The sequence below is a fragment of the Sedimenticola thiotaurini genome (assembly GCF_001007875.1).
Taxonomy (GTDB): domain Bacteria; phylum Pseudomonadota; class Gammaproteobacteria; order Chromatiales; family Chromatiaceae; genus Sedimenticola; species Sedimenticola thiotaurini.
In genome coordinates this window covers 3392786-3450456 of record NZ_CP011412.1, presented here as the reverse complement: position 1 = coordinate 3450456, position 57671 = coordinate 3392786, and the positions used below count along the sequence as shown (strand labels likewise).

Annotated in this window: 49 protein-coding genes (1 of these 49 cut by a window edge); 26 read left to right on the top strand and 23 right to left on the bottom strand. The window is 59.1% G+C overall.

From position 1 onward, the window contains the following. Positions 1 to 28 precede the first annotated feature (28 nt). A complete protein-coding gene (locus AAY24_RS15890) occupies positions 29 to 529 on the top strand; it encodes a hypothetical protein (RefSeq protein WP_046860517.1) in 501 nt (166 codons plus the stop codon). 96 nt (positions 530 to 625) lie between these two features. After that, complete coding sequence (locus AAY24_RS15885; protein ID WP_046860516.1) at positions 626 to 1228, top strand: class I SAM-dependent methyltransferase; 603 nt, start codon at positions 626 to 628, stop codon at positions 1226 to 1228. Positions 1229 to 1475: 247 nt separating this feature from the next. On the opposite strand, the gene dbpA is transcribed toward AAY24_RS15885, so the two are convergent. Further along, entirely contained in the window at positions 1476 to 2864 is a 1389-nt protein-coding gene (gene dbpA / locus AAY24_RS15880; protein ID WP_046860515.1) for an ATP-dependent RNA helicase DbpA, read from the bottom strand. A gap of 184 nt (positions 2865 to 3048) precedes the next feature. Then, positions 3049 to 4944 carry an ATP-binding cassette ATPase Uup gene (gene uup, locus AAY24_RS15875; RefSeq protein WP_046860514.1) on the bottom strand — a complete coding sequence of 632 codons (1896 nt, stop codon included), beginning with the start codon at positions 4942 to 4944 and terminating at the stop codon, positions 3049 to 3051. Between the two features lie 273 nt (positions 4945 to 5217). Between uup and AAY24_RS15870 the strand changes: the two genes are divergently transcribed. The 4 genes from AAY24_RS15870 to AAY24_RS15855 all read left to right on the top strand — a co-directional run bounded on the left by AAY24_RS15870 (position 5218) and on the right by AAY24_RS15855 (position 9400). Continuing rightward, positions 5218 to 6567 (top strand): TrpB-like pyridoxal phosphate-dependent enzyme, encoded by a 1350-nt coding sequence (locus AAY24_RS15870; protein WP_046860513.1) that lies wholly within the window; start codon positions 5218 to 5220, stop codon positions 6565 to 6567. A gap of 172 nt (positions 6568 to 6739) precedes the next feature. Further along, positions 6740 to 7444 (top strand): Crp/Fnr family transcriptional regulator, encoded by a 705-nt coding sequence (locus AAY24_RS15865; protein WP_418064572.1) that lies wholly within the window; start codon positions 6740 to 6742, stop codon positions 7442 to 7444. Between the two features lie 114 nt (positions 7445 to 7558). Next, positions 7559 to 7972 (top strand): DUF6858 family protein, encoded by a 414-nt coding sequence (locus AAY24_RS15860; protein ID WP_046860511.1) that lies wholly within the window; start codon positions 7559 to 7561, stop codon positions 7970 to 7972. 60 nt (positions 7973 to 8032) lie between these two features. Beyond that, positions 8033 to 9400 (top strand): patatin-like phospholipase family protein, encoded by a 1368-nt coding sequence (locus tag AAY24_RS15855; protein WP_046860510.1) that lies wholly within the window; start codon positions 8033 to 8035, stop codon positions 9398 to 9400. 51 nt (positions 9401 to 9451) lie between these two features. On the opposite strand, the gene ispG is transcribed toward AAY24_RS15855, so the two are convergent. From ispG to AAY24_RS15795, 12 genes are all read right to left on the bottom strand, one after another. Continuing rightward, complete coding sequence (gene ispG / locus AAY24_RS15850) at positions 9452 to 10663, bottom strand: flavodoxin-dependent (E)-4-hydroxy-3-methylbut-2-enyl-diphosphate synthase (protein WP_046860509.1); 1212 nt, start codon at positions 10661 to 10663, stop codon at positions 9452 to 9454. A 6-nt stretch (positions 10664 to 10669) separates the two neighbouring features. Then, on the bottom strand, positions 10670 to 10939 hold the full coding sequence (locus AAY24_RS15845) for a PilZ domain-containing protein (protein ID WP_046860508.1): 270 nt from the start codon (positions 10937 to 10939) through the stop codon (positions 10670 to 10672). Between the two features lie 7 nt (positions 10940 to 10946). After that, positions 10947 to 12167 carry an argininosuccinate synthase gene (locus AAY24_RS15840; RefSeq protein ID WP_046860507.1) on the bottom strand — a complete coding sequence of 407 codons (1221 nt, stop codon included), beginning with the start codon at positions 12165 to 12167 and terminating at the stop codon, positions 10947 to 10949. Between the two features lie 141 nt (positions 12168 to 12308). Further along, positions 12309 to 13949: an ATP-binding protein gene (locus tag AAY24_RS15835; protein ID WP_046860506.1), complete on the bottom strand. Its 1641-nt coding sequence runs from the start codon at positions 13947 to 13949 to the stop codon at positions 12309 to 12311. Positions 13950 to 14094: 145 nt separating this feature from the next. Continuing rightward, a complete protein-coding gene (locus AAY24_RS15830; protein ID WP_046860505.1) occupies positions 14095 to 14874 on the bottom strand; it encodes an alpha/beta fold hydrolase in 780 nt (259 codons plus the stop codon). A 90-nt stretch (positions 14875 to 14964) separates the two neighbouring features. Beyond that, on the bottom strand, positions 14965 to 16452 hold the full coding sequence (lpdA, locus tag AAY24_RS15825; protein ID WP_082117183.1) for a dihydrolipoyl dehydrogenase: 1488 nt from the start codon (positions 16450 to 16452) through the stop codon (positions 14965 to 14967). A 289-nt stretch (positions 16453 to 16741) separates the two neighbouring features. Beyond that, on the bottom strand, positions 16742 to 18091 hold the full coding sequence (aceF, locus tag AAY24_RS15820) for a dihydrolipoyllysine-residue acetyltransferase (RefSeq protein WP_046860504.1): 1350 nt from the start codon (positions 18089 to 18091) through the stop codon (positions 16742 to 16744). A 62-nt stretch (positions 18092 to 18153) separates the two neighbouring features. Further along, positions 18154 to 20805 carry a pyruvate dehydrogenase (acetyl-transferring), homodimeric type gene (gene aceE, locus AAY24_RS15815; RefSeq protein WP_046860503.1) on the bottom strand — a complete coding sequence of 884 codons (2652 nt, stop codon included), beginning with the start codon at positions 20803 to 20805 and terminating at the stop codon, positions 18154 to 18156. Positions 20806 to 21219: 414 nt separating this feature from the next. Further along, a complete protein-coding gene (locus AAY24_RS15810; protein ID WP_063370470.1) occupies positions 21220 to 21783 on the bottom strand; it encodes a sulfur globule family protein in 564 nt (187 codons plus the stop codon). 150 nt (positions 21784 to 21933) lie between these two features. Beyond that, positions 21934 to 22281, bottom strand: a complete 348-nt coding sequence (locus tag AAY24_RS15805) for a sulfur globule family protein (RefSeq protein WP_046860501.1) — start codon at positions 22279 to 22281, stop codon at positions 21934 to 21936. Between the two features lie 271 nt (positions 22282 to 22552). After that, positions 22553 to 23236, bottom strand: coding sequence for an MlaA family lipoprotein (locus AAY24_RS15800; protein ID WP_234422188.1), 684 nt, complete (start codon positions 23234 to 23236; stop codon positions 22553 to 22555). A gap of 175 nt (positions 23237 to 23411) precedes the next feature. Continuing rightward, the gene (locus AAY24_RS15795; RefSeq protein ID WP_063370469.1) at positions 23412 to 24293 is read right to left on the bottom strand and encodes a TraB/GumN family protein; all 882 of its coding nucleotides are present in this window, start codon (positions 24291 to 24293) and stop codon (positions 23412 to 23414) included. A 188-nt stretch (positions 24294 to 24481) separates the two neighbouring features. Between AAY24_RS15795 and rnt the strand changes: the two genes are divergently transcribed. Beyond that, the gene (gene rnt / locus AAY24_RS15790) at positions 24482 to 25141 is read left to right on the top strand and encodes a ribonuclease T (RefSeq protein WP_046860498.1); all 660 of its coding nucleotides are present in this window, start codon (positions 24482 to 24484) and stop codon (positions 25139 to 25141) included. 322 nt (positions 25142 to 25463) lie between these two features. On the opposite strand, the gene grxD is transcribed toward rnt, so the two are convergent. From grxD to AAY24_RS15770, 3 genes are all read right to left on the bottom strand, one after another. Further along, a complete protein-coding gene (gene grxD, locus AAY24_RS15780; RefSeq protein WP_029132076.1) occupies positions 25464 to 25781 on the bottom strand; it encodes a Grx4 family monothiol glutaredoxin in 318 nt (105 codons plus the stop codon). A 127-nt stretch (positions 25782 to 25908) separates the two neighbouring features. After that, a complete protein-coding gene (locus AAY24_RS15775; RefSeq protein ID WP_046860496.1) occupies positions 25909 to 26358 on the bottom strand; it encodes a CopD family protein in 450 nt (149 codons plus the stop codon). Between the two features lie 49 nt (positions 26359 to 26407). Further along, positions 26408 to 28189 carry an N-acetylglutaminylglutamine amidotransferase gene (locus tag AAY24_RS15770; protein WP_046860495.1) on the bottom strand — a complete coding sequence of 594 codons (1782 nt, stop codon included), beginning with the start codon at positions 28187 to 28189 and terminating at the stop codon, positions 26408 to 26410. 235 nt (positions 28190 to 28424) lie between these two features. On the opposite strand from AAY24_RS15770, the gene AAY24_RS15765 reads away from it, so the two are divergent. Both AAY24_RS15765 and AAY24_RS15760 read left to right on the top strand, forming a co-directional pair. Next, entirely contained in the window at positions 28425 to 29003 is a 579-nt protein-coding gene (locus tag AAY24_RS15765; RefSeq protein WP_046860494.1) for a superoxide dismutase, read from the top strand. 151 nt (positions 29004 to 29154) lie between these two features. Further along, on the top strand, positions 29155 to 29607 hold the full coding sequence (locus tag AAY24_RS15760) for an Hsp20/alpha crystallin family protein (RefSeq protein WP_046860493.1): 453 nt from the start codon (positions 29155 to 29157) through the stop codon (positions 29605 to 29607). A 37-nt stretch (positions 29608 to 29644) separates the two neighbouring features. Here the strand turns inward: AAY24_RS15760 and rsmI are convergent, their stop codons facing one another. Continuing rightward, the gene (gene rsmI, locus AAY24_RS15755; protein ID WP_046860492.1) at positions 29645 to 30487 is read right to left on the bottom strand and encodes a 16S rRNA (cytidine(1402)-2'-O)-methyltransferase; all 843 of its coding nucleotides are present in this window, start codon (positions 30485 to 30487) and stop codon (positions 29645 to 29647) included. Between the two features lie 62 nt (positions 30488 to 30549). On the opposite strand from rsmI, the gene AAY24_RS19510 reads away from it, so the two are divergent. From AAY24_RS19510 to nhaD (AAY24_RS15715), 8 genes are all read left to right on the top strand, one after another. Continuing rightward, on the top strand, positions 30550 to 32535 hold the full coding sequence (locus AAY24_RS19510; protein ID WP_063370468.1) for a penicillin-binding protein activator: 1986 nt from the start codon (positions 30550 to 30552) through the stop codon (positions 32533 to 32535). Between the two features lie 4 nt (positions 32536 to 32539). After that, positions 32540 to 32914 carry a YraN family protein gene (locus AAY24_RS15745; protein WP_046860491.1) on the top strand — a complete coding sequence of 125 codons (375 nt, stop codon included), beginning with the start codon at positions 32540 to 32542 and terminating at the stop codon, positions 32912 to 32914. Further along, the gene (locus AAY24_RS15740) at positions 32915 to 33502 is read left to right on the top strand and encodes an SIS domain-containing protein (protein WP_046860490.1); all 588 of its coding nucleotides are present in this window, start codon (positions 32915 to 32917) and stop codon (positions 33500 to 33502) included. A 19-nt stretch (positions 33503 to 33521) separates the two neighbouring features. Beyond that, on the top strand, positions 33522 to 34103 hold the full coding sequence (locus tag AAY24_RS15735; RefSeq protein WP_046860489.1) for a BON domain-containing protein: 582 nt from the start codon (positions 33522 to 33524) through the stop codon (positions 34101 to 34103). Beyond that, the gene (locus AAY24_RS15730) at positions 34096 to 35508 is read left to right on the top strand and encodes an FAD-binding oxidoreductase (RefSeq protein ID WP_418064581.1); all 1413 of its coding nucleotides are present in this window, start codon (positions 34096 to 34098) and stop codon (positions 35506 to 35508) included. Before AAY24_RS15735 ends, AAY24_RS15730 begins: the two co-directional genes overlap by 8 nt. Next, a complete protein-coding gene (locus AAY24_RS15725) occupies positions 35505 to 36149 on the top strand; it encodes a DUF3047 domain-containing protein (RefSeq protein ID WP_046860488.1) in 645 nt (214 codons plus the stop codon). Before AAY24_RS15730 ends, AAY24_RS15725 begins: the two co-directional genes overlap by 4 nt. Before the next feature lie 251 nt (positions 36150 to 36400). Continuing rightward, positions 36401 to 37762: a sodium:proton antiporter NhaD gene (gene nhaD / locus AAY24_RS15720; protein WP_082117268.1), complete on the top strand. Its 1362-nt coding sequence runs from the start codon at positions 36401 to 36403 to the stop codon at positions 37760 to 37762. 194 nt (positions 37763 to 37956) lie between these two features. Beyond that, positions 37957 to 39309, top strand: a complete 1353-nt coding sequence (nhaD, locus tag AAY24_RS15715) for a sodium:proton antiporter NhaD (protein ID WP_234422187.1) — start codon at positions 37957 to 37959, stop codon at positions 39307 to 39309. Between the two features lie 83 nt (positions 39310 to 39392). On the opposite strand, the gene AAY24_RS15710 is transcribed toward nhaD (AAY24_RS15715), so the two are convergent. Next, on the bottom strand, positions 39393 to 41372 hold the full coding sequence (locus tag AAY24_RS15710; RefSeq protein WP_046860487.1) for an SLC13 family permease: 1980 nt from the start codon (positions 41370 to 41372) through the stop codon (positions 39393 to 39395). A gap of 443 nt (positions 41373 to 41815) precedes the next feature. On the opposite strand from AAY24_RS15710, the gene AAY24_RS15705 reads away from it, so the two are divergent. From AAY24_RS15705 to AAY24_RS15670, 8 genes are all read left to right on the top strand, one after another. After that, positions 41816 to 42061, top strand: a complete 246-nt coding sequence (locus tag AAY24_RS15705; RefSeq protein WP_046860486.1) for a helix-turn-helix domain-containing protein — start codon at positions 41816 to 41818, stop codon at positions 42059 to 42061. A gap of 19 nt (positions 42062 to 42080) precedes the next feature. Continuing rightward, positions 42081 to 44126, top strand: a complete 2046-nt coding sequence (gene hyfB, locus AAY24_RS15700) for a hydrogenase 4 subunit B (protein WP_046860485.1) — start codon at positions 42081 to 42083, stop codon at positions 44124 to 44126. Next, positions 44111 to 45076 (top strand): respiratory chain complex I subunit 1 family protein, encoded by a 966-nt coding sequence (locus tag AAY24_RS15695; RefSeq protein WP_046860484.1) that lies wholly within the window; start codon positions 44111 to 44113, stop codon positions 45074 to 45076. Before hyfB ends, AAY24_RS15695 begins: the two co-directional genes overlap by 16 nt. Beyond that, complete coding sequence (locus AAY24_RS15690; RefSeq protein ID WP_046860483.1) at positions 45073 to 45765, top strand: formate hydrogenlyase; 693 nt, start codon at positions 45073 to 45075, stop codon at positions 45763 to 45765. Before AAY24_RS15695 ends, AAY24_RS15690 begins: the two co-directional genes overlap by 4 nt. Beyond that, positions 45762 to 47240, top strand: coding sequence for a hydrogenase 4 subunit F (locus AAY24_RS15685; protein WP_046860482.1), 1479 nt, complete (start codon positions 45762 to 45764; stop codon positions 47238 to 47240). Before AAY24_RS15690 ends, AAY24_RS15685 begins: the two co-directional genes overlap by 4 nt. Beyond that, the gene (locus tag AAY24_RS15680) at positions 47237 to 48808 is read left to right on the top strand and encodes a hydrogenase large subunit (protein WP_046860481.1); all 1572 of its coding nucleotides are present in this window, start codon (positions 47237 to 47239) and stop codon (positions 48806 to 48808) included. The genes AAY24_RS15685 and AAY24_RS15680 overlap by 4 nt, the downstream gene beginning before the upstream one ends. Positions 48809 to 48810: 2 nt before the next feature. Beyond that, the gene (locus tag AAY24_RS15675) at positions 48811 to 49335 is read left to right on the top strand and encodes an NADH-quinone oxidoreductase subunit B family protein (RefSeq protein ID WP_046860480.1); all 525 of its coding nucleotides are present in this window, start codon (positions 48811 to 48813) and stop codon (positions 49333 to 49335) included. Between the two features lie 210 nt (positions 49336 to 49545). Continuing rightward, a complete protein-coding gene (locus AAY24_RS15670; protein ID WP_046860479.1) occupies positions 49546 to 50436 on the top strand; it encodes a phosphoribulokinase in 891 nt (296 codons plus the stop codon). Between the two features lie 75 nt (positions 50437 to 50511). Here the strand turns inward: AAY24_RS15670 and AAY24_RS15665 are convergent, their stop codons facing one another. The 3 genes from AAY24_RS15665 to AAY24_RS15655 form a co-directional block, all read right to left on the bottom strand. Continuing rightward, positions 50512 to 51906 carry a YdgA family protein gene (locus tag AAY24_RS15665; protein WP_046860478.1) on the bottom strand — a complete coding sequence of 465 codons (1395 nt, stop codon included), beginning with the start codon at positions 51904 to 51906 and terminating at the stop codon, positions 50512 to 50514. 158 nt (positions 51907 to 52064) lie between these two features. Continuing rightward, positions 52065 to 53975, bottom strand: coding sequence for a 1-deoxy-D-xylulose-5-phosphate synthase (gene dxs / locus AAY24_RS15660; RefSeq protein WP_046860477.1), 1911 nt, complete (start codon positions 53973 to 53975; stop codon positions 52065 to 52067). 164 nt (positions 53976 to 54139) lie between these two features. Further along, on the bottom strand, positions 54140 to 55048 hold the full coding sequence (locus AAY24_RS15655) for a LysR family transcriptional regulator (RefSeq protein ID WP_046860476.1): 909 nt from the start codon (positions 55046 to 55048) through the stop codon (positions 54140 to 54142). Between the two features lie 179 nt (positions 55049 to 55227). Between AAY24_RS15655 and AAY24_RS15650 the strand changes: the two genes are divergently transcribed. Then, the gene (locus tag AAY24_RS15650; RefSeq protein ID WP_046860475.1) at positions 55228 to 56613 is read left to right on the top strand and encodes a ribulose-bisphosphate carboxylase; all 1386 of its coding nucleotides are present in this window, start codon (positions 55228 to 55230) and stop codon (positions 56611 to 56613) included. 309 nt (positions 56614 to 56922) lie between these two features. Here AAY24_RS15650 and hisC read toward each other — a convergent pair whose 3' ends face one another. Further along, positions 56923 to 57671: the 3' portion of a histidinol-phosphate transaminase gene (gene hisC, locus AAY24_RS15645; protein WP_046860474.1), read on the bottom strand. 310 nt of this gene lie beyond the right edge of the window; 749 of the gene's 1059 nt are visible here — the last part of the coding sequence; its start codon lies beyond the right edge, outside the window; the stop codon is at positions 56923 to 56925.

Sequence of the window (57671 nt, the reverse complement as noted above, 5' to 3'; positions counted from 1 at the left end):
CGATAACACACTACAATAGGTTATCCTTATGAAACTCTATCTGCTTCCGACGCTTTCACTGGCCGCACTCTTCTCTTCCAATGTCTTCGCCCTGGATGTCCGCTTCGCCAACGACACCTGGAACGGGGTCAAGATACCGGAGGGACAGCAGTGCCAGAAGTTTGGCGGTAACAACCCCGCCACCCCCAAATGGCTTGTCTCCGATATCCCGGCCGGCTCCGACAGCATTTTGTTCGAATACAGCGATCGCGATTCCGAAAAGATGAACAACGGTGGGCATGGCAGAATCCAATACCGTCTCGATGCAACCGATCAGCCGCTCGAAATTCCTTCGGTTCCCGGTCATAGCTTCGATCTACCCCAAGGTTTCAGCCTGGTCGAGGCGCACCGTAGCCCCGGCTGGGACAAGGCGGGCGCCTACATGCCCCCTTGCTCCGGCGGCAAGGGCCACGCCTACTATGTGACGGTCAAAACGCTCCAGGGCGACAAGGTGACCGCCGAGACCGTCATCGAGTTGGGAACCTATTGATCGTATCGTGTTCAAAAGCGACGCCACGGGCAGTGCCCAACTGCCGCCCGTGGCTCGTCTCCTCCTACAAGCAACTGTCACCGGGTTTAACTACGTATGTGGGACCAACGCTACAACGAAGAAGGCTTTGCCTATGGAACCGCGCCAAACGACTTCCTGAAGTCCGAATACACCCGCATCCCCGTGGGAGGCAAGGTGCTCTGCCTGGCCGAGGGTGAGGGGAGAAACGCCGTATTTCTGGCCCGCCAGGGCTACGAGGTCACGGCGGTCGACCTCTCGCCAGTCGGCCTAGAGAAGGCCCGAAACCTAGCCAAGGAGCACGGGGTTGAGATCACCACGGTGGTCTCCGACCTGGCCCACTACGACCTGGGCCGCGAGGTCTGGGATGGCATCGTCTCGATCGCGGCCCATCTGCCTCCTGGATTGCGTCAAAAGCTCCACGCCCAAGTCATCGATTCCCTGAAAGGCGGTGGTGTCTTCCTGCTGGAGGCCTACACACCACAGCACCTGGAGATGGATGGCGCTGGCGGACCGCCCCCTTCGCAACGGGAGCTCTTCATGTCCCTGGACGAGTTGCGCAACGAGCTCGACGGTCTGAGCTTCGAGATCGCAGAGGAAGTGGTGCGCCACATTTCGGAAGGCCGCTACCATCAGGGCGAAAGCGCGGTGGTCCAGCTGGTGGCGCGCAAGTCCGCTTGAGCCCGCCACCAGACCGCCTCTAAGTTATCTGGGGTAGTTATCTGGGGTCAGATGAAAAACTCAATCCCGCGCACCTAGGATAGGTTAAACTTACGCTTTTAAAAAGTCGCAGTTGCTGCGGGCGTTAACGTCCGCTTCTGGATGGTTTCTGCCCGCCAAATTGAGTGGTCCGATGACCACCACTGGCCTTGAATAATCCCAGCGATCAACCAAAACCCGCTCCTGGATTCAATCCGCACTATACTCATTAGTCCTCAAGTAACCGAACCCGAAACGAGCGTCCTTTAAGTTTCCCTTGGGTCAGTTTTTTCAGAGCCGGTTTCACCGCACAGATACTCACGGCGACAAAGGCCCAGTTGTCCGCGATATTGATCTTGCCCACCTGTTGACCAGTGATCCCCCGCTCACCGGTGAGGGCGCCCAGGATGTCGCCCGGACGGATTTTCTGTTTCTTGCCACCATCAATCTGCAGGGTGGCCATGGCCGGCTTCAGGGCGGCTTGTTCCAGAAGGGCAAGGGGTGGTAACGGTTCGCTGTCCAGGATCGGGTCAATACCGGCCTCCAGTTGCGCCACCCGATGGCTCTCCTTCTCACTGTACAACGCGCAGGCGATGCCCTTGCTGCCGGCCCGGCCGGTACGGCCAATCCGGTGCAGATGACTCTCCGCATCATGGGAAATGTGATAATTGATCACCAGGTCCAGCGCATCGATATCCAGCCCCCTTGCCGCCACATCGGTGGCCACCAGAACAGAGGCGCTTCTATTGGCAAAGCGTATCAGCATCTGGTCCCGATCCCGCTGTTCCAGGTCGCCATGCAGCGCCAGGGCGGAGAAACCGCATTGGACCAGGGAGTCGGCTACCGCCTGACTCTCTTTACGGGTGTTACAGAACACCAGGGCCGATTCGGGCCGGAACTGGAGCAGCAGCAGGCGTAATGCCGCCAGGCGCTGCTTGTTGTCCTTCACCTTGTAAAAGTGTTGTTCGATGCTGGCGCTGTCATGACTCGACTCCACCTGCACTGTCACCGGTTGACTGAGAATAAGCCGGGCGATGGCCTGGATCTGATCGGGAAAGGTGGCGCTGAACAGTAGTGTCTGACGCCGCTGAGGCAGTTGATCGACAATGCGCTCCAGCACCTCCTGAAAACCCATATCCAGCATGCGGTCCGCCTCATCCAGAATGAGGGTGCTCACCTTGTCCAGTTTCAGCGTACCCCGGCCCAGGTGATCCTCAATGCGGCCCGGTGTCCCCACAATGATGTGGGCGCCGTGCTCCAGTGAACCCACCTGGGGGCCAAACGGCGTGCCACCGCAGAGGGTCAGCACCTTGATGTTATGGATACCCCGGCCCAGACGGCGAATCTCCCGGGCCACCTGGTCCGCCAGTTCCCGGGTCGGGCAGAGCACCAGCCCCTGTATCCGAAACCGTTTAACATCCAGTTTCTGCAACAGCCCCAAGCCAAATGCCGCGGTTTTACCCGATCCGGTCTTGCCCTGGGCAATCACATCCCGGCCCGCCAGAATGGGTGGCAGGCTTTGGCTCTGAATCGGTGTCATCCGGTCATAGCCGAGCGAGGCCAGATTGTTCAGCAGGGCGTCATGCAGATTGAGTGAAGCGAAGGCGGTGGGATTCAATTGTGATGGTCCTGTAATGATAGGGATATCTGATGCACTCCCCGGCGGGTAGTGCCCTGTGGGGAGGTTATGGGGAGGTACCGGCACACTGATCCGGATGACAACCACACCATCATACGCCGGAATGGACCGGGATTGCTGGTCTGATTCAGTTTAGGGGCAGTGTCAGCGCGCCCCCTCCGCCTCAGGACTCCAGCTCTTCCCAGCGGGCATAGGCTGTATTGAGAGCCGCTTCGGTCTCCTGCAGTTGCTGCTGCACTTCGGTCTTCTCTTCCTTGGGGCGTTTGTAGAAAGCGGGATCGGCCACGGTCATCTGCAACTGTTCCAGTTCGGTTTCCAGCTGCTCGATCCGCTTTGGCAGGGCGTCCAGCTCCCGCTGATCCTTGTAGCTCAGTTTCTTCGGCTTGCTGGCCGGTTTTACCGGCTCCCGTCTTGCCGTCGTCGGTTTCGCTTCCACCGGTTTTGGGGCCGCCTCAACCAGCGGGGCCTTCCGTTGACTCAGCCAGTCGTCATAGCCACCCACGTATTCATTGATCTGCCCGTCGCCCTCAAATACCAGGGTGCTGGTCACCACGTTATTGAGAAATGCCCGGTCGTGGCTCACCAGTAACAGGGTGCCTTGATAATCCAGCAGCAGCTCTTCCAGCAGTTCCAGGGTCTCCACGTCCAGATCGTTGGTCGGTTCGTCCATCACCAGCACATTGGCGCTCTTGCTGAACAGCCGCGCCAGCAGCAGGCGGTTACGTTCGCCACCGGAGAGCGCCTTGACTGGCTGTCGCACCCGGTCCGGGGTGAACAGGAAATCCTGCAGATAACTGATGACGTGTTTGCTGCTGCCGTTGATCTCCACCTTGTCACTGCCATCAGCCACGTTGTCCTGCACCGACTTCTCGTCATCCAATTGGGCCCGCAACTGGTCAAAATAGGCCACTTCCAGCTTAGTGCCGTGTTTTACCGTACCCGCGTCGGGTTGCAGTTTGCCCAGCAGCAGGTTGAGCAGGGTGGTCTTGCCCGCGCCATTGGGGCCGATCACGCCGATGCGGTCACCGCGCATGATGGTGGTGGTGAAGTCCCGCACAATCGGTTTGCCATCCCAGGCGTAGCTGATCCCCTCCGCCTCGATCACCAGCTTGCCGGAGCGTTCCGCCTGTTGCAGTGCCATGTTGACATTGCCGGTCCGTTCCCGGCGCTGTTTGCGCTCGGCGCGCAGCGCCTGCAGGGCCCGCACCCGACCTTCGTTACGGGTGCGTCGCGCCTTGATGCCCTGGCGAATCCACACCTCCTCCTGGGCCAGCTTCTTGTCGAAGCGGGCGTTGGCCTTCTCCTCCGCATTCAGCATCTCCGCTTTGCGGCGCTGGAAGTTCTCGTAATCCCCCGGCCAGTCGGTAAGCTGCCCCCGATCCAGTTCGATAATACGGGTGGCCAGTTTGCGCAGGAACATCCGGTCATGGGTGACAAACAGCAGGGTGCCGTCATAGTTGAGCAGGAACTCCTCCAGCCAGTCGATGGAGGCGATATCCAGGTGGTTGGTCGGCTCATCCAGCAGAAGCAGGTCGGGCGCCTGCACCAGCGCCCGGGCCAGCAGCACACGCCGCTTGAGACCGCCAGAGAGTGCCGCAAAAGGGATATCCGGGTCCAGGGAGAGCTTGGAGATCACCGTCTCCACCCGCTGCTCCGACTGCCAGCCATCCGCCGCCTCCAGGTCATGCTGTACCCGGGAGAGCTGGTCGAGCAGTTTTTCACTGTGATCGGTAGCCAGTTGGTGGCTGATCTGATGAAAACGGCGCACCAGCTCACCCAGTTCGCCCAGACCGGTGGCCACCACGTCAAATACCGTGCCCTCGATCCCCTCCGGCACCTCCTGGGTCAGGCGGGTGATAATCGCCCCCTGCTGGATGGAGAACTCACCATCATCCGGCTGCAATTCACCGGCGATCAGTTTCATCAGGGTCGATTTGCCGGCGCCATTGCGCCCCAGCAGACAGATCCGTTCACCCCGCTCAATGGAGAGATCAAGATTATCCAGCAGCGCCGGGCCACCAAAGCCCAGTTGTACCTTGCGCAGATTGATCAGCGCCATTATTCACCCGTTACACCGACTATATTTAAAGGACGCCGATTGTACCCCAGTGGACCGCGCAACATAACTGCCAACCGGGCCAGGACCCGGGTCAGGCCCAAATAACCCCTTGGGTCGACCACAATTGGGCACAGATTCCAGGTGGACAGCCACCGGGAAAAGTTAAAGCGGTGGCATAAAGCGTGCCTAATATGTGAAGATTGCACCAGCGGCGCCAATACGGGCCATTCGAATCAACCCCTCCAATCCAAAAAACTTGGGAGAAGCCTCAAGATGAAGACCAAGATTCTATTAAAAGAATCAGAGATGCCCACCCACTGGTATAACGTGGTTGCCGACATGCCCAATCCGCCGACTCCGCCGCTGGGTCCCGACGGACAACCGGTGGGGCCGGACGCACTGGCCGCCATCTTTCCGGAGGAGATTATCAAGCAGGAGGTGAGCAGCGATCGCTGGATCAAGATTCCTGAGGAGGTACGGGAAGTGTTGCGCCTGTGGCGCCCGTCCCCGCTCTTTCGCGCCCATCGCCTGGAGAAGATGCTGAATACTCCGGCCAAGATCTTCTATAAGAATGAGTCGGTCAGTCCGGCGGGCTCCCACAAACCGAACACCGCCGTGGCCCAGGCGTACTACAACAAGCAGGCCGGCATCAAGAAGCTGACCACCGAAACCGGCGCCGGACAGTGGGGTTGTTCCCTGGCCCTGGCCGGCCAGATGTTTGGCCTGGAGGTCGAGGTCTTCATGGTCAAGGTAAGTTATGGCCAGAAACCCTACCGTCGCACCATGATGCGTACCTGGGGAGCCAACGTGCACGCCAGCCCAACCAACCTGACCGAGTCGGGCCGCTCCATTCTGGCCAAAGACCCGAACAGCGAAGGTTCACTGGGTGTGGCCATCTCGGAGGCGGTGGAGATCGCCGCCAACCGCCCGGACACCAATTACGCCCTCGGATCAGTGCTCAACCACGTGTTGTTGCACCAGACCATTATCGGTGAAGAAGCGAAGAAGCAGATGTCCATGGTGGGGGAATATCCCGACATGGTATTTGCACCCTGCGGCGGCGGATCCAACTTCGGCGGCATCGCCTTCCCGTTCTTCGCCGACAAAGCAGCCGGCAAGCAGGTCGAACTGATCGCTGTGGAACCCACCTCCTGCCCCACCCTGACCAAGGGTACCTACGCCTACGACTTCGGCGATGCCATCGGTCTGACCCCGCTGATGAAGATGTATACCCTGGGCCATGATTTCATGCCGCCAGGTATCCACGCCGGTGGATTGCGCTATCACGGTGACTCAGCGCTGATCAGCCAGCTCTATAATGAGGGATTGCTGGGCGCGGTGGCCGTGCCACAGACCGAGACCTTCGAATCGGGCGTGCTGTTTGCCAAGAGTGAAGGCATCGTACCGGCACCGGAGTCGACCCACGCTATCGCCGCGGTGATCCGTGAAGCGAAGCGTTGTGCCGAGACCGGTGAGGCAAAAACCCTGCTCTTCAACCTGTCGGGTCATGGCCACTTCGATATGACCTCCTACGACCGCTTCTTTGCCGGCGAACTGGAGGACTACGAGTACCCGGACGAGGCGATCAAAGAGTCCCTGAAACATCTGCCTCAGGTCGGCTGAGAAAGTTGTGCCTGCCGACTCTGGCAGGTACGGGCTTCCCAGATGCCGGTGAAGCCGGAACTGTATCCCTGGAGGGATAACAGCTCACAAGCCCACCGGCATCTGCATGGGAGACTATTCAATTTGGCCGCGCCTTGAGAACGGTTGCCGCCGCCTACTTAGAGAAGCATTGATGAAAAACCTCACCGATAAAGAAGCCTGGGAAGGCGTTGCCGACTGTATCAGCTGCACACTGCGTAACTCAGTGCTGTTTGCCGGGCTGGATGAGGAGGATTTCGACAAGATCCATCAACCCATCGACCTCTACACCCTGCCAGCCGGGTCGACTCTCTATCGCGCCGGCGACAAGGCCGATCGTCTCTACACCATCCGCAGCGGCATCCTGAAGCTGGTCCAGTATCTGCCTGACGGTACCCAGCGCATTGTCCGGCTGGTGCGCACCACCGATGTCACCGGACTGGAGGCGCTGCTGGACCAACCCTACAAACATGACGCCGTGGTGCTGCAACCAACCCAGGCCTGCAGCCTGCCGGTCAGCGTGGTGCAGGCGCTCTCCAACACCAACCCGAAACTGCACCAGGAGCTGCTGAATCGCTGGCAGCATGCACTGGAGGAGGCGGACGCCTGGCTCACTGAACTCTCTACCGGATCGGCCAGACAGCGGGTTGCCCGCCTGCTGCTGCGCCTGGTGCGTAACCAGGCCACCAGTGAATGTGAGCTGTTTCCCCGGGAAGATATGGGGGCAATGCTGGGCATCACCACCGAAACCACCAGCCGAACCATTGCCGAATTCAAGCGCCAGAGCCTGCTGATCGAAACAGAACCGAACAAATACCTGCTGGATATTCCAAATCTGGAATTCATAGCTGACAATTGACAAACAATTTTCTGACATTGAGATTTTTCAATGCGGTCCTATTCCTGGAGCTCTAACCTTGGCAACTGATACCCGGATTATCGGAAAATTCACAGCACGCTTCAGGAACCAGTCATGCAGCAGACCTTCACGCGAGAGGCGTACGCCCTGTTCTCACTGGAGATTGACAAGTCGGAGACAACCTACACCAGCGTCGATGAGATTCTTGGCTATCTCAAAAGCTGTGTAGAGGCTGACCCGATTGCCACCTTCATTGCCATTTTTGACCATTACGCCCATACCAGCGGCCTGGAAAAAGGCCAGATCCATGACAACATCCTGGCCGCCGGCAACATTGTTTTCTGTTTTGGTCTGACCTTGCCCACACCCCAGGCAATGGCGCTGCGTCCCCGCTCCATCGGGGTGGTGGAACTGCCCAACACCTTCTATATCACTTTTTTGCAGGCGCCCATGCCAGTCGCCAACACCGCCATGGAGAATTGGGTACGGGCCATACGAAACCGGGAGCCAACAGAGATCCCGGCTTGACAACCGCGCCCCGGGATGGGGTAATCCGAGCCTATTGCAACCGGATCTGCGACACCCCGCATGAACAGAATTCGAAGGATATACAGCATCCTGCTGAGCCTGCTGTTGGTCAGTGGTTGTGCCAGCACGGCTCGCTTCCCTGATAATCCACCCCTTACCTCGGTAAAAAAAGCGGCCACCCCCCTCAGCAAGGATTCCACCATCCTGCTGTTGACCCTGTCGGGTGGCGGCAGCCGGGCATCCGCATTTGCCTATGGTGTCATGGAGGCACTCCACCAGACCCCCCTGACCACCCGGCCCGACGCCCCAACCCTGCTGGACAAGGTGGACACCATCTCGGCCGTCTCCGGCGGCAGCATTATTGCCGCCTACTACGGTCTGTACGGTGAGCAGCTGTTCGAAAATTTCCGCCAGCAGTTTCTGGAGCGGGATGTGAGGAACGAGATCCGCCAGCGGATGCTGACACTGGAAAACCTCTCCCGGCTCTCCTCCACCACTTTCGGATCCGGCGACATCCTGGACGAATACTTCCGCCAGACACTGTTTGGTGAGCGCCCGCTCAGCGAGCTGTTTGACAACCAGGGACCGGTCGTGATCATCAACGCGACCGATCTGTTCAAAGGGAGCCGCTTTGGCTTTACCCCGGAGCTGTTTGCCCTGATCTGCTCCGACAGCGATCATTTTCCGGTGGCCCGGGCGGTAGCGGCCTCCAGTGCGGTGCCGCTGATCTTCACCCCGATCACCCTGACCAATCGGGCCGGCAGCTGCGGTTACCCCACCCCGCACTGGATCCGAACCGGCCTGACCGAAAAGCAGCAGAATCCACGACGTTACCGGCTGGCCAGAACCTGGAGTCGCTACCTGGAGCAGCCGGAACATCCCTACATCCACCTGCTGGATGGGGGCCTTGCCGACAACCTGGGACTGCGCGCCATGATAGATCGCATCATCATTCAGGATGGCCTGGATGACAGCAACCGGCAAAACATTCCCCTGCAGGCCCGGCGCATCGTACTGATCGAGATCGACGCGGCGGCCCGCCTGCCGATTGAATGGGAAAAGAGACCGGACCATCCGCCACAGACGGTGATTCTCGATGCCGCCAGCACCACCCCCCTGAGCAACTACAACTTCGAAACCAAGGCCTATCTGCACCGTCAGCTTAAGCCCTGGCTGAAGCGCAACAGCACCGTTCCCTGCTCCGACCCGGACGGCTGCGCACCGGATGTTTATATTATCGAGCTGAACCTGGAGGACAGCCCCGGGGAGCTTAACGACCAGCCCCTCTCCACCATTCCGACCGACTTCACGCTACCGGAAAACGGGGCAGACGCATTGATCAATGCGGGGCAGCAGCTGCTGCGCAATCACCCGGAATTCAAGCGGCTGCTGAAAGATATCTATGCTGAACAGGCTGGATTTCTCTAGCCGGGAAGAAGAGACGAACCGGGGTGGTCAGGGTATGGACGGGATGCCGGTTCAGCCGTAGTGGCGGATGACGTACTGCTCCACCAGTTGCTGAAAATCCCGGGCAATTGAATCACCCTTCAGGGTGACAGTCTTGACTCCATCCTCATACACCGGCGCCACCGGCACTTCACCATTGCCGGGCAGACTGATACCGATATTGGCATGCTTGCTCTCACCGGGGCCATTGACCACGCAGCCCATCACCGCCACGTTCATCGCCTCAACGCCGGGAAAGCGGTCGCGCCATTGGGGCATCTGGGCACGCAGATACTGCTGAATCTCCTGGGCCAGCTGCTGAAACACGACACTGCTGGTGCGACCGCAACCGGGACAGGCGATCACCATCGGGGTGAATGAACGTAACCCCATGGATTGCAGAATCTCCTGGGCCACCTGCACTTCCTGGGTACGCGCGCCGCCCGGCTCCGGGGTGAGGGAGATCCGGATGGTATCGCCGATACCCTCCTGCAGCAGCACCGCCAGCGCCGCCGTGGAGGCGACGATCCCCTTGGAACCCATACCGGCCTCGGTCAGGCCGAGATGCAGGGCGTAGTCACAACGCCGGGAGAGTTCCCGGTAAACACCGATCAGATCCTGTACCCCGCTCATCTTGCAGGAGAGCACAATCCGGTCACGCCCCAGGCCCAGCTCCTCGGCACGGCGGGCATTATCCAGGGCCGATACCACCATGATCTCCCGGATCACCCGGTCATTATCCAGCGGCTCTGCGGCCCGGGCGTTCTCATCCATCATCCGCACCACCAGCTCCTGGTCCATACTGCCCCAGTTGACACCGATCCGCACCGCCTTGTCATGGCGGCAGGCCAGTTCGATCATGGCGGCAAACTTTTCATCCCGGCTGGCGCCACGCCCCACGTTGCCCGGATTGATGCGGTACTTGGCCAGGGCCTGGGCGCATTCGGGATACTTCTGCAGTAACTTGTGGCCGTTGAAATGGAAATCCCCCACCAGGGGCACCGGCACCCCCAGCTTGTCCAGCCCATCCCGGATGGAAGCAACTGCTCGGGCCGCCTCTTCCGTATTGACGGTGATACGCACCAGCTCTGAACCGGCCCGGTGCAGTTCAGCCACCTGACGGATGGTGGCGGCAATATCCGCCGTATCGGTATTGGTCATGGACTGGACAACCACCGGGGCGTTACCGCCGATGGTGACACTACCGACGCGGACACCCACGGTTGGGGCTCGCTGGACGGTCATGGCAGACTATTCACTATCGAGAAAACGGATGGCGATGCCTTTGCCGGCCTCCGCCCTGACCACAACCGCTCGTTGTGGCAGTGGATCCTCGATATCCATGGCCGTCACCTCCACCACCGAATCGGCAGGGGGCAGGGAGTCCTCCTTCATAATCAGGAACAGTCCACCATGGGACAGGTCGCGGGTATAGATTTCATACTCCTTACCCTCGTGATCCACCAGCTTCACCTTGGAACGGAGGGAAAAGCGGGTATATTCGCGATTATCCGGTTGCATAGTCATATCAGGAGCCACGTCGACGGGCCGCTACACGCAGGCGCAGGGCGTTGAGTTTAATAAAGCCACCGGCATCCTTCTGGTCATAGGCACCGGCATCATCTTCAAAGGTGGCGATGGACTCATCGAACAGACTGTGGGTCTCTGACTTGCGCCCCACCACCATAATGCCACCCTTGTACAGTTTCAGCCGTACCACGCCGTTGACCACTTCCTGGGTCTGGTCGATGGCGGCCTGCAGCATTTCGCGCTCCGGGCTCCACCAGTAGCCGTTGTAAACCAGCTCGGCGTACTTGGGCATCAGTTCATCCTTCAGATGGGCCGATTCACGATCCAGGGTCAGGGACTCGATGGCACGATGCGCCTTGAGCAGGATGGTGCCCCCCGGGGTTTCGTAACAGCCACGGGATTTCATACCGACGTAACGGTTCTCGACAATATCGTCACGGCCGATGCCGTTGGCACCACCCACCCGGTTCAGTTCGGTCATCACCTTGGCCGGACTCATGGCGACACCGTCGATGGCGGTCACATCACCCTTCTCGAAGGTCAGTTCGATATAGGTGGGTTTATCCGGCGCCGCCTCCGGCGATACACTCCAGCGCCACATCTCTTCGGAAGGCTCACACCAGGGGTCTTCCAGGTCGTAACCCTCGTAGGAGATGTGCAGCAGGTTGGCATCCATGGAGTAGGGTGACTTGCCCTTGCGCTTCATCTCCACCGGGATACCGTGCTCCTCGGCATATTTCATCAGCTTCTCGCGGGAGAGCAGATCCCATTCACGCCAGGGGGCGATAATCTTCACATCCGGCATCAGGGCGTAGGCACCCAGTTCAAAACGCACCTGGTCATTGCCCTTGCCAGTGGCGCCGTGGGAGATGGCATCCGCGCCGGTCTCCCGGGCGATCTCAATCAGCCGCTTGGTGATCAGGGGACGGGCGATGGAGGTGCCCAGCAGGTACTCGCCCTCGTAAATAGCGTTGGCACGGAACATGGGGAATACGAAGTCACGGGCGAACTCTTCGGTGAGATCCTCGATATAGATCTCCTTCACTCCGGCCGCCTGCGCCTTGGCGCGGGCCGGCTCCACCTCTTCGCCCTGCCCGATATCGGCGGTAAAGGTCACCACCTCACAACCATACTCCTCTTGAAGCCACTTAAGGATGATCGAGGTATCCAGACCACCCGAATATGCGAGTACGACCTTTTTTACGCCAGACGCTGACATGGGAAACTCCGTAAATTGCTGCCGACCGTGCGGCAAAACCGTCAAGAAAGTGCTGCATTATAACCCAGTTACCCGGCTTTTTTTACCAGCGGATCATGCTGTTTGATGGCCTGATGCGCCCGATCTGTCTTGACAGACCGCCTAACGTCCCTGGCGGCGCCAGCGGCGCACAATCGCCTCTACATCCACTGTACCGGGACCGTCCCGCCACATGTTGAAGAAATCGATGTCGTTACTGTTGGGTGCCGGGTCGGGCACATGGAACTGGAACCGGGTGGGCAGCGGCACCGCCTCGCCCAGCGCCATCGCCTCACCGCGTCCCAGGGCAGCGAGGATATTCACCAGGTTCGACTCCGCATCCGGCACCAGGTCCCGGATATACTGCTGATCCTCGGGGTTGGTGACCCGCAGACAGATAAAACTGCTGCACTGGGCCAATACCGTCTCGGAAAGTTCATGGGGCCGCTGGCTGACCACCGCCAGACCGACACCGTACTTCCGTCCCTCTTTGGCGATTCGCTCCATGGAGCGACGGGTACCCTCGAACTGGGTACCGGCCTCCCGGGGAATGTAGTTATGCGCCTCTTCACAGACCAGCAGCAGTGGGAACTCCCGGGACTGGGGATTCCAGTAGTTAAACTCAAAAGCAAGCCGACCGATCTGGGCCGACACCGTGGGGCGGACATCGAACGGCACCGAACTGAAGTCGATCACGGTGATCTGCCGCTGCGGCTCCACCAGACCGACAAACTCCCGCAGCAGATCCACCAGGGTATCGGAGGACTTGCGCCGTTTCGGCTTGAACAGGAAATCGTAACGCACGTCGTTGAAACGGCTCTGCAGCTTGATCAGAAACTCATCAAACTGACCATACAGGGCACCTTTCACCTTACCGAAATCCATCACCTGTTCATTGGCCCGCTTGAACTGATGGAACAGCTCCGCCAGGGAGAAGTAGACCGGTGAATCGATGGAGATATGGGCATCATCCAGGTCGCTGTTGGCCTTGCGACGGAGCATCAACAGCGCCTCCCGCAGGAAGGCCATCTGGGTCGATGCCTTGTCGTCGTCCCGATCGATCAGCAGGTCCACCAGTTCACCGTAGGTGAGCAGCCAGTAAGGGATCTCCAGATTACGCGCGTCTATATAACGGTAGCTGCCCTCCTTGAAGGCGGAGTGGCGCTGGTTTTCATCTTCCCAGACATACTCACCATGCAGATCCAGCAGAATCACCTTGGCCTTGGGCATCAGACTGGCGGTACGCTGCAGAATGCTGGCCACCGACCAGGACTTACCGGCACCCGACTGTCCCAGGATCGCCATGTGACGACCGAACAGGGCGGTGGGATCCAGGCAGACCCCCACCGATGTCATGGTCGGCAGGTAACCCAGTTCGAATCCGGTGGACTGAAACTTCTTGAACAGGATATTGATCTCGTCGGGCCGGACCACATGCACTTTCGCACCGGGCGTGGGGTAGTGGATCACGCCACGGTGGAAGCTTCTGTTGCTATCCAGTTCACCCAGGGGAACCAACGTCAGGATGCCGCACCGCTCGCCATTTTCCTGACGCTGCTGACCGGCGCTGATCACCATGGCGACCACTTCCTTGTCCCGTTGTTTGACCATCAGGTAGGTACCCAGCTGACCGACGGCCACGTCACCTGTCTCGGTGGAAACAACTGGGAATTCATCACCCGTCATGGCCAACAGTTCAGCCATCATGATGTTTTCGCGTATCTCGGTAATCCTGCCGATACAGGTTTCTGTACTTGTCGTCATGTCGAGATCCATTCCTGCCTAATCTGCTTTTATTAATTTTCTGAAGAGATTGCGGATAGCAGAATATCGCACATTGAGGCGGTTTATTGTGAATTATTTAACCGGAAACCGATTACCATCCATAGCAACAGAACTGCAGGATCGGTCAGAAACGGGCCAGGAATTTACCCAGAATGGCGGAAAATGCCTGTGGCTGCTCCGCGTAGACCCAATGACCGACCTGGGGAATCTTTTGCAGATCCGCCCGGGGAAACAGACGCTGTATGAGCGGTTTGGCCTCCGGCTGCACATAGTCCGACAGCCCGCCATAAATAAACAGACTGGGGCCGGAATAGCTCAGATTGTCGCAAGCGGGAAATCCGACAATATCGGACATGCCACGGGTGAGTGCGGCGAGATTCATGCGCCAGCGCCAATCCCCTCCCGCATGCTGGAGATTCTGTAACAGGAACTGGCGCAGACTAACATCGTCCAGATAGCCGGCCAGGATGGCGTCCGCCTCAGCGCGACTGCCAACACGGGTCTGTTCAACGGCGTGCAGGGCCTCGTAGATCACCCCGAACCGGTTCGGGTAGGCAACCGGGGCGATATCCACCACCACCAGCCCACACACCAGTTCCGGCTGCTCAAGTGCCAGCCACATGGCCGCCTTGCCGCCCATGCTGTGGCCGATCAGCAGGGCCGACTCCAGCCCCTGCTCATCAATCAGCTGTGCCAGATCCCGGGCCAGCGCCGGGTAGCTCACATCGTCGTCGTGGGGTGAGCGGCCGTGATTACGCAGGTCGGGCACCAGCACATGGTAGTGGTCTCCCAGCCCCCGGGCCAGGGAGTGCCAATTGGACGAGGAGCCCAGCAGTCCATGCAGAAAAATCAGCGTCGGATGGTGATCACTGTAACTACCATATTCCCGATAATGGAGTCGCATTGCCCGTTCTAATCCTGTGCCTGAAAAATCGGCGCAGGGTTGTGGGGGAATGAACCCCGCAACACGCTGCGCCGATGAGGGTTACCGACTCTAGCGCTTTTTCGGCGGCATCAGGTCGGTAATGGAGCCTTCCGCCATCTCCGCCGCAAAGCAGATGGTCTCGCTCAGGGTCGGATGGGGGTGAATGGTCAGACCGATATCCTCGGCATCGGCCCCCATCTCCAGTGCCAGTACCGCTTCACCGATCAGCTCGCCGGCGTTCACGCCGACGATTCCGGCGCCCAGAATACGCTTGGTCTCCGGATCAAACAGCAACTTGGTCATCCCCTCCTCGCGGCCGATACCCAGGGCGCGACCCGAGGCTGCCCAGGGGAAAGCGGCCTTCTCGTAAGCGATACCCTGTGCCTTGGCCTCGGTCTCGGTGAGCCCCATCCAGGCTACTTCCGGATTGGTGTAGGCGACTGACGGAATGGTCAGGGGATCGAACATGGCGGTCTGGCCGGCAATGACTTCGGCAGCGACCTTCGCCTCGTGGGTCGCCTTGTGGGCGAGCATGGGATTACCCACCACGTCACCGATTGCGTAGATGTTCGGCACATTGGTCCGCATGTGCTGGTCCACCGCGATGAAGCCACGCTCATCCACCTTGACCCCCGCCAGGTCAGCGCCGATCAACTTGCCATTGGGCACCCGGCCCACCGCCACCAGCACCTTGTCGTACACCAGCGGCTTATCCGGGGCGTTCTTCCCCTCGAAGGTGACTTTCAAGCCGCCTTTCTGCGCCTTGATGTCGGTCACCTTGGTGCCCAGCATGATGCTGTTGAACTGATCTTTCAGACGTTTCTGCAGCGGCCGCACCAGATCGGCATCGCAGCCGGGAATCAGGCTGGGTTGCAGTTCAACCACGTCAATCTGGCTGCCCAGGGTGGCATAGACCGTACCCATCTCCAGGCCGATAATGCCGCCACCCACCACCAACATCTTCTTGGGAATATCTTCCAGCTCCAGGGCGCCGGTGGAGTTGATCAGGCGCGGGTCATCATTGGGGAAACCGGGAATCACCACCGGTCGGGAGCCGCAAGCGATAATGGCGTTCTCGAAACCGATGGTCACCTTACCTTTCCCGGTATCCACGCCGATCAGGTTCGGGCTTTCAAACTGCCCCCAGCCGTGCACCACCTCAACTTTACGCTGTTTGGCCAGCGCCGCCAGACCCTGGGTAAGACGGCTTACCACTTTGTCCTTGCCGGCGCGCATTTTGTCCAGATCGATTTTCGGCTTACCGAAACTGACCCCCATATGCTCGATCTCCGCCGCCTCGTTAATGACGGCCGCCGAGTGGAGCAATGCCTTGGAAGGGATACAGCCGACATTCAGGCAGACACCGCCCAAACTCGGGTACTTCTCTATAAGTACCACCTTTTTACCCAGATCGGCGGCGCGAAAGGCAGCGGTGTAACCGCCCGGGCCTGCGCCTAGAACCACCACTTCAGCCTGGATGTCTACTGCGCCCTGGGCGCTATTGGAGCCGGAATCGTTTTTCATCTTTTCTGCTTCACCCTTTGCAAATCCCACCATTCAGGATAGACCATCATCCCTCTGCCCAACTCTCCAGAATCGTTACCACAGACCCCACAGTTTCGGTATTCAGGTTATCCATCGCTTGTCCGGCCAGACTGTTTTCCTAAAAATCCTAAAAAATCCTTAAAAAAACAAAAAACCGGGAAAATAAATTCAAAAATAATTGGATAATCGTACTATTTTTTGATTTCACCTCAAAAACACGCAAAGAGTAGCCTATCTACCGATAAATTGAAATTAGCAATTTTACGGATGCCTCTGCACATTAAAAAATAGCCCATTCCCGCTATAACAGCAGGCGGCGTATATCCGCGAGCAACGTCGCCAGCATTTGGGTAAATCGGGCTGCCTGGGCCCCATCAATGACCCGGTGATCATAGGAGAGGGAGAGTGGCAACATCAGCCGGGGCTTGAACTTTCTGCCATTCCAGACCGGTTTCATGGCGGCGCGGGATACGCCCAGTATGGCCACCTCCGGTGCATTCACAATGGGCGTAAAACCGGTACCCCCGATGCCGCCAAGACTGGAGATGGAGAAACAACCGCCCTGCAGATCGGCCGGCGTCAGCTTGCCCTGGCGGGCCCGGGCACTCACTTCCGCCAGATCGGCGGCCAGCTCAAAAATCGATTTGCGCTCCACGTCACGAATCACCGGCACCACCAGCCCATCGGGCGTGTCCACCGCGACACCGATATGGTAGAAGCGCTTGTAAATCAGCTGCTGCTGATCCGGGCTGAGGGAGCTATTGAAAACCGGCATCGCCTGCAGACAGGCGACACACGCCTTCATCAGGAAAGGCATGAAAGTCAGTTTGATATCCTGCGCCGCGGCTTCCGCTTTCTGCTCCTGCCGGAACGCTTCCAGCCCGGTGATATCCGCCTCATCAAACTGGGTCACATGGGGAATATTCAACCAACAGGCGGTCAAGTGCTTGCCGCTGATCCGCTTGATCCGGTTGAGCGGCTGTATATCCACCTCGCCAAACTGGCTGAAATCGATCTCCGGCACAGCCGGCAGCGCCGCCGCGGTGGCAGCAGTGGGGGTTGACCGGTCCCCCTGGAGCACCTGCTTGATATAGTTCTGCACGTCAGGCCGGGTAATACGCCCCTTGCGGCCGGTACCGGTCACCAGGGCCAGGTCAACCCCCAGTTCCCGGGCAAAACTGCGGATTGACGGGCTGGCGTGGGGCACGCCACGGGGCAGATCCGATTCCGCCTGCCGGACCGGCGGATGCCGCTGCACCTTATCGCCGGGCAACCGCTCAACCGCCGGGGCTCCGGCCGTATCGACTGTCGGCGCGGACGGCGCACGGGCCACTTCAGGGACGTCAGCTACCTCTGCCCGTGGCGCTTCAGGGGCCACCGCCGGGTCAACCCCGGCCTGCTCCTGCTCCTGATCGACCTCAAGGGTAAGCAGCAGATCACCCTCGCCGATGGTATCACCTACTTTCACCTTTACCGACTTGACCACGCCGGCGTGGGCCGCCGGGATCTCCATTGTCGCCTTATCGCTCTCCAGGGTGACCAGAGAATCCTCTTTCTGGACAGAGTCTCCTTCCGAGACCAGTACCTCGATCACTTCCACACCGGAAAAATCACCAATATCCGGAACCAGTTCTTCTATTTCAGTCGCCACTGCGGACCTCCAGGTTATCTCTTATGTCTGCTACAACCAGGTGCTGTCGAAACACCCTGTCGTTATACCGTCCAGGGAGCGGGCTTTTCCGGATCGATCCGGTACTTGCGGATGGCCTGGCTGACCACCTCCCCTTTCAGTACGCCGTCCTCTTCCAGCGCTTTGAGCGCCGCCACGGCAACGTAATAACGATTCACCTCGAAGAACTTGCGTAGCTGACTGCGCCGGTCACTCCGCCCGTAACCGTCGGTACCCAGAACCCGGTAGGTGGCCGGTACAAACGGCCGGATCTGGTCTGCGTAGCTGCGGATATAGTCGGTCGCCGCCACCACTGGCCCGGCCTGTCCCGCCAGCTGCTCAGTGACATAGCTGACCCGCGGCTCCTCCTCCGGATGGAGCATATTCCAACGATCCACCGCCAAACCATCGCGACGCAACTCGTTGAAGCTGGTCACGCTCCACACATCGGACGAAACACCAAAATCCTGCTCCAGCAGCTCCGCCGCCGCGATCACCTCCCGCAGGATGGCACCACTACCCAGCAGCTGTACCCGCTGTTTCTTTTTACGCCCGTTGGACCGGTAGCGGTACATACCCCGGACAATGCCCTCCTCGACCCCTTCCGGCATGGCCGGCTGGGGATAGTTTTCATTCATCACGGTAATGTAATAGAACAGGTTCTCCTGCTCCTGGTACATGCGACGCAGACCATCCTGGATGATCACAGTGAGTTCGTAGGCAAAGGTCGGGTCATAGGCGACACAGTTGGGGATCAGTGACGCCTGCAGATGGCTGTGGCCATCCTGATGCTGTAGACCTTCCCCGGCCAGGGTGGTGCGTCCCGCGGTACCGCCAATCAGGAACCCGCGCGCCTGCATGTCGCCCGCCGCCCAGGCCAGGTCCCCAATGCGCTGAAAACCGAACATGGAGTAGTAGGCGTAGAAGGGAATCATACTGATGCCATGGTTGGCATAGGCGGTGGCAGCCGCTATCCAGGAGGACATGGCGCCCGCCTCGGTGATACCCTCCTGCAGGATCTGTCCCTTCTTGTCCTCCCGGTAGTACATCACCTGCTCGGAATCGACCGGGGTATAAAGCTGACCGACCGACGAGTAGATACCCAACTGGCGGAACATGCCCTCCATACCAAAGGTGCGCGCTTCATCCGGGATAATCGGCACCACCAGCTTGCCGAGCTTTTGGTCACGAATCAGGATCGACAAAATGCGTACGAAAGCCATGGTGGTGGACATCTCCCGATCCCCACTGCTCTCCAGCATCACTTTAAAAAACTCCAGCGGCGGCACCTCCAGGGGCTCGGTTGTGGCATTGCGGGCCGGCAGATACCCCCCCAACGCCTCGCGCCGCTCCCGCAGATACTTCAGTTCGGGGCTGTCTTCGGCCGGTTTGTAGAATGGCGTGTCGTTGAGCTGTTCATCCGGGATGGGGATATTGAAGCGGTCGCGAAACGCCTTTAGTGCCGCCTCGCCCATCTTCTTTTGGGAGTGGGTGATGTTCTGCCCTTCACCGGCCACCCCCATGCCGTAACCCTTGACCGTCTTGGCCAGGATCACGGTTGGCTGACCGGTGTGTTCCATGGCGGCGGCATAGGCGGCGTAGATCTTGTAGGGATCGTGACCACCCCGATTCAAGCGCCAGATATCCTCATCCGTCATATTGGCCACCATCTCGGCCAGCTCCGGATATTTGCCGAAGAAGTGCTCCCGGGTATAGGAGCCGCCCTTCGCCTTGTAGGCCTGGTAATCCCCATCCACCGCCTCTTCCATGCGCTTGCGCAACAATCCGTGGGTGTCCCGGGCCAGCAGGGGATCCCAGTAACCGCCCCAGATCACCTTGATGACGTTCCAGCCCGCGCCCCGGAACACCCCCTCCAGCTCCTGGATTATCTGACCATTACCCCGCACCGGCCCATCCAGCCGCTGCAGGTTACAGTTGACCACAAATATCAGATTATCCAACCGCTCCCGGCCCGCCAGTGATATGGCCCCCAGGGACTCCGGTTCGTCACTTTCACCATCGCCCATGAAGGCCCATACCTTGCGCTTGTCGGTATTGACGATACCGCGATCATGGAGATAGCGCATAAAACGGGCCTGGTAGATCGCCATCAGAGGACCGAGCCCCATGGACACCGTGGGAAACTGCCAGAAGCCGGGCATCAACCAGGGGTGTGGATAGGAGGAGAGCCCGGTCCCTTCCGACTCCTGGCGGAACTTGAGCAGATCATCTTCACTGAGACGCCCTTCCAGGTAGGCGCGGGCATAGATACCGGGGGCCGAATGGCCCTGAAAGAACACCAGATCCCCGTCCCGCTGGTCACTGCGGGCATGGAAAAAGTGGTTGAACGCCACATCATACAGGGTGGCCGCCGAGGCAAAGCTGGAGATATGCCCCCCCAGCTCCGGTGAGAAGCGGTTGGCCTGCACCACCATCGCCATGGCATTCCAGCGGATAAAGGAACGGATCCGCCGCTCCATGGCCGGATCCCCGGGAAAGCGCTTCTGCTTGGCGACGGGGATGGTGTTTACATAGGCGGTATTAGCGCTGTAGGGGAGATAGGCACCGGAGCGTCGCGCCTTGTCCACCAGGCTCTCTATCAGGTAATGGGCGCGCTCGGTTCCCTCATTCTCCAACACCGCCTCAAGGGCTTCCAACCACTCCCGGGTCTCTTCAGGGTCAATATCAGGCTTCATGAAACACCCTCTCTCGTTTTCTTTTGTGCATAGATTCGAATTTCAGGTAACAGCCACTTCAGTTACGAAGGAAACTATTGAAGCGGAGATTACTATTTGTTTTTTTAATTCTTTATATTGTTTTACGCAATATACAGGATTTACCCGAAAACGATCAACCGTGTACCAGCGACACTCTCATCAAGAAAATAGATATAGCGCAGGGATAAGAGGGTGTGCAGGGAACCGGTTGGAGAGACCGCAAAAGCGCCAAAGCCGCCCCACAGCCCACTACTCTGACCGGGCCGCATAGTCGCGCCCTCCGGCCAAAGCCAACAGCTGCTGTTTTATCCTGCAATAAAAAAGCGCCTGTGGGTTAACCCACAGGCGCTTGATATATCGGGCGGAGGCGCTCCTCCGACCTAGGGGGAAGGATCAGAGTTCACGAGCGGGCGCACGCTTCTCCATCTCCTGGCGCAGGGCATCCTGCTGAGCCTTGGCGGATGCACGCTGGGCCTCGACTCGTTCCATCATCTCCTTACGACGTGCCTCCATCTGCTTCTGCATCTCATCACGGCGGGCCTGGACATCAGCCGGCAGTTCAAAAGGCGCAGCATGGGGGGCAACAAACGGCTGCGGCTGGGCAGCAAACTGCTCAGCAAACTTACGTTGAGCCTCAACTGCCTCCTGCATGGCCTTGGCCTGCTGCTCAGCAAATGCCTTCTGCTGCTGCTCCATCGCCTGCTGCTGCTCCTCTGTCAGGGGAGCGGGAGCATAGACACCCGGATAGGGATAGCCGTAGTACGGCTGGTTATAACCGTAGCCGTCACCATAGCCCGAAAAATGACTGCGACTGCTGAAGTTCATGCTGAATGAACCCTCGCCATTTCCAAAGCCGTCGCCCAGACCATTGAACGGCCCGCCCCACCAGGCGCTGGCGGTCATGGATACCGTTGAAAGTGCCGCTGCTGCGACCAGAGTGGCGATCTTTTTCATCATTAAATTCCTTCCGTTCTGTTTCATACAATCCACGGCTCCATCGCTGCCGTAACAACCCGTCGTGTGGCGGGTGTGGGATCGCGGTAATGCGTCCAGGTACGTCCCTGTACCTTATCCTTCCCTGGAGGAGTCTCTATATATTGATCCCGCTTATTTTGCCGGTGCGGCTTCCGCCTGCGGCGCAGCCGGTGCTACGGGAGCAACCGGGGCAACCGGATAGCCGTAAGGGGCATAACCGTATGGTGCGCCGTAAGGGGCATACCCATAGGGGGCGTAACCATAGCCGTAGTACGGATAGTTGTAGCCATAACCCCGGCCGGTTCCGTACATGTTGCTGCGACCGCTGAAACTCATGTTGAAATCACCGGCACCGTCACCAAATCCATCGCCGAAACCATTCCATGGACCACCGCCCCAGGGACCGCCCCACCAGGCAGAAGCAGAAGCCGAAGTAGCCAGTAAGGCAGCAATTGCAGTGGCTTTAACTATTTTTTTCATCCTAGCGTCTCCGTAAGTTTGAATTTGTTTCTCTAACTACAGATAGAAAGCATTTATATCCTGCAGCTTTCTTAAGGATAAGAATATTAGAATTTGCTTAACCTGTATAATTGATTTGTCTTATTCAAGAATAGTTTTTAGTTATTAATAATGATGCAAGTGAATAAACCTTAATCCAACCCATCCGATCGTAATTACTATGGACCTCCAGCGGGAGACATAAAAAAACCCCTTCACCAGGGAAGGGGTTTTCCGAGTCGACTGAACCGATCTAGTCGTACGGCTCATCCAGGGGCTCTGGAGGGGGTGCGCCGTCATAAACGTCATTGCGGCGCTTCTGCAGATAGGCGTCCCGCTGGAATTCATAGGGATCCAGCGCCGCCTCCTCCAGCACACGACTGGCGCTCAGCAGATCCGCCCGGGTATCAATGGCCCGCAGTCCGATCAGACTGTTCCGCCAGCGAGTGGAATCCACATAGGCCACCGGATCGGTATACCAGTCGACCACCAGACCGACGGTATCGCGGCCACTGCTCGGCCCGAAGAAGGGCAGTACGATATAGGGTCCGGGATCCATACCCCAAGCGCCCAGAGTCTGGCCGAAGTCTTCACCATACTTCTGCATATTCATGTTACTGGCCACATCGATAAAGCCAAGCAGACCGATAGTGGAGTTGACCAGCACCCGCCCCACATCACTGACGGCACGCTCCAACTTGAACTGCAGCAGATTGTTGATCGCGGAGCCCACATCAGCCAGGTTACTGAAGAAGTTACTGATACCCGTATCCACCGGTGCCGGCGTGATCGCCTTGTAGCCCCGGGCCAACGGTTTCATCAGCATGTTGTCCAGCCCCTCATTGAATGAGTACACCGACCGGTTGAATCCTTCAATCGGATCGCGGGGGTCCTGGTAATCACCTGTTGTGGCGCAGCCGGACAACAGTACGGCCATAAACACTAACAGTGTGGTTTTAAACCGCACAAATAGAGGCTCACCCTTCATTTTTCTAAATCCTTAACAACTCAAATTGGTTTTTGACTTGATGATTAGAGTTCGTACAAATTTTCCCCAAGCAGAGGCGGAATCTACCATATCTGGCTATATGACACACTTAAAAACTGATTAATCAGTATTTTCTGACAACCCGGTATCCACGCTGCTCAAGCAACCGCAGCATTCCCCGTTCTCCGGGTAGATGCAGGGCGCCCACCGCGACGAAAGCACCGCCTTCCGCCAGCGGTCCCGCAAGTCTCTCCACCATCCGTTGATTCCGCTCATCAACCAGTTTGACCTGAAACCGATCCGCAAACCCGGACTTGTCCCTATCAACCAGTTGCTGATTGATCTCCACCAGCCCGGCCAGATCCCGATCCAGGTAGCGATCAAGTAACGCTTGGAAGATTGTCGGCAGCTGATCCAGATTATTTAGGGCATCCTGCAGCAGGGCGATCTGATCATCTTCCGACAGCGCATCGAACAGGCCCAGTTGCTCATCGATAGTCTCCAGTCCAGACACCTGCTTATTCATGGCCCGGGCACGCTGGTAGAGCACCAGGTCCAGGAACTCACCGGTCTCGGCGGGTGGCAGACTGAGCAGCATGGCTAACGCCCAGGGTTTGTAGTGTCGTAACGCCACCTCCGGGAGACCCCGCTTTGCAGCGGCACCGACTGTCCGCTGATACAGCGATGGTTCCAGAATGTCGGAAATCTTTCGTCCATCATCCAGCATCATGCCAGCAACCGAGGCGAACAGATTGGCAGGCTCCATATCCACTTCCACATACAGTCTCGATGAGGTAATAAAGGCTTGCTCCACCGGACCAGGCAGGGCCAGCACCCGTTTATCCTCGGAGTGAATCGTGCCGAACAGGTAGCTGACAGGCACCCCCTCTCTCTCAACCTGGAACAGCACTCCCCGGGAGAAGGGAAGCCCATCGGCAGCCACTGCCATCGACCAGATCAGTGGTACCATCCATAGTGCCAACCATCTGCTGAAACGTGCTCTCATATCACCGGGTTCCTGGTCAGGTTCAACATAGCGTCCATGGTTAATATTTAGATAATCCGGGTCAAGCGGCGCGGTCGACGCACCAGCCCACCACCCCACCCCGTTATAACGGAACAACCGCGCTCTTTTTGCTTACAGCAGGCGGATATGATCGAAAACTTCGGCTGATTCATTTATCCTGTAGCGCTATGACAGACTACCCCTTTAATCCCGCCATCGCCCAACGCTTCCGTGGTTTTCTGCCGGTCGTGGTGGATGTGGAGACCGCCGGTTTCAACGCCCAGACCGATGCCCTGCTGGAGATCGCCGCCGTCATCCTGGTGATGGATGAGCAGGGCATGCTGCACACCACACCCTGCCATGCGTGTCATGTCGAACCGTTCCCGGGGGCCAACCTGGACCCCAAGGCACTGGAGTTCAACGGCATAGACCCGAACCATCCGTTTCGTAATGCACTTCCCGAAAAGCAGGCGTTGAGCGATATATTCACCCCGATACGCCAGGCAGTGAAGGCCAGCGGCTGCAACCGGGCCATTCTGGTGGGGCATAACGCCTTTTTCGACCTGGGCTTTCTGAACGCTGCGGTGGCCCGCGCCGGCATCAAACGGAATCCGTTCCATCCATTCAGTACCTTTGACACCGTATCCCTATCCGGCCTGGCCTTTGGACAGACCGTTCTCGCCAAGGCGGCAAAAGCGGCCGGCCTGGACTGGGACAACAACGAGGCCCATTCGGCCATCTATGATACCGAGAAGACTGCGGAACTGTTCTGCCGGATCGTCAATCAGTGGCAACAACAGGCCACCGACTATCCCTGGCTGGAGAATCAGACACCTCCGCAGGGCTAACCAGCGAGCTGGTTAGATTCCGCTCCGGATAAGCAGGCTTCTGCAAATCCCGCAGTTCGGGCTTCGCCCGACCTCCTCCCCCCTGGAGTCCTGCGCCCCGCGATATAAATCCATCCCTGGATAAATACGCTCCCGCACATCCTTGTGCTCCGCGATATAAATCCATCCCTGGATAAAAAAACCGGCAATGCATCGCTGCATGCCGGTTTTCCATGTCACCACTCTGACTGTCACCACATCGGGCCACCACACTGCCGACGCACTGGGTGGTCGATCAGGCAAACCCGATGCGGGTCAAAACAGCGTGTTTCAGCTATAGCACTTACTTGCCAGCCGCCTCTGCGGTCATCTTCTGCAACTCACCTGTCTGGTGAAGCTCCAGGGTTATGTCGCAGCCACCCACCAGTTCGCCCTTGATATAGAGCTGGGGGAAGGTGGGCCAGTCCGCATAGCGGGGCAGATTCTCAAAAATCTCCGGGTCCGACAGCACGTTGACGTAAGCGAATTCTACGCCACAGTCCTGCAGCGCCGCCGCGGCACGGGATGAAAATCCACACTGGGGAAACTGTGGAGTCCCCTTCATGTAAAGCACTATGGGGTTGTTCTCAACCTGCTCTTTAATTCGCTCCAAAACGTCCATCACTCACCTCTGTAATTGTGCTCGAGTAGGGCGGCATATTGGGCCACCCGGTATTAATTTCAAGATCGTTGCCAATCCACGGCGCCACACCTTGTCGTCCTGTACATACCTTTCAGGCCCCACATGATCAAAATGGTTTAGCCGCACCGACAATGGTTGTCACCAAACCAAGCAGCAGATTCACTCCGATCAGGCGACGAATTTTCGCCAGTTGGGCACCCGCTTCGGGGAGGTCTCCACCCTGCAGTGCCCGGCCCATCCTTCGGTAGGGCAGAAAGTAGATAAAACTGAACACTCCCACCATGATCAGGGCGAAAGTGTGCATAACATGCACATAGATGCCGGCACCGGCACCCAGTATACCCAGCAGAATCCCGTAGCCACTCGCCAGTATCAGGGCAATCGCTACCCAGACCCAGGGGAAAAAACCATCCAGGGTCCGTTTCATCAGGGGCAGTCGCTGCGGCGGTTCCAACACCTCTGCGGCCGCCGGCCTGAGGGCCATGTGGGCAAAGAACATCCCGCCGACCCAGACCACCACACCCAGCAGGTGTAGCGTTAATAGCAGATAAAGCATAACAACTGCTCCTCAATACTTGATTGATTATCGGTTGAACCGGCCGGCGTCACAGCCCGTCCACGTTACGTTGCAACCAGTATTCCAGCAGGGCCAGGTGCCACAATTTACTCCCCAGCAACCGGGTATGGTGCATCTCCGGTGCAGAGAGCAGCAGGTCCACGTAGGCCCGTGAATAGAGGTTCCGTTGCCGACAGGCATCCGATTCCAGAATATCCCGCATGAAATCCAGGAAGTCACCCCGAACATACTTCAATGCCGGCATCGGGAAGTAGCCCTTGGGCCGGTCAATCACCGAATCGGGCAGAATACCCCGGGCCATCGCTTTCAACGGGTATTTGCCACCCTCCCGCAGCTTCAGTTCGGGCGGACATTGGGCAGCCAGTTCCACCAGTTGCTGATCGAGAAACGGCACCCGTGCCTCCAGCCCCCAGGCCATGGTCATGTTATCGACCCGTTTGACCGGATCATCTACGATCAGGGTGGTGACATCCATACGCAGTACCGCATCCATGAAGTCGTCCGCACCCGGTTCACCGAGCAGTTCGGCCACCCGTTGGCTGGTGTAATCCTCGCCCCGGTATTCTGCAGTGACCATACGCAGGTACTCTTCATGATCCCGGTCGAAATAGTGCTTGGCAAAACGCTCCACCGGCGACCCCTGCTGCTCCGCCATCATGCGGGGGTACCAGAAGTAGCCGCCAAACACCTCGTCGGCACCCTGACCGGACTGAACCACTTTGATCTGCTTGGAAACCTGCTCTGACAACAGGTAGAAAGCCACCGCGTCCTGCCCGAACATCGGTTCTGCCATGGCATCCACCGCCCCCGGCAGCCGCTTCAGCACCTCTTCGTTAGGTACCAGGTACTTGTGATGAGTGGTACCGTAGCGCTCCACCACCTGATCAGAATATTCAAACTCACTGCCCTTCTCGTCGGGATGATCTTCAAACCCTACCGAAAAGGTGCGCAGATCGGAGACGCCCGATTCCGCCAGCAGGGCCACCAGCAGACTGGAATCGAGCCCCCCCGACAGCAGCACGCCCACCGGCACATCGGAGATATTATTCCGCTTATGCACCGCCTGTCGCAGTGCCTCATGAATCGATTCCAGCCATTCATCATCGCTGCGTGGCTCGGCCGGGCGGCTGGCGGAGAGCTGCCAATAGCGACGCTCGGTACGCTTGCCATCACCTTCAAGCAGCAGTGAATGCCCCGGTGCCAATTTGCGCACACCCTGCAGAACCGTGCGGGGCGCCGGCACTACCGCATGCAGGGTAAACTGATGATGCAAAGCGACCGGATCCAGGGCAGTATCCACCCCACCGCCGGCCAGCAGTGCCTGGACATTGGAAGCAAATCGGAACCGGTCGCCATTCTGGCTGTAGTAGAGCGGCTTGATACCCATCCGATCCCGGGCCAGGAACAGCTGTTTATTTGCCTGATCCCAGATAGCGAAGGCAAACATGCCCTGCAGCTGATCAACGCAGCGCTCCCGCCAAGCGTGCCACGCCTTGAGTATCACCTCACTGTCACCATCCGAATAGAAGTGATAACCCTTCTGTTTCAAGGTCTCCCGCAAAGCCGGATAGTTGTAGATGGTACCGTTGAAAACCAGGGCCAGACCCAGCTCCTGGTCCACCATGGGCTGATTGGCCCGTTCGGAGAGATCGATAATGGCAAGCCGCCGATGGCCGAATGCCAACGGCCCGTCACTGAAACTGCCCTCGTGGTCCGGCCCCCGCTGACTGAGTCGGGCGGTCATTCTGGACACTGCCCCCAGATCAGGCCGCCCGCCATCGAGCCGTAACTCACCACATATTCCACACATTAACTGTTTCCTGCCCTGTTCTGCTATTGCGAGGCCGGTGCAAATCGACTCAACAACAACCCGTGATAGATGTTTAATCTACTATTATAACCATGCCCTACGGGCATCCACACGGCCATCAGCCAACTGAAGGCACGACGGATCTTGAATCACGATTAAGGCTGGCATTATAATACCAACTAAAATACTATGTTATTTTATTTTTAACACACAAACCTAATAAGGAAGAAATACCATGGCACACGAACTCCCCCCCTTACCCTACGCTCAGGACGCCCTGGAGCCAGTGATTTCCAAAGAGACTCTGGAGTACCACTACGGCAAGCATCATCAGACCTACGTGACCAACCTGAACAACTTGGTAAAGGGTACTGATCTCGAAAATGCCAGCCTGGAAGAGATCATCATGAAGGCCTCCGGTGGTCAGTTCAACAATGCCGCCCAGGTCTGGAACCACACCTTCTACTGGAACTGTCTCTGTCCGGGTGGCTCGGCGCCCAGCAGCCAGCTGAGCGACGCCATCAACAGCGCCTTCGGCTCCATGGATGAGTTCAAGAAGCAGTTTTCCGCCTCCGCTGCCGGCAACTTCGGTTCCGGCTGGACCTGGCTGGTCAAGAACAGTGATGGTGGACTGGAGATCGTCAACACCTCCAATGCCGCCAACCCGATGACTGACGGCAAGACCCCGCTGCTCACCATCGATGTGTGGGAGCACGCCTACTACATCGACTATCGGAATGCCCGTCCCAAGTATCTGGAAGCTGTCTGGAACATTGTAAACTGGGAGTATGTATCGGCTAATTTCGCCGGTTAAACCAACCCGGTAATCCCGCCTCCTCCCCACGTCAAAAGGGGAGGAGGCACCATTCCCCATCCCCCCGAAAAATCGCCCTGCCAACCTCTTGAATCCACCAAAATCCACCTTATATTTTGAGTGGGAATAGCTACACAACAGGAGGTTTCAAATGACACGTTTAACATCTGATCCCTGGCAGTTGATGAAGCTGTGGCAGGATGAACTGAGTCGCGGTCCGCGCAACCCGCTCACCCAGAGCGATGAGTCCGGTGTTGTGGGCGGGGACTGGACCCCCGCTATCGATATCAAGGAAGAGGACGACCGCTATGTACTGCATGCCGATATTCCCGGAGTGGAACCGGAAAAGATCGAACTCACCATGGAAGATGGCATGCTGACGATCAAAGGCGAAAAACACCACGAAGTAACCGAAAACAAGGAAGGTTACAAGCGGGTCGAACGCGCTTATGGCAGTTTCTACCGGCGCTTCAGTCTGCCGGATAACACTGACCCCGAACAGATCCAGGCCAGCGGCAAGGATGGCGTACTGGAAGTGGTCATTCCGAAGGTCGAGCCGAAACGTTCGAAAAAGATTGAAATCCAGCCGAAACGCAGTAGCTGACGACTGGCTGTGCCGCTCCGCCGTATGGCGGGGCGGCCTACTCCGCCTGCTGTAACTCCAGCGCCTGCTGGTACAGCAGGTTTTTCTTTACTCCGGTGATTTTTGCCGCCAGGGCGGCGGCTTTTTTGGTCGGCAGCGCTTCAGCCAGAATCGCGAGAATCCGCAAGGCTTCGGGATCAAGCGTCTGCGTGTCCTGCACAGCCCCCGCCACCAGTATCACGAACTCCCCCTTTTGCTGATTCGGATCTCCACTAACCAAGGTCACCAGTTCCCCCAACGTGCTGGAAACAATCGTCTCATGCAGCTTGGTCAGTTCCCGCGCCATCACGGCCGGGCGTTCAACACCGAAGATGGCTGCCATATCCGTCAGGGAGTGCACAATGCGGTGGCTCGACTCGTAAAACACCAGGGTCATGCCGGCGTCCTTCAGGCGGGTAAACTGATCACACCTGGCAGACGAGGTTCGGGCCGGGAAGCCTTCGAACAGAAAACGGTCGGTCGGCAGGCCTGCCGCTGACAGGGCACAGATCAGTGCGCTGGCCCCCGGCACCGGCACCACCCGCACACCGGCCTGTTGGCAGGCCCGCACCAGCGGAAAACCGGGATCACTGATCAGCGGGGTGCCGGCATCGGATATCAGGGCAATCGTGCCGCCCGCCGACAGCTGCTCCACCAGTCGGTTGACCAGCTTGAGCTCATTATGTTCATGCAGCGCCAACAGGGGCGTGTTGATTCCTAGCGCCTGCAGCAATGGCCGACTGTGACGGGTATCCTCGACGGCAATCAGCTCAACCGCGGATAATACCTGTTTGGCCCGCTCCGTAATGTCATCACGGTTACCGATTGGCATGGCGACGATATACAAGCAACCCTTATCCATTGACACGGCACACCCCAAAAAAAGATACTGTCTGGCTTAATCCTGCCTGCCTGAATGCGACCATGCAACTAAGACATATTAAATATCTCCTCGTACTGTTGATCTCACTGGCCGTGATTGGTTGTGTACCATCACCCGGTGTCAGGAGTACCGACAGTGAGACCGACCTGCAGATGCAACAGGCCGTTGCACTTGAACAGGCTGGGGAGTATGCCGCCGCTGGCGAGCTGTTTGAGCAACTTTCCCTGCAAAGCCAGCCGCCGGAAGACCTGTCGCTGTTGCTGCGCGCCGCCGAGAATTACCTGCATGCACAGCAGGGAGATCGGGCCACCGAGCTACTGACCAGAATCGACACCGGAAGCCTGCCCAAGCTGGATTTCCGCCGGCGCCTGCTGGTGGCCGAGCTGGCCCTGAGCAAGAACCGCCCGGATGAGGCCATGACCCTGTTGAGCGATGGCATCCCGGAAGGCACCGAGTTGCCGTTGCAGCAGCGCTTCCATGCTGACCGGGCAGAGGGATTCCGGCTGACCGGTAACCTGCTGGAGAGTGCCCGGGAACTGGGCGAACTGGATCTGCTGCTGGAAGATATGGACAAACGGCTGCAAAACCAGCTGCTGATCATCCAGACGCTGACCACCCTGACCGATACCGCTCTCGACCTGCTGCAACCCAACCCACCCGGTATCCAGGGCGGCTGGATGGCCCTGGCCAGAATTATCAAGGGCCACACCGGCGACACCAACCGGATACAGCAGCAACTGGAGAGCTGGCGGGAAAAATTCCCCAGTCACCCGGCCATTCCAGGACTGCTGGAAGGTTACTTCCAGAAGCTCGAGAGCCAGTACCAGCGCCCCAATCATCTGGCCATCCTGCTGCCCCAATCGGGACCCTATGCCAATGCGGCCCGGGCCTTGCGGGACGGCTTCATGGCCGCTTACTACCAGCAGCCACCGGAGAGCCGTCCGCAGCTGGTTTTTTATGACAGCAGCGACAGCGCCGACACCTGGCCACTCTATCGCCAGGCGGTGGACTCGGGTGCCGATATGGTGATTGGCCCGCTCAACAAGGAGGGGGTCGCCCAGCTCGCCAGGGCCGGTGAACTGGAAATCCCGGTGCTGGCACTGAATCAGGTCCCCCCGGAGACCACTCCACCCGTCCAGCTCTACCAGTTCGGCCTGGCACCGGAAGATGAAGCACGCCAGATAGCGGAGCGGGCCTGGCTGGACGGCCATACCCGCGCCATCGTATTCACTCCGCGGGATGATTGGGGCGAACGAATCGCCCAGGCATTCCGCGATCGCTGGGAACGCCTGGGTGGCATACTGAGCGAGCAGCAGCGTTATGACGCCAAAGAGAACGACTTCTCCGACGCCATCCGGGCACTGCTCAATCTGGATGAAAGCAGCGCCCGCCGCACCCGGCTGCAACGGCTGATGGGCCAGCGGCTGGAGTTCGAACCCCGCCGCAGACAGGATGCCGATTTCATACTGCTGGCAGCCAATCCACTCAAGGCACGCCAGATCCGGCCCCAGTTCCAGTTCCACCATGCGGCGGATATCCCCATCTATGCCACCTCCAGCATCTACACCGGTACACCAGCGCCGGATCAGGACCAGGATCTGGAGGGGATAAAATTCCCCGACATCCCCTGGCTACTGGTCAATGAAGGTGATCACCCACTGTCACGGGACAATCTCGCCCGTACGCTACCCGACAGCCGGGGCGCCTATCGACGCCTCTACGCCATGGGTATCGACAGCTTCCGGCTGCTACCCCACCTGGGGAGACTGCAAAGCGCCGCACAGGAGACCCTGGAAGGCAAGACCGGCAACCTCTACCTGGACAGCATTCGCCAGATTCATCGCCAACTGGTCTGGGCGGTAATGGAGAAAGGGATACCCAAGGCGATCGGTTATGCGCCCCGCATGGCGAGTATGGCTGAGGAGATGGAAACCCCTGAAGTCAATCCGCTCCAATCGGAACCTGTGGAAACCGAATCCGCCGATACCCCGGCGCCCGGAGCAGCGACCATTACGCCGGCGGAGTAACCGGGTGAAGTCACTTCTCCGGGGCAGGAAAAAAGGTGACGCGGCCGAACAAAGGGCGCAACATTATCTGGAGCGCCAGGGACTGCGTACCCTGCAACGGAACTACAGCTGCCGGGCGGGTGAAATCGACATAATCATGCTGGACCGGGACACCCTGGTGTTCGTCGAGGTACGCTACCGCCGACAAAACCGTTTCGGCTCCGCCGCCGAAAGCGTGACCACCAGCAAACAGAAAAAGATCATTCGCGCCGCCAGCCACTGGCTGCACAGCCAGAACCGGCACAACACCCCCTGCCGTTTTGACGTACTCACCCTGACCGGCGAGGGTGAAGAACAGATCGAATGGATCACCAACGCCTTCCAACAGGAACTTGTGTAGATGAACCTGATCGAACATATCAACGACATATTCAACCAAAGCGTACAACAGCAGATGGAGTCGCTCCCCCTGGTTGCGGGGCCCATTGCCAGAAGTGCCGAGTTGATCGTCCTGCGGCTGCTTGAAGGGGGCAAGATCCTCACCTGTGGTAACGGCGGTGGTGCGGGCAACGCCCAGCACTTTTCGTCGCTGATGCTGAACCGCTTTGAACGGGAGCGGCCCGGCCTGCCGGCTGTCGCGCTGACCGCTGACTCGGCTACCCTGACCGCTATCGCCAACGACTATGATTATGACGAAATTTTCGCCAAGCAGATCCGCACCCTGGGCCATCCGGGCGATCTGCTTCTTGCCATCACCACCAGCGGCAATTCGGAAAACGTCAATGCTGCCATCGCCGCAGCTCATGAACGACAGATGCGGGTGATTGCCCTGAACGGCCGGGATGGCGGACGACTGCCGGGTCTGTTGCAGGAAGGGGACGAAGAGATCCGCATCCCGGGCGAGTCAACGGCCCGGGTATTGGAGGGCCAGCTGCTGGTGATTCACTGCCTCTGCGACCTGATAGATAGACAACTGATCGGTAACTAAGGGAACAACGGAGAACCAAATGAAAAGATTACTCACGCTGATGGTCATCGCCAGTCTCTCCCTGCCGCTGCTGCAGGGCTGCGCAACCGCCGTTGTTGGTGGTGCTGCAACCGGGGCTGCAGTGATACATGATCGTCGTTCAGCCGGTACCATACTGGATGACAAAACCATCGTCCTGAAGATCATGAACGAGATGTCCAATCGGCCCGAGCTGCGGGAACACAGCAGCATGAGTGCCACCAGCTACAACCATGTGGTCCTGCTCACCGGCCAGGCGGAAAACGCCAGCTATCGCGCCGAATTTGAACGCATCGCCGCCAACACCCCGATGGTAAAGCGCACCGTTAACGAGGTGCAGATCGGCCCCAACGCCACCCTCGCCCAGCAGAGTAAAGACAGCTGGATCACCACCAAGGCCAAGGCGGAACTGTTTAATGTCAAGCTGCCCCAGTTCGATCCGACCCGGGTCAAGGTCATCACCGAGAAGGGCGTGGTCTACCTGATGGGTATGGTGACACCAGAAGAGGCGGCAGCAGTGGTGGAGAAAATCCGTTATCTGAGTGGCGTCACCAAGGTGGTAAAGGTCTTTGAATATATCTAGCCAGCCGGCAGAGAAACCGATTCGTGAGGACCTGCAGCAGGAGTTGATCACTATTGTCGGGTCCGAAGCGGTATTGACCGACCCGGGGGACTGCTGGCCCTACGGCTATGACAACAGCCGCCGGCACGCCCTGCCCCAGGCGGTGGTGTTCGCCACCCGCCATGCGCAGATACGGGAGATCGTGGCGCTCTGCAACCGGCGGCAGATTCCCCTGATCGCCCGGGGCAAGGGGACCGGAACCACCGGCGCCACGGTACCGGACCGGGGCGGCATTATTCTCTCTCTGGAACGGATGGACCGCATCCTGGAGATCGACCCGGCCAACCGGATCGCCCGGGTGGAGCCCGGCGTCACCAACCAGGCCCTGCAGCAGGCTCTGCAACCCTACGGTTTCTTCTGGCCACCCGACCCCACCAGCGCGGCAATCTGCACCGTCGGCGGCAACCTGGCCTACAATTCCGCCGGTCCCCGGGCGGTCAAATACAATACTCCCCGGGAGAACACCCTGGGACTGCAGGCCGTTACCGGTGCCGGTACGGAGATCAGGACCGGGGTTATCACCACCAAGGGCGTGGTGGGTTACGACCTGACCCGCCTGTTGATCGGTTCGGAGGGCACCCTGGCCATCATTACCGAAGCGGTACTGAAACTGACCCCCCTGCCGGAAGCCAAGACCACCTTCCGCGCCACCTATCGGGACATGCATGCAGCCGCCCGGGCGGTCTCCGCCATCATGGCTCAGCCGATCACACCCTGTGCCCTGGAGTTCATGGATGGTGCCTCCCTCAACATGGTACGCAGCTACTCCGACCTGGAACTGCCGGATACGGTGGGTGCCCTGCTGATGGTGGAAGTGGACGGACCGGCCCATGGATTGACCGAATCACTGCAGGCGGTAACAGAAGCCGCCCGGGTCGAAGGGGTGATCGATATCGAAGTGGCCAACAGCGAACAGGAGGTTGACCAACTCTGGCGCACCCGCAAGGCCCTCTCTCCCGCCCTGCGCAATATTGCGCCGAAAAAGATCAACGAGGATGTGGTGGTACCGGTATCACGCATCCCGGACCTGATCAGCGGGCTGGCACAGTTGTCACATGAGTACGACATCCAGATCGTCAATTTCGGCCACGCCGGGAATGGCAATATCCATGTCAATCTGCTGACCGATCCGGACGACCCGGAGAAGATGGCCCGCGCCCACGAATGCCTCGGCCGCACCTTTGACCTGGTGCTGCAACTGGGCGGCACGCTCTCCGGTGAGCATGGGGTGGGGCTGGAAAAACGCGACTTTGTCGATCGGGAGATCGAACCCGCCACCCTGCAACTGATGCACGCCATCCGACAACAGTTTGATCCCCTGGGCATTCTCAATCCCGGCAAGATGCTACCGGAGAGCCACACATGACTTTCAAGACACCCCTGTTGGCCGCCTTGTTGCTGAATGCTCTCCTGTCTGCCCCCCTGGCGGCTGATGTACAGATCTCCAACATTATCGACGAGGGACTGGATGGCTGGGAGGAACACACCTTCAAGGGCAACACCCGGTACCGGATCACCGCGCTGGATGGCATTCCTGTGATCAGCGCCCAAAGCCACGGCACCGCATCCGGCCTTTTCAAAGAGATCCGGGTGGATCTGGAGGAGACGCCCTATCTCAACTGGCGCTGGCGGGTGGAACAGCCACTGAATCGGCTGGACGAACGAAGCAAGAGGGGCGATGACTACAGCGCCCGCATCTATGTGGTGAAAAAGGGCGGACTACTGCCGTGGCGAACCAAAGCTCTCAACTATGTCTGGTCCAGCAGCCAACCGGCCGAATCGACCTGGCTCAACGCCTTCTCCAGTCAGGCGCAGATGATTGCGGTCCGCTCCACCGCCGACAGCCCGGGCAAGTTCTATAGCGAGCGGCGTAACGTGCAGTCGGATTTCCAACGCTTCTTCGGCACATCGGTCCGTTACGTGGATGTTGTCGCCATAATGACTGACACCGACAACTCGGGTCAGCAGGCACACGCATACTATGGGGACATTTTCTTCTCCAAATAGCCCCTTCAGCGCCGTCTGAAGCCTCAACCATGCGCACATACCCCTCCACACCAAGGGGCTAAAATGGTATAAAGTTGCACCTGTTTTTCCAGCGGCCAGCGCCGTTTCACGGTCCGGCCCGCCTGTTTACACCCATAGCCCCCATCTTGAGTCGAGGAGCAATCGTTGTGATCCATGCCCTTAAATTCCTGTTTGTTCTGCTGGCAGTCCTGCCCGGCGCGGCCCTGGCCGCCGCATCCGGCGGCCACAATATGGACCTGACCAGTCACTGGGTGGGTTATACAGCTATTGCCATCTTCGCCCTGGCCTACCTGCTGGTGATGGCCGAAGAGTTTACCCACTTGCGTAAATCGAAGCCGGTCATCCTGGCGGCTGGCCTGATCTGGTCAATGATCGCCTGGTACTACGCCAGCCACGGCTTCACCACCGAGGCCGAGGCGGCGGTGCGGCACAATCTGCTGGAATACGCCGAGCTGATGCTGTTCCTGCTGGTGGCCATGACCTACATCAACGCCATGGATGAACGGAACGTATTCGAGGCGCTGCGCTCCTGGCTGGTGGTGCGGGGATTCGGCTTCAGGAAACTGTTCTGGATTACCGGCCTGTTGGCCTTCTTCATCTCTCCGGTGGCGGACAACCTCACCACCGCCCTGCTGATGTGCGCAGTGGTACTGGCGGTGGGTGGCAGCAACAGCAAGTTTATCCTGCTGGCCTGTATCAATATCGTGGTCGCCGCCAATGCCGGCGGGGCATTCAGCCCGTTTGGGGACATCACCACCCTGATGGTATGGCAGAAGGCGATTGAGACTCCCCAGGGCGTAGTTGGCTTCGGTACCTTCTTTGTGCTGTTCGTGCCATCCATGGTCAACTGGCTGGTGCCGGCCTCCATCATGCATTTCGCGGTACCCAATGAGCAGCCCGGTGCCGGCGGCAAGGCGGTGGCCATGAAGCGCGGTGCACGCCGCATTATCGTGCTGTTCCTGCTGACTATCGTGACGGCGGTCAGTTTCCACAACTTCCTGCACATGCCGCCGGTTGTCGGCATGCTCACCGGCCTGGCCTACCTGCAGTTCTTCGGCTTTTTCCTGAAGAAGACCTATCACCGGGAGAGCAACGGCAATGGTGAAGCCGCTATTGAACTGGAGCACGACAGCCAGATGGGCGACCTGGTGGCATTTGATGTCTTCAACAAGATTGCCCGGGCCGAGTGGGACACCCTGCTCTTCTTCTATGGTGTAGTGCTCTGCGTAGGCGGCCTGGGATTCCTGGGCTATCTGTCACTCACCTCCGAACTGATGTATGTACAACTGGGCCCCACCTACGCCAATGTAATTGTCGGTCTGCTGTCTGCCATTGTGGATAACATTCCGGTTATGTTTGCGGTGCTCACCATGCAGCCGGATATGTCCATGGGGCAGTGGCTGCTGGTCACTCTGACCGCCGGTGTGGGCGGCTCACTGCTCTCTATTGGCTCCGCCGCCGGCGTGGCGCTGATGGGTCAGGCACGGGGTCGTTACACCTTCTTCGGCCACCTGAAATGGGCACCGGCCATCGCGCTCGGTTACGCAGCCAGTATCTATGTCCATATCTGGATCAACTCGGCCCTGTTCTGATTCGACACAGAACCACCGGCAGTGACAACTGCCGGTGGCCCCCGTGCCAACATTTCCGTATCATAGGCGCTGGTTCCGTGGCATCCAGCGATAATATGCAGACCACTCGAACAATCGCAAGATGGGTCTTCCCACCACTGCTACTGGGCAGCGGCACCGCTCTTGCGGCCGATATAAATCAATCACTACCCCCCATGACCGCTCACTGGAGCGGCTACCTCGCCCTCATCGTCTTCATCTTTGCCATTCTGCTGGCCAGCCTCGAAGAGTATACCCATCTTCGCAAGTCCAAGCCGGTAGTGGTCACCGCTGGCATTATCTGGGCGCTGATCGGCTGGTACGCCATGGCAACCGGCAGCTCGGTGGAAGCGGAAGAGAGCGTACGGGAAAACCTGCTGCACTACGTGGAACTGATGCTGTTGATGCTGGTAGTGATGACCTACATCAACGCGCTGGGGGAGCGCCAGGTATTCAAGACGCTGCGCGCCTGGGTGGGGAACCGGGGGCTCAGTTATCGCGGACTGTTCTGGAGCAGCGGCATTATCACCTTCGTCCTGTCACCGTTCCTGGATAACCTCGCCAGCGCCATGCTGGTGGGTGCGCTGGTAGTGGCGGTTGCGCCGACCAATGGACGCTTCATCAGCCTGGGCTGTCTGAACGTGGTGATCGCTGCCAATGCCGGTGGTGCATTCAGCCCGTTTGGCGACATTACCACCCTGATCATCTGGCAACAGAATGTCCAGACCAGCAATGGAATCCTGGACTTCTGGAGCTTCTTTAACCTGTTCATTCCATCCCTGATCAACTTCCTGATTCCCGCCTGCGCCATGCACTTCGCGGTTCCCACTGGGCGACCTGAACCCCTGCAGGAAGCGGCCGGTATGCGGCGGGGCGCACGGCGTATCATAGTGCTGTTTTTCTGCACCATCGCCACCGCAGTCTTCTTCCGGGGAGTGCTGCACCTGCCCGCGGTGATCGGTATGCTGACCGGTCTTGCCTACCTGCAGTTCTTCGGTTACTACCTGAAAAAAACCCACCGCTACCGGGAGGCGGGAGTGGCGGATGCGGAGCAGTTGGCGTCGCCCATCCCGATCGACGGCAGGAATCCGTTTGATGTATTCGTCCGGGTCGCCCGGGTGGAGTGGGACACGCTGCTGTTCATCTACGGGGTGGCACTGTCGGTTGGCGGACTCAGTTATATCGGCTACCTGGCTATCACTTCCGATGTCATGTACAACCAGTGGGGACACACCCCGGCCAATATTGCGGTCGGGCTGGCATCATCGGTACTGGAGAATATCCCCACCATGTACAGCGTACTGGCGATGATGCCGGACATGTCCCGGGGCCAGTGGTTGCTGGCCACCCTGGGGGTGGGTACCGGCGGCTCTCTGCTGGCGATCGGGTCGGCGGCGGGCGTGGCGCTGATGGCCCAGTCCAATGGCAACTACACCTTTTTCAGCCATCTGAAATGGACACCGGTGATTCTGCTCGCCTATATCGCCAGCGTGCTTACCCATCTCTGGTTGAATGCCCGCCTGTTCTGACCTGTCCAATCAGTCAACTCCCGAGGCACCAGGGAATCTCCACAGCAGACCAGCCGGCGATCCGGACGGACCACCGGGGTTAATCAGAACAGCAGGTTCATCATACCGATCATCACCACCAGGAACAGCAGGGTCATGATACCGCCGGCGCGCATGAAGTCCGGCACCCGGTAACCGGCCGGCCCCATGATCAGGGCATTCACCTGGTGGGTCGGGATAATGAAGGAGTTGGAGGTGGCAATGGCCACCGTCAGGGCAAACACCGATGGGTCAGCACCCACACCGATGGCGATATTCACCGCCAGGGGAACCAGCAGTACGGTGGCCCCCACGTTGGACATCACCAGGGTGAAGAAGGTGGCCAACACTGCCACGGCGCTCTGTATCACCCAGACCGGCATCTCCCCCACCACCGAGATGGTCTGCTCGGCGATCCAGCGGGCGGTACCACTGGTCTCCACCGCCAATCCCAGCGGGATCAGACTGGCCAGCAGAAACACCGTTTTCCAGGAGACCGCTGAATAGGCCTCCTCGATCTTCAGTACACCGGACAGCACCATGCCGATGGCTCCGGTGAGCAGGGCGATGGAGAGCCGGATATCGCTGAACAGCACCAGGGAGAGGGCGATGAAAAAAAACAGCGCCGCCCATCCCACTTTCTGCGGACGGGTCTCCTCATGGGGGTACTCGGTGGTGACCACCACGAAGTTACGGTCCGACTCCAGGCGCACCAGGGAATCCCAGGTGGTGTGTACCACCAGGGTATCCCCGGCCTTGAGCGGCAGATCCCGGATATGGTCACCCTCCTGCAGGGTTTCCCCATTTCGATGTAACGCCACCATGGCGATGCCATAGGTCTTGCGCAGCCAGACATCACGGGCGCTTTTGCCGATCAGCTGTGAACCGGGTGGAATAACCAGTTCCGCAATACCGGCCTTGGTGGAGGCGAGCGATTCGGCAAACGATTTGAGGCCATTGCGCAACCGCAGTTGAAATTTCTCCACGAAACCGGCCAGATGCTTGGGCGAGGCCAGTACACCCAGTACCATGCCGCTCTCAATGGCAAAATCCCGCGCCAGGTCGCCACGGCCGATGCGCACCCGCCCGCCGCTGCCCTTGGTGGCGATCACCCGGACACGGTACTCGGTCTCCACGTCATCCAGCATGGTGCCGATCAGATCACTGCCCGGTGGTACAACCACTTCAAACAGGGCGTAATCGATATCGTAGATACGCTGAAAATACTCCATGGAATTGGTGCCGCTGGTACCGCTGTCGCCGCCGGCAACCGGCAGCACGAAACGCCCGGCCAGCACAAAATAGATGATGCCGGTGATCACCAGCGCCACACCGATCGGGGTAACAGAGAAGAGTGACCATACCTCCATCTGCTGATCCGCCGGCAGCGCCCGGTTGGATGTGAGTATCAGATCGTTGAGCAGGATCAGTGGGGAGGAACCGACCATGGTGACCGTGCCACCCAGGATGGCACAGAAACCCATCGGCATCAGCAGGCGCGACATGGGCAGGCCGGAGCGGGCGGAGATACGGCTCACCACCGGCAGGAACAGCGCGGTAGCGCCGACGTTCTGCATAAAAGAGGAGATGATCGCCACGGTGCCCGAGATGATCGGGATGATGCGCTTCTCGGTGCTACCCCCCAGATCGAGAATGAGTGCCGCCACCTTGCTCATCAACCCGGTCTTGTCCAGTCCGGCGCCGATAATCATCACGGCGATAATGGAGACCACCGCATTACTTGAGAATCCATCAAACAGGTGGATATTGGATACCAGCCCCTCCGACAGCCCCATCATGGGCGCCAGCAGGCTGGTCAGTCCAAGCAGTACCATGACGGTCAGCGCCGCCACATCCACGCCAACCACTTCAAATGCGAACAGGTAGATAGTAAGGAGTAACAGGGCCGTCACCCAGGCGATCTGGATCGTCGGCACGACCCGGGCCAAGGCGATGGCCACCAGCAGGAAAACCAGCGCCGCGACTATCTTTTTCAGATCCAGCCTGAGCGATTCCTTCTTCTCCAACGAGACCGCAGATTCCATCAACCGTCATACCCCAAATACAAAATTATAATTATTGGTCGCCCGGCAACGGGTCGACACAGCGCGGTTCGGGCGAGAACGCACCGCCGCTGATTTCCCCACCGGGCCACTTCGCCATAGCGGCGCAAGGCCGCCCGTTGGCAACCAACCTCTCCCGGCAGCAAACATGGAACTTAAACTGGGATTAACCGCCTGGCGGCCCGCTGTAGCAGACTGCAGGACGAATCGATAATCAGAGCTTATCAGCAATATCTCCGCCCTATCAAGGAGCATAACAGCGCCCCACTGCACTGTTTAAAGCCACCGACACCATTCATCGTGTCCTTTTTTGCCCCGCTGCAACAAGGCCGGCTCAGATTGCCATTGTGCATGTTTTATATATCACTTATCATATTTTAAGCAGCATTAGTTAACTTTAATATATAAACAATGAGTGATTATCTATGATTACATCCGCTCAGATAAAAGCGGCGCGCGCCCTGTTGGGTATGGATCAGAAACAGCTGGCCCAGGCGTGCGGGCTCTCGGTGCCAACGATTCAACGCATGGAAGGGAGCACCGGCAATGTGCGCGGTAATGTGGAATCGCTGGTCAGGGTGGTGGAGGCGCTGGATGCAGCGGGTGTCATTCTGCTTTCCGAAGGTATGGTCAGCGACACGGGCGGGCGCGGTGTACGTCTGAAGGTGTGATCAGCAATGGTGAATAAAAATGCCTGATTTGTCAGTCGCCACGCTGCTGGGCGCCTCCTTCTGTCTCCTGTTTGCAGCGGCGCTCAGCGCCCTGCTGGTGGGGCGGCGACGCGCCTGGATAACCGGCCTGGTGTTTCCGCTCATGGGGTTGTCCGGACTGGCCACCCTGCTGGCCGCCGGTCCGGTATTGCTGGGTGCGCCCGGCTTCAGCACCACCCTGCCCCTGGGACTACCCTGGCTGCCGTGGCATCTGCACATGGACGCCCTGTCGGCATTCTTTCTCTCCCTCATCGGTCTGGGGGTGTTCGCCAGCAGCCTGTTCGGCCCCGGCTATATACGGGAATACCAACGCGGCCCCTACTCGCTGCGACTGCTGGGCCTGATGACCATGCTGTTTATCATCGGCATGCAGCTGGTCCTGCTGGCGGATGATGCGTTCTCCTTTCTGATCGCCTGGGAGCTGATGTCGGTTTCCAGCTACTTCCTGGTAGCCTTTCAGCACCATCAACCGGCCAACCGACGGGCGGCGTTTCTCTATCTGCTGATGGCCCAGATCGGCGCGGTGCTGATTCTGCTCAGCTTCGGCATCTTCGCCTCATTCGCCCAGGATTTCACTTTTGACGCCTTCCGTCAGATACAGCTCAGCCCGGTCTGGGCCTCGGTCGCCTTCACCCTGGGACTGCTCGGTTTCGGCATGAAGGCCGGCATCTTTCCGCTGCACGCCTGGCTGCCGGAGGCCCATCCGGTCGCCCCGTCCCATATCTCCGCCCTGATGTCCGGCGTCATGCTGAAGGTGGCGATCTACGGATTCGTGCGCATGACGTTCGACCTGATCGGCACCCTGCACTCCAGCTGGGGCGTGGTGCTGCTGGTGGTCGGCAGTATTACCGCCCTGTTCGGTGTGCTCTATGCCCTGATGCAGAACGATGTGAAACGGCTGCTGGCCTACTCATCGGTGGAGAACGTCGGGATTATCTTCATCGGCCTGGGGCTGTCGGTGCTGTTCATCGCCGCCGGACATCCGAAACTGGGCTCATTGGGGCTGATCGCAGCGCTCTACCATGCCCTCAGCCACACCCTGTTCAAGAGCCTGCTGTTCCTTGGCGTGGGCACGGTGCTGCAACAGACCCATGAGCATGACATGGGGAAAATGGGCGGGCTGATCCACCGTATGCCCTGGACCGCCCTGTTCTTTCTCTGCGGCTGTATCAGTATTTCGGCCCTGCCACCGTTTACCGGCTTTGTCTCTGAATGGCTGACGTTCCAGACCGCCCTGCAGGCGACTATTCTGGAGAGCGGCGTCCTGCGGGCGGTCATTCCGATCACCGCCGCAATGCTGGCCCTGACCGGTGCCCTGGCGGCCACCTGTTTCGTCAAGCTCTACGGCGTGGTGTTCCTGGGCCAGCCCCGCTCCCGGCGGGTCAAGCACGCCCGGGAGGGCACCCGGGGCATGCTCTGGGCCCAGGGCCTGCTGGCCGGGCTCTGCCTGGTGTTTGGTGTACTGGGCACCTCCACCGTAACCATCCTGGGCCGTGTGGCAGCCGGGCTGACCGGCAGCCATATCACCGCCGCCACAGCCCATGGCTGGATCTGGCTGACACCGGTAAAACCGGAGGTGGCCAGCTACAGTGGCCCGATGGTGCTGTTTGGCATCTCCCTGGCTCTGCTGACCTGGGGCAGTGTCTACCTGCTGCTGTGCAAACACCGGAAGCTCCAGCCGATCCAGCGCGGCCCCGCCTGGGGTTGCGGCTTTGGTCGGCAGACCGCCAATATGCAGTACTCCGGCACCGGCTTTGTAATGCCGATCAAACGGGTCTTCCGGCCGGTGTGGCGACTGCAACAGCTGCAGCAGCGTGAACTCTCCAACAGACTGGCCAGCTATCCGAAGTCCTTGAGCTATCAGTTGCAGGTGGAAGATATCACCTGGCGCTGGCTGTATCAGCCAGCGGCGAAACTGATTCAGTTCAGCTCGCGCAAGGTGGGCCGACTGCAGACCGGTAACCTGCGGCACTATCTTGTCTACTCCTTTGTAACCCTGGTGGTATTGCTATGGTTGATTTCCTGAATCCTGCCGACTGGTTGTTTGTCTGGCTGCAGACCGCCCTGTTTGTCTTGCTGGCCCCGCTGTTCACCGGATGGATTAAATGGCTGAAATGTCATCTGCAGAACCGTCGTCCGCCCTCACTGCTGCAGCCCTACCGGGATCTGCTGCGCCTGACCAGCAAGACCGTGCTGCTGGCGGATAACGCTTCGCCACTGTTCCGCGGCGCCCCCTATATTGTCTGCGGCTGCATGGTGCTGGCGGCATCGGTGGTGCCGTTGCTGATCCTGAATCAACCGATCAACGCCATGGCGGATGCCATCGTGCTGGTCGGCCTGTTCGCCCTGGCCCGGTTTTTCATGGCCCTGGCCGGGATGGACGTAGGGACCACGTTTGGCGGCATGGGCTCATCCCGGGAGATGACCATCTCGGCACTGGCGGAACCGGCCATGCTGATGGTGGTTTTCACCCTCTCCATGGTGGCCTCCAGCACCAACCTGTCCACCCTGATCGAGTACAACCTGAACCAGGAACTGGTGTTACGGCCCTCCATGCTGTTCGCCTTGATCGCCCTGGTGATGGTGGGTATTGCAGAGAACGCCCGCATACCGATTGACAACCCGGCCACCCATCTGGAGCTGACCATGATCCATGAGGCGATGATCCTGGAGTACAGCGGCCGGCATCTGGCGTTGATGGAACTGGCCGCCCAACTGAAACTGGTGATCTACAGCGTGCTGATTATGGATCTCTTCTTTCCCTGGGGGATCGCTACCGAAGCCTCGTTTGCCAGCCTGGGTATCGCCCTGGTGGCGCTGGCCATCAAACTGCCCATCCTGGGCGCGCTGTTGGCGGTTGGTGAAACGGCGGTGGCCAAGATGCGTCTGTTCAGGGTGCCCACCTTCCTGGCCATGAGTTTTTCCCTGGCCATGATCGGCATGTTGAGCTTCATCATTCTGGAGTCGGCAAAATGAACGGCTACCTGGACACATACAGCCACCTGACCCTGACCGAGCAGTCGATCCTGACCCTGGCCGCCATGGTGCTGGTTTCATCCTTTGCACTGCTGGCCCAATCCCGGGTGGTGGCCACCATCCGGCTGTTCGCCCTGCAGGGGTTCCTGATTGTGGTGGTCACAACACTGGTGGCGCTGGATACCCATGAGTACCACCTGCTCTATTCCGCCGCCATGACCCTGCTTCTGAAGGTCTGGTTTATCCCCTGGTTGCTGACCCGGCAGGCGAGGAAGCTGGGCATCCTGCGGGACCTGGACAGCGTGCTGCATCCGGGCGTGGTGCTGATTGCCGCCGGGGCACTGGTGATTTTCTGCTACAGCGTCGCCCTGCCAATCCAGCGCTTTGCCGAATCGATCTCCCGGGACGCCATCGCCATCAGCCTGGCGGTCGTCATGCTGGCCATGCTGATGCTGGTCACCCGGCGCAAGGCGGTAACCCAGGTGGTGGGTTTCATGTCACTGGAGAACGGCCTCTTCTTCGGCGCCCTCACCGCCACCCAGGGCATGCCCATGGTGGTGGAGCTGGGGGTGGCGTTTGACGTGCTGATCGCCGCCGTTGTGTTCGGCATCTTTTTCTTCCATATCCGGGACAGTATCGAATCACTGGATGTGGATATGCTCAATCAACTGACGGAGGTGGACGAATGAGTGCCCTGCTCTGGACACTGATCACCCCGTTACTGGGCAGTCTCCTGCTGGCGCTGCTTCCCGGCACCAGCCTGGCGTCCCGGCTCAACATTCTGATCAGTGGAGTCGCGTTCCTGTTGTCCCTCTGGCTGGCCGACGTGGCACTGCGCCAGGGCGCATTTGGCAATGAACATTTCTATATCGATGCATTCAATGTCTACCTGGTGGCCCTGACCAACCTGGTCAGTTTTACCACGTCGGTTTTCTCCCGCACCTACATGATGCACGAGTTTGAAATCGGTCGGGTCTCGGCGCCACAGATGCGCCTCTACCACGCCAGTTTTCAGGCCTTCGTGTTTACCATGCTGCTGGCCCTCACCACCAATAACCTGGGGGTACTCTGGGTGGCACTGGAGGGAGCCACCCTGGCCACCGTGCTGCTGGTCAGTCTCTACCGGACCCCGGCCTCGGTGGAGGCAGCCTGGAAGTATTTCATCCTGTGTGGTGTTGGTATTGCCCAGGCGCTGTTCGGCACCGTACTGGTCTACCTGGCGGCGGCCAAGGTGACACCGGATCCGGATCAGGCGATGCTGTGGAGTACTTTGATCGAACATGCCACCGAGCTTGAACCCACGGTGATGGCCATCGCCTTTGTGTTCCTGCTGGTGGGATACGGCACCAAGATCGGCCTGGTGCCGCTGCATAACTGGCTGCCGGACGCCCACTCGGAGGGACCGACACCCATGTCGGCGGTACTCTCCGGCCTGCTGCTCAACGTGGCGCTGTACGCGGTGGTACGTGTCAAGGTACTGGTGGACAGTGCCCTGGCGGGGGGTGAACAGCACACACCCCACCTGGCCGGTTACCTGATGATGAGTTTCGGCCTGCTGTCATTTATCGTGGCCGCCCTGTTTCTGCATCGCCAGCGGGATATCAAGCGACTGTTCAGCTACTCCTCCATCGAACATATGGGGCTGATGACTTTCGCCTTTGGTCTCGGTGGGCCACTGGCCACCTTTGGCGCCCTGCTGCACATGACGGTTCACTCCCTGACCAAGTCAGCCATTTTCGTCACCGTCGGCCAGGCCAGCCAACTATCCGGAACCCAGACCATCGACCACATACGCGGCGTGATCCAGACCCAGCCATCGATCGGCTGGGGACTGCTGATCGGCACCCTGGCGATTGCCGGCTTTCCTCCGTTTGGGGTGTTCACCAGCGAGTTTCTGCTGCTCAGCGCCACCATGCAGCAGTGGCCCTGGTTGACCGTTCCCCTGCTGGTCGGTCTTGGCGTGGCATTCGCCGGGCTGTTTCGTCACCTCCATCCCATGGTGTTCGGCAACAGGCCGGAGGGGTTGGCACCGATCAAGGTGACGGTCTGGCCGGTGGTTCTGCATCTGGCCCTGGTACTCTGGCTGGGGCTCTCCATCCCCGACTTTCTGGCCCACTGGTTTGACCAGGCCACCGTACTGATTTCCGGGAGCGGTCTGCTATGAGTGATACCTGGCTGAGTGATGTGAAGGGCCGCTTTGCGGAGGCCCGGATCCAGTTGATCGATGAGGATGAACAGCGTCTGGCACCTGCCCATCTGCTGCGGGTGGCGCCCGCCGCCTGGACTTCCGCGGTAGCGCTCTGCAAAGGGCTGTCGATGCGCTGGGCCGCCTTCTGGGCGGTGGAGCAAGCCACGGGCTTCGATGCCTTCACCTGTCTGGAACAGGAGGGGCACTACCTGTTGCTGGTGACCAGTTTGGAGGAGCCGGAACTGGACTCCATTGCCCATATCTATCCGGCCGCCGACCGCCCTCAACGGCACACCCATGACCTGCTCGGGATCGGTTTCCGGGGCCAGTTGGATAACCGCCGCTGGACCCGGCACCAGGCCTGGAACGAGGACGACTATCCGTTGCGTCGTGACTGGCAGGCGCCGAAGTCCCCCTCCCCAACCCCGCCGGATGACAGCTATCCGTTCCTGCGGGCCAGCGGCAACGCAGTCTACGAAGTGGCGGTGGGGCCGGTGCATGCGGGCATCATCGAACCGGGGCATTTCCGCTTCCAGGCGGTGGGTGAAAAGATCATCAACCTGGAGAAACACCTGGGTTATGTACACAAAGGCATCGAAAAGCTGGCCCAGGGTCGTACCCCTGACCAACTGACCCGCCTGGCGGCCCGGGTCTCCGGGGATTCCACCGTGGCACATGGCTGGGCAGCCTGCATGGGAATCGAGCGGGCATTGGGGGTCGAAATCCCCCCCAGGGCGGCCCTGCTCCGGGCCATCCTGGCGGAGCGGGAACGGATCGCCAACCACCTGGGGGACATTGGCGCGATCTGTAACGATGTGGGTTTCTCCTTCCCGCTGTATCAGCTAGGCCGACTGCGGGAGCTGCTATTGCGGGAGAATGACCGGCTGTTCGGCCACCGGCTGCTGATGGACCGGGTTGTTCCGGGCGGTGTGGCCGTGGATCTGGACCAGGCAGGGCAACAGGAGATGCTCGCCTGCTGCCGTGAACTGGAGTCCGAAGTGGCCCACCTGATCGAGATTATGGAGCGCTCCGAGTCCCTGGAGGATCGACTGATGACCACCGGCCGGCTGACCCCTGAATGGGCCGCTGAGCTGGGTTGCCTGGGCTATGTAGGACGCGCCTCCGGGCTCGATTTTGATGTACGCCGGGATGCCCCCTATGCGCCCTATCAGCAGGTCAAGGTGCGCGTGCCGGGCTACCGGGCCGGGGACGTAGCCGCCCGGGCCAAGATCCGGGCCGAGGAGATCACTGCCTCCCTGGAGCTGATCCGGCAATTTATCCAGCGCCTGGAGCCGGGCGAACTTCGCAGCCCGTTACCCGAAGGCCGGGGTGGCCAGGGCATCGGCATAGTGGATGGCTGGCGTGGAGAGATCATCAGCTACCTGGCGCTGGATGAGACCGGACGGGTCAGTCGCTTCTTCCCCCGTGATCCCAGCTGGCTCAACTGGCCGGCCCTTGAACAGCTGATCCAGGACAACATCGTGCCGGACTTCCCGGTCTGCAATAAATCGGTCAACGGCTCCTACTCGGGGCAGGATCTGTAATCATGTTGGGTATGTTTTATAAAATTCTGAAAACCGGCATCGTCACTGAGAAGCCGGCGGACGATAGCGAGATTGGCCAGTTGGCACCCGAGCTGAAACGCATGGTGGACAGGCAGTTTCGCGGCAGCCTGGCCATCCGGATGGTGGATGCCGGCTCCTGCAACGGGTGTGAACTGGAGATCCACGCGCTAAACAATCCCTACTACGGTATCGAGCAGTACGGAGTCCATTTTGTCGCCTCGCCGCGCCACGCCGACGCCCTGCTGGTGACCGGGCCGGTCAGCCGGCATATGGAGTCAGCACTGATCGATACCTACCAGGCCATGCCGAAGCCATCCTATGTGATCGCCAGTGGTGATTGTGCCTGCGACGGTGGTGAGTTCGGCGTCAGCTACGCCTCCTGCGGGGCGATCGAAAATGTGTTGCCGGTGGATCTGAAGATTCCCGGCTGCCCCCCTTCCCCTGCCCAGCTGATGCGCGGACTGCTGCTGCTCATGGGGCAGAGAAACCCGACCACCCTCCGCTGACAGGCCCCCTGCCACGGCGGATCCGTTGCAGCCGCCTGGTCAACGCCCCATACTCACCGAGCTAAAATCAGTATATGCAGACTGATAATAACAACGATAAGCATAATAGCAGCTTATAGATAAGGAAAAATATTGTTACTTCTCCTGACGCTTCGCCACTGTCAGAATTGGTGGGATCTGGAGAATAAGTCAAAGACTCAGGGGATTATTATGTCCAAACAACATCCGATCGTTGCCGTTACCGGCTCATCCGGCGCGGGGACCTCAACTGTCAAGCGCGCCTTTGAACACATTTTCTACCGTGACGGGGTGACTCCAGCCATAATCGAAGGCGACAGCTTTCACCGTTACGACCGCTTCGCCATGCGCGAGGCCGTCGCCGAGGCGTCAAAACGGGGCGAGAACCTGAGTCACTTCGGCCCCGCCTCCAACCTGTTTAACGAACTGGAGAACCTGTTCAAATCCTACGGCGAACACGGCACCGGCAAGAAGCGCTACTACCTGCATAGTGAAGAGGAAGCGGCCGAGCACAACGCCCGCCTGGGGACCAACCTGGGACCGGGACAGTTCACCCCCTGGGAGGATATTCCCAGCGAGACCGACCTGCTGTTTTACGAGGGTCTGCACGGTGGCGTGGTAACCGATGAGGCCAATGTGGCCCAGTATGTGGATCTGTTGATCGGGGTTGTGCCTATCGTCAATCTGGAGTGGATTCAGAAGATTCATCGGGACAATGCGGAGCGCGGCTACTCGGCAGAAGCGATCGTGGACACGATCCTGCGACGCATGCCCGATTACATCAACTACATCACACCGCAGTTCTCCCGAACCGACATCAACTTCCAGCGGGTCTCCACGGTGGATACCTCGAATCCGTTCATCGCCCGGGATATCCCCAGCCCGGACGAAAGTTTCGTGGTGATCCGCTTCCGGGATCCGAAGAAGTTCCACATCGACTTCCCCTACCTGCTCTCCATGCTGCACGACTCGTTCATGTCGCGGCGTAATTCACTGGTGGTCCCGGGCGGCAAGATGGGGCTGGCCATGGAGATCATTCTGACCCCGATCATCGAGCAGATGATGGGCGAAAGAAACCGCTGAAAGCCTAATCAGTAAGGATCGGCTCAGGCCCGCCGGAGTATCTGTCCGGCGGGCCTGAGCCCTATGGTGAAGCGGTTATTGGGGCGCCTGGGGCAGGGGGATGGTCTTGCCGTTGACGTTCAGCAAGCCGCCGGACAGGGTTGCCCGGGTGGAAATCATACCGTCCTGGGCCACCACAATCTCCTGGCCCAGCATCTGGGTCAGCTGACGACTGCCCAAAGAGTCGGCCATCTCGCTGATCTGTTCCGGGCCCGGCACCTTGCTGTCGGGATCGATCAAGCGGCGCTGTTCAAACTGGCGCAACAGATCAGCTTCCAGCTTCTTGCTCAGCAGCAGCTCCAGCAGTGGCCGGGGCATCTGCAGAGAGGCCTCCGCCACCAGCTTGTTGAGCAACGCGGGGCCATTACCGATCTCCTTCAACTCCAGGCCCACCGACTGCAAGGAGAGATTTCCGGAGATCTGTCCATCGGGAGTCTGTATAGACAAATGGTCAATCGTCAGTAGCGGATCGCCCTTCAACAGAGCCGGCGCATTACCCATCAGCACACTCAGCACTGCCCGTCCCTTCTCCTGCTCCGATAACTGCTGGGTGTTGATCTCATCCATCGCCTGCTGTATCTCCAGCAGCGCCGGTGACGACAGGTTACCGACGCCCAACTGGATACGGGCCGGCCCATAGCGGGTTCCATTGACCTCCATCTGCTCCAGCTGGTAACTGGCTGAGGCAGCGACCCCACTGCCGGTCATCTCGCTCTGCGCATCAATGTCCAGCTGACGTATCTCCAACCGGGTGTCATCCTGCTGACCCCGCAGGCCGATATGACTGATCGACAGACGTCCGCCGCCCAGCATCAGACCGGAAGCATCCAGTTGGGAGCCGGTATCGACCGTCACATCACTGATTTCCAGAAATTGCCCGTCCGCCTGCTCCATCCGCAGCGTGGGCATAGCCATATTGGCCTCCACCTGCGTGAACTCGGCGTTGAATCGCATCTCCCCCTGTATGCCACCAAAGTGAATGGTCGGCCGTTCCCCACTGGCCGGAATATCACTGGCCGGCAGGTCGATCCGCGTCACACCGTCGCCCATGATGCCCACCAGGGTGGTGATAGTAGCGTCATAATCGGCCGGCAACAGCGCCTCACCATCCACCCGGATATCGCTCTGGATATCGGCCAGATGCAATCCACTGCTGGTCAACGGGCCGTGGGTGATGTGACTTACCAGGGAAAAAGTGAGCTGCTCCGGTTCGCCGCCCTCCGGCCCGGCCGGCAGGGTGATGACAAAATCGGCCCGGCTCTCGGCACCAAACCAGTTGCGCTGGTACTCCTGAGACACCAGGTTAACCCCACCTTTTGCGAACTGCTGCATCAGGCCCTGGTAATGGGGTTCCACCTGATACCCGATGACGCCTGGTGCCGCCAGCAGAACCGCACCCAGCACCACGAACAGGGCGATAAAACGCTTCATAATTTCCCTCACGTTATTTTTTAATCCACCGTGCCCGGAACCGGACACACTCCCCACAGCCACCAGGCCAATCGCCCAGGCAACCTGAATCGCCGCGTCGGATCAGATCACGACAGCACGAACCATCCCTAAATCTAAAATGCGCTTAAATGCCGACTTCAGCCCACCGCCCGGTTGCTGTCTGCTTCCAGCGCCCGCTCGATAACGGCCAGGATTGAATCCGGGTCGAGACCCGCTTCATGCAGCTGTTCGGCCGGGGAAGCGTGTTCGATGAACTGGTCAGGCAGGCCCAGGTTGATGGCGCGCACCTGGTGCTGAATAGCCGCCAGATATTCATTCACAGCCGACCCGGCCCCACCCTGGATGACATTCTCCTCCAGGGTGATCAACAACCGATGGCCATCCGCCAGCTGCCGCACCAGCGCCTCATCCAGCGGTTTTACAAAACGCATGTTGGCGACCGTGGCATCGAGCTTTTCCGCCACCTTGAGCGCCGCATCCAGGGGACTACCGAAGGCCAGGATCGCCACCTCCTGTCCGCTGCGTCGAATCTCCCCTTTGCCCAAGGGCAGGGTCTCCAACTCCTCCACAACCTGGGCGCCGCACCCGCCACCACGGGGATAACGCACCAAGGCCGGCCCCTCATGCTGGTAGGCGGTCTGCAACAGTTTCCGGCACTCGTTTTCGTCGCCCGGCGCCATCACCACCATGTTGGGGATACAACGGGCATAACTGAGATCGAAACTGCCGGCGTGGGTGGCACCGTCGGCACCCACCTGGCCGGCACGATCAACAGCGAAGGTAACGTCCAGATTCTGCAGGGCCACATCGTGGATCAGCTGATCATAGGCGCGCTGCAGAAAAGTGGAGTAGATCGCCACCACCGGTTTCACTCCGTCACAGGCCAGACCGGCCGCAAAAGTGACGGCGTGCTGTTCCGCGATACCCACATCGTAGTAACGATCGGGAAACCGCTCGGCAAACTGCACCATGCCGGAACCGGAGCACATGGCCGGGGTAATCGCCACCAGCCGCTTGTCGGCGCTGGCCGCATCACACAACCAGTGACCAAATATCTCCGTGTAGCTGGGACCGGCACCACTCTTCTTGTCCATCTTACCGGTCTTGGGATCAAACGGGGTGACGCCGTGGTAGGCGCGCGGGTTGCCCTCTGCCGGCTTGTAGCCCCGGCCCTTCTGGGTTACCACGTGCAGTAATCGGGGACCCTGCATCGCTTTCATGTTCTGCAGGGTAGCGGTCAGGGTCTCCAGGTCATGCCCGTCGATCGGACCGATATAGTTGAATCCCAGCTCCTCAAACAGGGTGCCGGGCATCACCATACCCTTCATATGTTCTTCCCAGCGACCCACCAGTTCAGAGATTTGCGGCAGGTTACTGAGGGCCGACTTGCCCCCTTCCCGCACCCGGGTGTAGACCTTGCTGGAGAGCAGACGCGCCAGGTGATTTCTGAACGCACCCACCGGATCCGAAATGGACATGTCGTTGTCATTCAGCACCACCAGCAGATCCAGATCCAGTGCACCGGCATGATTGAGCGCCTCAAACGCCATGCCGGCACCCATGGCGGCATCGCCGATCACCGCCACCACCTTGCGCTTCACCTGCAGCCGTTTGGCAGCCGCCGCCATACCCAGTGCGGCACCGATGGAGGTGCTGGAGTGGCCGGTACCGAAGGTATCGTAATCACTCTCTTCGCGACGCGGAAAGCCGGAGATGCCACCCTGCTGGCGCAATGTGTTCATGCGCTCGCGACGGCCGGTCAGAATCTTGTGGGGATAGGCCTGGTGGCCCACATCCCAGACCAGCCGGTCTTCCGGTGTGTTCAGGACGTAGTGCAGGGCGATGGTCAGTTCCACCACCCCGAGTCCGGCGGCCAGGTGGCCACCGGTGCGGGAGACGGTGTCGATCAGGAAGCTGCGCAGCTCGGTGGCCAGCAGGGGCAGACGTTCAGGCGGCAGCAGGCGTAAATCACCCGGATATTCAATACTGTTTAGCAATTTGAACGTTCCAGGCGCTTCCGACCCACTGCTCTGTTGCTGTTCTGACATGCCCTTACCCGTTAGTTCCACTGGAGACCCCGGCGGTCATTCTAGAGTATAGACGCCGGTCAATATCCACCCGTTTTACGGTGAAAGCAGGCTTCCACGCCGGGTGATCGTACTAATTGAATAGTAAAGCGGGTAATTTTAGCGCATCCGGCAGTATCAAGTCCCTACCTAATTTGCTGGATCTCCTCCAGACCATCACCCAGCAGAAAATCGTGGAAAGCCTGCGCCGAAGGAGAGAGTCGCTTGCCCCGGCGGTGCACCATGAACCATTTTTTCAATAACGGGAAACCTTCCACATCCAGGGTCACCAGTCGGCCGGTCTCCAGCTCCAGCTCGATGGTATGGGCCGATACCACGGCAAGGCCCAGACCAGCCCGTACCGCCTGCTTGATCGCCTCCCCGCCATTCAGTTCCATGCCACTGTGCAGTTCAAGCCCCTGTTCCTGGAAAAAGCGCTCCAGTGCCAAGCGGGTTCCCGACCCCGCTTCCCGCATCAGGAAGGTCTCCTCGGCCAGGGTCTGCAAAGCGATATTGGACTCCCCCACCAGCGGGTGATCGGGTGGCGCAATCACCACCAGCGGGTTATCCATGAACTCTTCGTAATCCAGGTCGAGCGCTTCCGGCGGCTGTCCCATCAATACCAGATCCTTCTCGTTCTGCTCCAGCATCCGCATCAACTCCTTACGGTTATTCACCGAGAGACTGAGCCGTACCCCGGGATAGCGGCGGGAAAAGGCCCCCAGCGCCCGGGGAGCGAAGTAGTTGACGGTACTGGCCACAGCAATATCCAGACGGCCACGGCTCAGCCCTTTCTGTGCCTCCATCACCTCCTCCATCTCATCCAGTTGACGGAAGATCGCCTTGCCATAGGTGTGGAGTTCCCGACCGGCCGCTGTGAGGTGAATTTTCTTGCCCAGCTTTTCAAACAGCGGCAGGCCCACGTTCTCCTCTAACTGTTTGATTTGCATGGAAACCGCTGGCTGACTAAGATATAGTTCATCGGCCGCCCGGGTAAAACTCAAATGCGTGGCTACTGCCTCGAATACTTTCAATTGCCGAATTGTGAAATTCATACCGATCACCCCATACTTACTTATAAGCGCCACCTTATCACAACAATCAAAAAGTTTGAGTTTTATTTATAGTGATCGCCCGATATAGTCTCCCCACCTTCTCCGGGAGAAGCCGAACCGAAAACCGCACTGTACGCAGACCGCCAAAACAAAATTTGAGAGTAGTGAGGTAACTACAGATGTCCCTTGACCAAACCAGTCGCTATGCCGACCTGAGTCTGAACGAAGACAAGCTGATCGCTGACGGTAACCACATCCTGGTTGCTTACACCATGGAACCTGCTGCCGGTAACGGCTATCTCGCTACTGCAGCACATTTCGCGGCCGAATCATCCACCGGCACCAACGTGGAGGTCTCCACCACGGACGACTTCACCAAAGGGGTCGACGCACTGGTATACGAGATTGATGAAGCCAACGGCATCATGAAAATCGCCTACCCGAACGAACTGTTCGATCGCAATGTGACCGATGGCCGGGTCATGCTGGTCTCCTTCCTCACCCTGACCATTGGTAACAACCAGGGCATGGGCGACGTGAAGAACGCCCAGATGCAGGACTTCTACATTCCGCCCAAGATGCTGCAACTGTTCGACGGCCCGTCCAAGGACATCAGTGATCTGTGGCGCATCCTCGGCCGCCCGGTGCAAGATGGCGGTTACATTGCCGGCACCATCATCAAACCGAAACTGGGTCTGCGCCCCGAACCGTTTGCCGAAGCTGCTTACCAGTTCTGGTTGGGTGGTGACTTCATCAAGAACGACGAACCCCAGGGTAACCAGGTGTTCTGCCCCATGAAGAAGGTCATGCCGCTGGTGGCTGACGCCATGAAACGGGCCCAGGACGAGACCGGCCAGGCCAAACTGTTCTCCGCCAACATTACCGCGGATGACCACTACGAGATGATGGCCCGTGCCGATTACATTCTGGAAACCTTCGGCGAAAACGCCTCCCATGTGGCGTTCCTGGTGGATGGCTACGTGGGTGGCCCCGGTATGATCACCACCGCCCGTCGCCAGTATCCCAACCAGTACCTGCACTACCATCGTGCCGGCCATGGAGCGGTCACTTCGCCTTCCTCCAAACGCGGCTACACCGCCTTTGTACTGGCCAAGATGGCCCGTCTGCAGGGTGCCTCCGGTATCCACGTGGGTACCATGGGCTACGGCAAGATGGAAGGTTCACGGGATGACAAGGTAATCGCCTACATGATCGAGCGCGACAGCTGCGACGGTCCGTTCTATCACCAGGAGTGGTACGGCATGAAACCCACCACCCCGATCATCTCCGGTGGCATGAACGCACTGCGCCTGCCCGGCTTCTTCGAGAACCTGGGCCACGGCAACGTGATCAACACCTCCGGTGGCGGCTCCTACGGCCACATCGACAGCCCGGCGGCTGGCGCCATCTCCCTGCGTCAGGCCTACGAGTGCTGGAAAGAGGGTGCCGATCCGGTCGAGTACGCCAAGGAGCACAAAGAGTTTGCCCGCGCCTTCGAGTCGTTCCCGCAGGATGCGGATACGATCTACCCCGGCTGGCGGGATCGTCTGGGCGTGCACAAATAAGCAGCCGCTCCTAGTTGTGCAGACTAAAAACCCCGTACCAGAGTACGGGGTTTTTTAATGGACAAACGGTCCCTTTGCGCCGGGTTGCAAAACTGGCGTGGGTAAGCCTGTTGGCAGGCTGTCCAGGGAAGGCTTTTGGGCAGTTTTGGCCACAAAAGTACCTCGCCAAAGACCGCCAGGTCAGGCGAAACCCCCTTCGCAGCTTAATCGTCTCTTCCCCGTTCATCTGTGAAACAACATTTTTGGCATCACTGAATCGGGCCTGAGGCGGCCCGCTGAAACGGTGGATAAGCAGAAGCCCCGCGTCACTTACGCAAGAATCTGCCTCAACGCCTCCAGCAGCAGCCGGCTCTGCTCATCAGTCCCTACGGTGATGCGCAGGAACTGGTCGATTCGGGGCTGGCGGAAGTGGCGCACAATAATGGACTGCTCCCGCAGACGGGCCGCCAACTCTGCCCCATCCTGTTCGGGATGGCGCACAAACAGAAAATTGGCTGCGGAGGGAAGCACCTGGAAACCGAGTTCGCCGAGCCGCTCCGCCAGTTGCTCCCGGGTACTGATTACCCGTTGACAGGTGTCGCTGAAGTAGGCCCGATCCTCCATCGCCGCCACTGCTCCGCTAATGGCAAAACGGTCCAGTGGATAGGAGTTGAAGCTGTTCTTGATCCGCTCCAGCGCCTCGATCAATCCCTCATCCCCCACCGCAAAACCGACCCGCAAGCCAGCCAGGGAGCGTGACTTGGAGAGAGTCTGGATCACCAGCAGGTTGGCGTAACGATCCACCAGGGCGACAGCTGACTCGCCGCCGAAATCGATATAGGCCTCATCCACCACCACCACTGAATCCGGGTTGTTCTGCAGGATGGTCTCGATAGCAGCAAGCGGCAGCAGGCGGCCAGTCGGGGCGTTCGGATTGGGGAAGATGATCCCGCCATTGGCCATTTGGTAATCCTGCGGATCGATCTCGAACGCCTCGGTCAACGGCACCTGTACGAAGTCAATTTCGTAGAGGCCGCTGTAGACCGGATAGAAGCTGTAGGAGATATCCGGGAACAGCA

Coding starts and splice junctions, on each gene's coding strand:
- rsmI (WP_046860492.1), bottom strand. CDS start 30,487: ATGGATAAGGGTTGCTTGTATATCGTCGCCATGCCAATCGGTAACCGT.
- AAY24_RS15735 (WP_046860489.1), top strand. CDS start 33,522: ATGAAAAGATTACTCACGCTGATGGTCATCGCCAGTCTCTCCCTGCCG.
- AAY24_RS15665 (WP_046860478.1), bottom strand. CDS start 51,906: ATGAAGCGTTTTATCGCCCTGTTCGTGGTGCTGGGTGCGGTTCTGCTG.
- AAY24_RS15800 (WP_234422188.1), bottom strand. CDS start 23,236: ATGGCCGTACTGTTGTCCGGCTGCGCCACAACAGGTGATTACCAGGAC.
- AAY24_RS15675 (WP_046860480.1), top strand. CDS start 48,811: ATGTTGGGTATGTTTTATAAAATTCTGAAAACCGGCATCGTCACTGAG.
- grxD (WP_029132076.1), bottom strand. CDS start 25,781: ATGGACGTTTTGGAGCGAATTAAAGAGCAGGTTGAGAACAACCCCATA.
- AAY24_RS15860 (WP_046860511.1), top strand. CDS start 7,559: ATGCAGCAGACCTTCACGCGAGAGGCGTACGCCCTGTTCTCACTGGAG.
- nhaD (WP_234422187.1), top strand. CDS start 37,957: ATGACCGCTCACTGGAGCGGCTACCTCGCCCTCATCGTCTTCATCTTT.
- AAY24_RS15705 (WP_046860486.1), top strand. CDS start 41,816: ATGATTACATCCGCTCAGATAAAAGCGGCGCGCGCCCTGTTGGGTATG.
- AAY24_RS15805 (WP_046860501.1), bottom strand. CDS start 22,281: ATGAAAAAAATAGTTAAAGCCACTGCAATTGCTGCCTTACTGGCTACT.
- lpdA (WP_082117183.1), bottom strand. CDS start 16,452: ATGGTGGGATTTGCAAAGGGTGAAGCAGAAAAGATGAAAAACGATTCC.
- AAY24_RS15870 (WP_046860513.1), top strand. CDS start 5,218: ATGAAGACCAAGATTCTATTAAAAGAATCAGAGATGCCCACCCACTGG.
- AAY24_RS15655 (WP_046860476.1), bottom strand. CDS start 55,048: ATGAATTTCACAATTCGGCAATTGAAAGTATTCGAGGCAGTAGCCACG.
- AAY24_RS15835 (WP_046860506.1), bottom strand. CDS start 13,949: ATGACGACAAGTACAGAAACCTGTATCGGCAGGATTACCGAGATACGC.
- AAY24_RS15885 (WP_046860516.1), top strand. CDS start 626: ATGTGGGACCAACGCTACAACGAAGAAGGCTTTGCCTATGGAACCGCG.
- AAY24_RS15795 (WP_063370469.1), bottom strand. CDS start 24,293: ATGAGAGCACGTTTCAGCAGATGGTTGGCACTATGGATGGTACCACTG.
- dxs (WP_046860477.1), bottom strand. CDS start 53,975: ATGTCAGAACAGCAACAGAGCAGTGGGTCGGAAGCGCCTGGAACGTTC.
- aceE (WP_046860503.1), bottom strand. CDS start 20,805: ATGAAGCCTGATATTGACCCTGAAGAGACCCGGGAGTGGTTGGAAGCC.
- AAY24_RS15855 (WP_046860510.1), top strand. CDS start 8,033: ATGAACAGAATTCGAAGGATATACAGCATCCTGCTGAGCCTGCTGTTG.
- nhaD (WP_082117268.1), top strand. CDS start 36,401: ATGGACCTGACCAGTCACTGGGTGGGTTATACAGCTATTGCCATCTTC.
- AAY24_RS15685 (WP_046860482.1), top strand. CDS start 45,762: ATGAGTGCCCTGCTCTGGACACTGATCACCCCGTTACTGGGCAGTCTC.
- AAY24_RS15775 (WP_046860496.1), bottom strand. CDS start 26,358: ATGCTTTATCTGCTATTAACGCTACACCTGCTGGGTGTGGTGGTCTGG.
- AAY24_RS15650 (WP_046860475.1), top strand. CDS start 55,228: ATGTCCCTTGACCAAACCAGTCGCTATGCCGACCTGAGTCTGAACGAA.
- AAY24_RS15845 (WP_046860508.1), bottom strand. CDS start 10,939: ATGCAACCGGATAATCGCGAATATACCCGCTTTTCCCTCCGTTCCAAG.
- AAY24_RS15840 (WP_046860507.1), bottom strand. CDS start 12,167: ATGTCAGCGTCTGGCGTAAAAAAGGTCGTACTCGCATATTCGGGTGGT.
- AAY24_RS15830 (WP_046860505.1), bottom strand. CDS start 14,874: ATGCGACTCCATTATCGGGAATATGGTAGTTACAGTGATCACCATCCG.
- AAY24_RS15690 (WP_046860483.1), top strand. CDS start 45,073: ATGAACGGCTACCTGGACACATACAGCCACCTGACCCTGACCGAGCAG.
- ispG (WP_046860509.1), bottom strand. CDS start 10,663: ATGACCGTCCAGCGAGCCCCAACCGTGGGTGTCCGCGTCGGTAGTGTC.
- AAY24_RS15765 (WP_046860494.1), top strand. CDS start 28,425: ATGGCACACGAACTCCCCCCCTTACCCTACGCTCAGGACGCCCTGGAG.
- AAY24_RS15710 (WP_046860487.1), bottom strand. CDS start 41,372: ATGGAATCTGCGGTCTCGTTGGAGAAGAAGGAATCGCTCAGGCTGGAT.
- AAY24_RS15695 (WP_046860484.1), top strand. CDS start 44,111: ATGGTTGATTTCCTGAATCCTGCCGACTGGTTGTTTGTCTGGCTGCAG.
- AAY24_RS15740 (WP_046860490.1), top strand. CDS start 32,915: ATGAACCTGATCGAACATATCAACGACATATTCAACCAAAGCGTACAA.
- uup (WP_046860514.1), bottom strand. CDS start 4,944: ATGGCGCTGATCAATCTGCGCAAGGTACAACTGGGCTTTGGTGGCCCG.
- rnt (WP_046860498.1), top strand. CDS start 24,482: ATGACAGACTACCCCTTTAATCCCGCCATCGCCCAACGCTTCCGTGGT.
- AAY24_RS15770 (WP_046860495.1), bottom strand. CDS start 28,189: ATGTGTGGAATATGTGGTGAGTTACGGCTCGATGGCGGGCGGCCTGAT.
- AAY24_RS15865 (WP_418064572.1), top strand. CDS start 6,740: ATGAAAAACCTCACCGATAAAGAAGCCTGGGAAGGCGTTGCCGACTGT.
- AAY24_RS15810 (WP_063370470.1), bottom strand. CDS start 21,783: ATGATGAAAAAGATCGCCACTCTGGTCGCAGCAGCGGCACTTTCAACG.
- AAY24_RS15680 (WP_046860481.1), top strand. CDS start 47,237: ATGAGTGATACCTGGCTGAGTGATGTGAAGGGCCGCTTTGCGGAGGCC.
- hyfB (WP_046860485.1), top strand. CDS start 42,081: ATGCCTGATTTGTCAGTCGCCACGCTGCTGGGCGCCTCCTTCTGTCTC.
- AAY24_RS15760 (WP_046860493.1), top strand. CDS start 29,155: ATGACACGTTTAACATCTGATCCCTGGCAGTTGATGAAGCTGTGGCAG.
- AAY24_RS15890 (WP_046860517.1), top strand. CDS start 29: ATGAAACTCTATCTGCTTCCGACGCTTTCACTGGCCGCACTCTTCTCT.
- AAY24_RS15725 (WP_046860488.1), top strand. CDS start 35,505: ATGACTTTCAAGACACCCCTGTTGGCCGCCTTGTTGCTGAATGCTCTC.
- AAY24_RS15670 (WP_046860479.1), top strand. CDS start 49,546: ATGTCCAAACAACATCCGATCGTTGCCGTTACCGGCTCATCCGGCGCG.
- AAY24_RS19510 (WP_063370468.1), top strand. CDS start 30,550: ATGCAACTAAGACATATTAAATATCTCCTCGTACTGTTGATCTCACTG.